The following is a 57,671-nucleotide window of genomic DNA, read 5'->3' on the forward strand; positions in this document are numbered from 1 at the left end:
GCCCCCTTCCGAGGGGGCGGGCCTTCGCCGTGTCGGCGGTACGGGAAGGCGGGAGGGGCCGGCAGGCGAGAACCGCCCACCGGCCCGGGTCACGCCTGCCCTGGTCCCGGTCACACCGGGTGTGTCAGCGTCCGGCGAACTTCGCGCTCACCGAGTTGTAGACACCCTTGGCCACGGGGCCGAGCCGCGGGCCCGCCAGCCAGCCGAACTTGACCGGGCCGATCGAGGTGTTGGACACCAGGGCGGGCTTGCCGTCCGAACCCGTGGCCACCCAGCCGCCGCCCGAGGAACCGCCGGTCATCGTGCAGCCGATGCGGTACATCGTCGGGTCGGACTGGGCGACCGACAGACGGCCGGGCCGGTCCGTGCACTGGTACATCTTCTGGCCGTCGAACGGCGCCGCGGCCGGGTATCCGGTGGCCGTGATGCTCGACACCTGGGGCACGGCCGGAGCGTTGAAGTTCACCGGCAGCGCCCCGCCGACGGTCTCCTCCAGGGACTTGCCGCCGCTGCCCTTCTCCGGCGTCACATGCAGCACCGCGTAGTCGTACGAGGCCCCCTGGCCGCCCGTCGGGCCGCCCTGCTCGATCCACTGGTCCGAGGTCTGCGCCCAGTCGCTCCACCACACGCCGTACGGAGCGACCTCCTGGCGCGGGGCGTTCTCCAACTGCGCCTCGGTCCGGCCCTGGTCGTTGTAGGACGGGACGAAGGCGATGTTGCGGTACCAGCCGCCCTTCTTGCCGGCGTGCACGCAGTGGCCCGCGGTCCACACGAGGTTGGACTTGCCCGGGTGCGCCGGGTCCTCGACCACGGTCGCCGAGCAGACCATCGTGCCCTCGGGGGCGTCGAAGAACACCTTGCCCGCCACGGGCACGTTCGCGTGGTACGAGGTCTTCACGGCCTGCGCCGTCACCGGGGCCGGGGTCGGGTCGGTGACGCCCTGGTCACCGCTGAGGTCGTTGTCGTCGACACCCTTGTTCTTGTCGGGGTCGTCGGCACGGCGCATCCGGGCCGGGTCCCAGAGGCCCTTGATGATCGGGTTGACGAAGTCGTCGGCCTGGCGCAGCCATTCGGCCTTGTCCCAGTTCTTCCAGGCACCGCCCTTCCACTTGTCGAGGTCGATGCCGTGCTCTTTGAGCTTGTTCTTGATGTCGTCGGGGATCTGGATCTTGCCGTCGCCGCCCTGGGAGGAGGCGGTGGCGGTGGGCGCGCCGCTCGCCGTGTCGGCGCCGCCCGAGTCGCAGGCGGTGGCGGTCAGCGTCAGGGCCGCCACCAGGCCGACGGCGGCCAGGGCGGGGGACGTTCTGCGGCGCGCGCTCCTGCCTCGACGGGCGGCGAAGGGCGGGCGTATGGGTCGCATGGTGTAACTCCCCCTGAAACGTATGGGAACGGTGCGGTGCGGCTGCGGGCGCCTGAGCGGTTCGTCCGGCACGGCCGAACGGCATCACAGACTATGCGGTCGTCATACGGGGTGCCCGACGGAACGGCAACGGTTCCGCTACGGGGGAGTTCCCGCCGCGACCCGCTGATTCCTGACGGGCGGTCACGGAGACGGGGGCGCCGGTCGACCCCGGCAAAGAACCGGTAAGGAACAGGGAATCCACCCGCTTCCCAACGCGGCCGGCGTCGTTGGTACGTACGGGGGGCCTGCCGTCTGCGTCCGGACCCTCCTGCCAACTCGCCTCTGAACAGCGGGAGGACCTGAAGTCGTGGCCGTGACCGAGTCAGCGGTGGTGCCGGTGGGGGCGCCAGGGGAAGCCGAGGGGGCGCGGGACACCGGCGCCGGAGCGGCCGAGCGGGCGCGCGCCGCGCACGAGGGCATTCTGCGGCGCCAGTCGGCGCGCGAATCGGCGGCACGTACGTACGCGCGCTCCCTGCCGATCGTTCCCGTGCGGGCCCGCGGGCTGACGATCGAGGGCGCCGACGGGCGCCGCTATCTCGACTGTCTCTCCGGAGCCGGGACCCTGGCCCTCGGGCACAACCACCCCGTCGTCCTGGAGGCGATCAGGAAGGTCCTCGACTCGGGGGCGCCCCTGCACGTCCTGGACCTCGCGACCCCGGTCAAGGACGCCTTCACCACCGAGCTGTTCGGCACGCTCCCGCCGCGCTTCGCCGAGCGCGCGCGGATCCAGTTCTGCGGACCGGCCGGGACGGACGCCGTCGAGGCCGCGTTCAAACTGGTGCGCGCGGCCACCGGCCGCTCCGGCCTGCTCGCGTTCACCGGCGCCTACCACGGGATGACCGCGGGGGCGCTCGAAGCGTCCGGCGGCGCGACCGACGTACGCGTCGCGCGCCTGCCCTATCCACAGGACTACCGCTGCCCGTTCGGCGTCGGCGGCGACCGCGGCGCCGAACTCGGGGCGCGCTGGACGGAGTCCCTGCTCGACGACACCAAATCGGGTGTCCCGCTGCCCGCCGGCATGATCCTCGAACCCGTCCAGGGCGAGGGCGGGGTCATCCCGGCGCCGGACGCCTGGACGCGGCGGATGCGCGAGATCACCCGGGACCGGTCCATCCCGCTGATCGTGGACGAGGTCCAGACGGGCGTGGGCCGCACCGGCACCTTCTGGGCCGTGGAGCACAGCGGCATCACCCCGGACGTGATGGTGCTGTCCAAGGCGATCGGCGGCAGCCTGCCGCTCGCCGTCATCGTCTACCGCGACGACCTCGACGTCTGGCAGCCCGGCGCCCACGCCGGCACGTTCCGCGGCAACCAACTGGCCATGGCCGCCGGCACGGCCACCCTGGCGTACGTCCGCGAGCACGGTCTCGCCGAGCGCGCGGCGACCGTCGGGGCCCGGATGCTGGAGCAACTGCGCGCGCTGGCCGCGGAGTTCCCCTGTATCGGCGACGTGCGCGGCCGCGGGCTGATGATCGGCCTCGAACTCGTGGACCCCGAGGGGACACCGCGTCCCGGTCCCGACGGACCCCTCCCCGCCGCCCCCGAACTCGCCGCCGCCGTCCAGCGGGAGTGTCTGCGCCGAGGCCTGATCGTGGAGCTCGGAGGCCGCCGGTCCAGCGTCGTACGGCTCCTGCCTCCCCTGACGATCAGCGACGAGCAGGCGTCCGCCGTGCTGGACCGGCTGGCCGACGCCGTGGGCGCGGTGAGCGCGGCGGCTCCCGGTGACCGGCGGTCCGGGAGGGACGTGGCGCCGGGTGCCGGAGGTCCTCCCTGACCGCGGGCCCAGCCGTCGACCAGGAACGCACGAGAGCCCGGCGCACCCCGGCTCCGCCCCGGTCTCGTCACCGTACGAGCCCGAACGACCCGCAAGGAACCCTTCGTGAACGCCACCCCCGCACCGGACAGCCCCTCCTCCCCGTACGAGCGAGCGGCCGTCGGAACCCCTCTCCCACAGCTGTCCGGACCGGAGTCCCTTCCCCGGCAGAAGCTCCCGGATGCGGGCCGGGGTGCCGCGGTGCTGTCCGATGCGAGCCCGGGGGCCGTGGGCCTGTCCGATGCGGGTCGGGGTGCCGCGGTGCTGCCGGAGCCGGGCGTGGTCGCCGTCGGTCCGCCGGAGCCGGACGACCCGCTGGATCACCCGGACATCCGGACGGCGGCGCACGCGGCGGCGGTCGAGAACCTGCTGCGCTGCTGGGTACGGGAGAACGACCTGCCTGCTCCCCACGACGGCACCCTCCGCATCGCGCTGCCCGCCAGCGGAGCGACCCTGCTCGTTCCGGTCCACCACTGGTCCCCGGCCGGCTGGCACCGCTTCGGGCTCCCCCTCCTCGCGGGCGCCCCCGAACAGGCGCCCGCCGTGGACGCCGTGACGGTGGCCGCCCTGATCGCCCGGCAGACGGCCCCCGGCACAGCCCCTGCCACCGACACCAACACCAACTCCACGGACACGAGTCACCCGGACAATCCGGCCGGCGACGGCGCCGATCTCGTCGGCCGTGTCGCCGACTCGGTCCGGCGCACCGCGGTGTTCATCAGGGACCGCAGAGAGCACCCCGCCGACCCTTCCGACCACTTCCTCGCCGCCGAACAGGCACTCCTCCTCGGCCACCCCCTGCACCCGACCCCGAAGGGACGCGACTGCCTCTCCGACGCGGAAGGCACGCTCTACTCACCCGAGTCGCGCGGCTCCTTCCCGCTGCACTGGATGGCGGTCGCCCCCTCGGTGCTGGCCTCCGACTCGGCGTGGACGGAGCGCGGCCGCCCCGTGTCGGCCGCGCAGCTGACCCTGCGGCTGGCCGGGCCCGGACTCTCCCTCCCGGACGGCTTCACCGCCGTACTGCCCCTGCATCCCTGGCAGATGCGCGAGGTCGCGCACCGCCCCGGGACCGCGGCACTCATGGACGCCGGACTGCTCCGCGACCTCGGCCCGTGGGGCGCCCCATGGCATCCGACCTCCTCCGTCCGCACCGTCTACCGCACCGGCGCCCCGGCGATGCTCAAACTGTCGCTGGGCCTGCGCATCACCAACTCCCGGCGCGAGAACCTCCGCAAGGAACTCCACCGCGGCGCGGAGGTGCACCGCCTGCTGCGCGGCGGCCTGTCCGAGCAGTGGCAGTCCGTCCACCCCGGCTTCGACATCGTCCGTGACCCGGCCTGGCTCGCCGTCGACGGCCACGACGGCAACCCCGTTCCCGGGCTCGACGTGATGATCCGCCACAACCCGTTCGGACCCGCGGACGACATCGGCTGCGTCGCGGGGCTCGTCTCACCCAGGCCGTACGCGGGACCCGGGACGCCCGACCCGGTGGAACACCGTCCCCGCATGCGCTCCCGGCTCGCCGCGATCGTCACCGGGCTCGCGGCCAGGACCGGCCGGCCGCGCGGCGCCGTAGCCACCGAGTGGTTCCTGCGCTACCTCGAACAGGTCGTACGCCCCGTGCTGTGGCTGGACAGCGAGGCGGGCATCGCGCTGGAGGCCCACCAGCAGAACACCCTGCTCCGGCTGGACGCCGACGGCTGGCCCGCGGGCGGCCGCTACCGTGACAACCAGGGCTACTACTTCCGCGAGTCCCGGCGCGCGGAACTCGACCGCCGGCTGCCCGGCATCGGGGCACGCAGCGACACGTTCGTCTCCGACGCGGTCACCGACGAACGCTTCGCCTACTACCTCGGCATCAACAACGTCCTCGGCCTCATCGGGGCGTTCGGCTCCCAACGGCTCGCCGACGAAAGGCTGTTGCTCGCCGCGTTCCGGCGCTTCCTCGGCGGCGCGGTCACCGGCCCGGCCCGGCTGCGCTCCCCGCTGCCCGCCCTGCTGCTCGACTCGCCCGTCCTGCGCTGCAAGGCCAACCTGCTCACCCGGCTGCACGGCCTCGACGAGCTCGTCGGCCCCGTCGACACCCAGTCCGTCTACGTCACCATCTCCAACCCCCTTCATTCCTGAGCCTCTTCATCCGTGTCCCTCTGTATTCCTGGCCCCTTCATTCCTGACGCCCGACGTTCCTCACCCGTGGGGAACACGACCCACCCCGTCTCCCGAGAGGAGCGTCGTCGTGCCTCCCACCGATGAGAGCACCGACCCCGGCACCGGCACGGACTGCGAGGACACGCTCGACCTGCGCCTGTCCGACGAGCTGATCGCCCTGTTCGCGCGGGGCGCCGGACCGGGGGACGAGACCGGGGGCGGGGGCTCGGCGAGAGGTCAGGAGTGGGGCCCGGGCAGATACGCGGAAGGGGCCGCCGACCCGACGCCGGACGGGAGCGACCTGCTCGACCGTGTCGGCGGCTGGGGACCCGCCAAGACACCCGCGGGCGTCCTCCAGCTCCTGCCGGTGCGGGCCGGCCGCGACCTGGCGCTCGTGCACCGCTGGATGAACGACCCCGCCGTCGCCGAGTTCTGGGAGCTGGCGGGGCCCGAGGCCGTGGTCGAGGACCATCTGCTCCGCCAGCTCGACGGCGACGGACGCAGCGTCCCCTGCCTCGGAGTGCTCGACGGCGTCCCGATGAGCTACTGGGAGATCTACCGCGCCGATCTCGACCCCCTGGCCCGCCACTACCCCGCCCGGCCCCACGACACCGGCGTCCACCTCCTCATCGGCGGGGTCGCCGACCGCGGGCGCGGACTCGGCTCCACCCTGCTCAGAGTCGTCGCCGACCACGTACTCGACCACCGTCCCGCGTGCGCCCGTGTCGTCGCCGAACCCGACCTCCGCAACACGCCCTCCGTGTCCGCCTTCCTGAGCGGAGGCTTCCGTTTCTCCGCCGAGATCGATCTGCCCGGCAAGCGAGCGGCGCTCATGATCCGGGACCGGGCCCTGCGCGAGCTGCTGTAGAGCCGCCGTCCCTGGTCCGCCGGCCGGTCGTCCCGGCCGGTTCATCGCCGAGGAGTCCTCGTGTCCCACCCCTCCACCGCCCCGGACGCCCGGAAGGCACTCGCTTCGCGCGGCCCTTCCGCGTCCGTGATCACCCGGCCCCGGCGCGGCCCGGCCACGCCGTCGGTTCCGGGCTTGATCACCCGGTTGTCAGTGGCGCCCCGTAGGCTGGCAGCGCTATGACAAAGCCCTCACTCCCCGAACTCCTGCATGCCGCCGTCACCGCCGTCGGCGGCACGGAGCGCCCCGGCCAGGTGACGATGGCCGAATCCGTCGCCGCCGCCATCGACGACAGCTCCCACCTGCTGATCCAGGCGGGCACCGGCACCGGAAAGTCGCTCGGCTACCTGGTCCCCGCGCTCGCGCACGGCGAGCGGGTCGTCGTGGCGACGGCCACCCTCGCGCTCCAGCGCCAGCTCGTGGAGCGCGACCTCCCGCGCACCGTGGACGCGCTGCACCCGCTGCTGCGCCGCCGCCCCGAGTTCGCGATGCTGAAGGGCCGGTCGAACTATCTGTGCCTGCACCGCCTGCACGAGGGCGTGCCGCAGGACGAGGAGGAGGGCCTCTTCGACCCGTTCGAGGCGGCCGCGCCCACCAGCAAGCTGGGACAGGATCTGCTGCGGCTGCGTGACTGGTCGGACGAGACCGAGACCGGCGACCGCGACGACCTCACCCCCGGCGTCTCCGACCGGGCCTGGAGCCAGGTGTCGGTGTCGTCCCGTGAGTGCCTCGGCGCCACCAAGTGCGCCTACGGGGCGGAGTGCTTCGCCGAGATGGCCCGCGAGCGGGCCAAGCTCGCCGAGGTCGTCGTCACCAATCACGCGCTGCTCGCGATCGACGCCATCGAGGGCGCGCCGGTCCTGCCGCAGCACGAGGTGCTGATCGTCGACGAGGCCCATGAGCTCGTCTCCAGGGTCACCGGTGTCGCCACCGGCGAGCTGACCCCGGGGCAGGTCAACCGTGCCGTCCGCCGTGCCGCGAAGCTCGTGAACGAGAAGGCCGCCGACCAGCTCCAGACCGCCGCCGAGGGCTTCGAGCGGCTGATGGAGCTGGCGCTCCCGGGCCGCCTCGAGGAGATCCCGGAGGACCTCGGGTACGCGCTGATGGCGCTGCGTGACGCCGCCCGCACGGTGATCACCGCCCTCGGCTCGACCCGGGACAAGTCCGTCCAGGACGAGGACGCCGTACGCAAGCAGGCGCTGGCGTCCGTCGAGTCCGTGCACGCGGTCGCGGAGCGCATCGCGAACGGCTCGGAGTGGGACGTCGTCTGGTACGAGCGGCACGACCGTTTCGGCGCCTCGCTCAGGGTCGCTCCGATGAACGTGTCCGGGCTCCTCAGGGAGAAGCTCTTCGCCGACCGGTCCGTCGTCCTGACGTCGGCGACCCTCAAGCTCGGCGGCGACTTCAACGGCGTGGGAGCGTCGATGGGGCTCGCCCCGGAGGGCACCGAGGGCGAGGACCTCCCGCAGTGGAAGGGCGTCGACGTCGGCTCCCCGTTCGACTACCCACGGCAGGGCATCCTCTATGTCGCCCGGCATCTGTCCCGTCCCGCCCGCGACGCCGACCGCGGTGACATGCTCGACGAGCTCACCGAGCTGATCCAGGCCGCCGGCGGCCGTACGCTCGGTCTGTTCTCCTCGATGCGCGCGGCCCAGCTCGCGGCGGAGGAGCTGCGGACCCGGATCCCCGAGTACCCGATCCTGCTCCAGGGCGAGGAGACGCTCGGCGAGCTGATCAAGAACTTCGCGGCCGACCCGAAGACCTGTCTGTTCGGCACGCTCTCGCTCTGGCAGGGCGTGGACGTGCCTGGCCCCAGCTGTCAGCTGGTCGTCATGGACAAGATCCCCTTCCCCCGTCCCGACGACCCGCTGATGAGCGCGCGCCAGAAGGCGGTCGAGGAGAACGGCGGGAACGGCTTCATGGCCGTGGCCGCCACGCACGCCGCGCTCCTGATGGCGCAGGGCGCCGGCCGTCTCGTACGGGCCTCGGGGGACCGGGGTGTCGTCGCCGTACTGGACCAGCGTCTGGCCACGGCCCGTTACGGCAGCTATCTGAAGGCCTCGCTCCCCGACTTCTGGTACACCACGGACCCGAACCAGGTCCGCAGGTCCCTCGCGGCGATCGACGAGACGGCCAGGACGGCCGAGGAGTCCGCGGCGAGGTCCGACGAGGCGGCGGGCAGGACGGCCGAGACCGACGGGACCGAGACCGACGGGACCGAGACCGGTGTCGAGGTCCAGAACGAGGACGAGGACGAGGGCGCGTAGGGCGCCTTCGGGAGTCCGCCCAGCCGTCGGGTGACGGACGGGCCGGAACGAACAGGACCCCGGAACCGGCGCAGTGGTTCCGGGGCCCGGTCAGGGGCGGAGGCGGCGGACCGCCCGTCGCGGTGTCACACCCGGCGCAGGACGGCGACGACCTTCCCGAGGATGGTCGCCTCGTCACCGGGAATCGGCTGGTACGCCGAGTTGTGCGGCAGCAGCCACACATGGCCGTCCTCGCGCTTGAAGCGCTTCACCGTGGCCTCGCCGTCCAGCATCGCGGCGACGATGTCGCCGTTCTCGGCGACGGGCTGGCGGCGGACCGTCACCCAGTCCCCGTCGCAGATGGCGGCCTCGATCATCGAGTCACCGACGACCTTCAGGACGAACAGCTCTCCGTCGCCGACCAGCTGGCGGGGGAGGGGGAACACGTCCTCCACCGACTCCTCGGCGAGGATCGGGCCACCGGCGGCGATACGGCCGACGAGCGGCACATAGGACGCGGCCGGCTTGCCCGCCGTGTCCGTCGGCTGCACCGAGGACTGGTCGGAGCCCCGCACCTCGTACGCGCGCGGGCGGTGCGGGTCCCGACGCAGGAAGCCCTTGCGCTCCAGCGCCATCAGCTGATGGGCGACCGAGGAGGTGCTGGAGAGGCCGACGGCCTGCCCGATCTCCCGCATCGACGGCGGGTAGCCGCGCCGCTGCACGGAGTCCCGGATCACCTCGATCACCCGGCGCTGCCGGTCCGTGAGTCCCGAGCTGTCGGCCCGGATGCCTGGAGGTCGGCCAGGCAGGGAGCGCTTTGGCCCCTCATGGTTCGCGGCTTCGTTCATCACATGCACCGGCTCGAGTCGGCCCTGGGAGCGGTCCTGGGCGGTGATGGTGGCGCTGTCTGCGGTCGTGGTCACGTCGGCCCCTCTCGATGGTCTCCCTGCTGGACAACGGTAGTTGCTTTCGAAAGGTTGCGCCAAACACACGTTCGAGTGAAAAAAAGCGAATTGCCTGACGTGAGCATGTGTCTGGGTGTATGGCCTGGTGGTGCGCCTCGTGGGCAAAAGGCCCCATTGCTGTACCCTTCACCGCCGGAGGCGGCGGCCGTACCGGCTGACCTGGGCCGTCACCCAGTCTGCCATCCGGCGGTCGGAGGGCCGGGATGCGGCTTCCTTCCGTGCGTCGGCCACGCTATCCCCGCGTGTCCGGGATGGGTATGCCTGTGCGGCACGTGCCCTTACGTGTACGACACGCGCGTCGTGGGCGAATTCACGAGTCGATCCCCACATCTAGTGGTTGGATTGCGAAGGCATCCCAGAAGTTGTGGTCCCCCCGGTCTCCGGACCGTCGAGCATCGCCTATGCTGGAGGCTGCTTCGAGGGGCCCGTGAGGTCCCCCGGGGTTTCTGAGTCGTGCTGTGAAGGAGGGTTGGAGCCATGCACTGCCCCTTCTGCAGGCACCCGGACAGCCGCGTCGTCGACAGTCGTACGACCGACGACGGCACGTCGATCCGCAGGCGCCGCCAGTGCCCCGACTGCTCCCGTCGTTTCACGACCGTGGAGACGTGTTCCCTGATGGTGGTGAAGCGCTCCGGTGTGACCGAGCCCTTCAGCCGCATCAAGGTCATCAACGGAGTGCGCAAGGCGTGCCAGGGACGGCCCGTCACCGAGGACGCGCTCGCCCAGCTCGGGCAGCGGGTCGAGGAGGCCGTGCGAGCCACCGGAAGCGCCGAGCTGACCACCCACGACGTGGGGCTGGCCATACTCGGACCCTTGCAGGAACTCGACCTCGTGGCGTACATGAGGTTCGCGTCCGTGTACCGGGCCTTCGACTCGCTCGACGACTTCGAAGCCGCCATCGCGGAACTCAGGCAGGTGAATCAACGCCCCGCCGCGGACGACGACGTCCCGGACGCGGTGCGCCAGGAGATCGAGGACGGGCCCGGCGGAACCGTGGAGGTTCCCGTGCCCGCCACCGCCGCCGACTGACCGCGGCCCAGCCCCCTCGGGGCATCGGAGCCCGCCCGCGGGCGGCGACCACAGACTTGCAGCGCACGGCCGTACCAACGGCGCGCGCTGCATCAGACACACCGTGCCACGGGAAGTTCGCGGCACTTGAGCGCGTTTTAGCCTGTTACAGGGAGGCGGCATGACAGAGACGGCGAGCGGTCCGGCACGAGGTTCCCGCACGAAGGGCGGAGCCAAGGCCAGCAAGGGACTGCGCATCGAGCGCATTCACACCACCCCCGGCGTGCATCCGTACGACGAGGTGGAGTGGGAGCGCCGTGACGTCGTCATGACCAACTGGCGCGACGGCTCGGTCAACTTCGAGCAGCGTGGCGTCGAGTTCCCCGGCTTCTGGTCGGTGAACGCGGTCAACATCGTCACCAGCAAGTACTTCCGCGGTGCCGTCGGCACCCCGCAGCGCGAGGTGAGCCTCAAGCAGCTCATCGACCGCATCGTGAAGACGTACCGGAAGGCCGGCGAGGACTTCAAGTACTTCGCCTCGCCCTCCGACGCCGAGATCTTCGAGCACGAGCTGGCGTACGCCCTCCTGCACCAGATCTTCAGCTTCAACAGCCCTGTCTGGTTCAACGTCGGGACCCCCCAGCCCCAGCAGGTCTCCGCCTGCTTCATCCTGGCCGTCGACGACTCCATGGAGTCGATCCTCGACTGGTACAAGGAAGAGGGCATGATCTTCAAGGGCGGCTCCGGCGCCGGCCTGAACCTCTCCCGCATCCGCTCCTCCAAGGAGCTCCTCTCCTCGGGCGGCAACGCCTCGGGTCCTGTCTCCTTCATGCGCGGCGCCGACGCCTCCGCCGGAACGATCAAGTCGGGCGGCGCCACCCGCCGCGCGGCCAAGATGGTCATCCTGGACGTCGACCACCCCGACATCGAGGACTTCATCCAGACCAAGGTCAAGGAAGAGGAGAAGATCCGCGCCCTGCGCGACGCGGGCTTCGACATGGACCTGGGCGGCGACGACATCACGTCCGTCCAGTACCAGAACGCCAACAACTCGGTCCGCGTGAACGACACGTTCATGAAGGCGGTCGAGGAGGGCGGAACGTTCGGCCTCACCTCGCGCATGACCGGAGAGGTCATCGAGAAGGTCGACGCCAAGTCCCTCTTCCGCAAGATGGCCGAGGCCGCCTGGGCCTGCGCCGACCCGGGCATCCAGTACGACGACACGATCAACCACTGGCACACGTGCCCGGAGTCCGGCCGTATCAACGGCTCGAACCCGTGCAGCGAGTACATGCACCTGGACAACACGTCCTGCAACCTCGCCTCGCTGAACCTGATGAAGTTCCTGAAGGACGACGGCAAGGGTCACCAGTCCTTCGACGTCGAGCGCTTCGCCCAGGTCGTCCAGCTGGTCATCACCGCGATGGACATCTCCATCTGCTTCGCCGACTTCCCGACCGAGAAGATCGGCGAGAACACCCGCGCCTTCCGCCAGCTCGGCATCGGCTACGCCAACCTCGGCGCCCTGCTGATGGCGACCGGCCACGCGTACGACTCCGACGGCGGCCGCGCGCTCGCCGGCGCCATCACCTCCCTGATGACCGGTACGTCGTACAAGCGCTCCGCCGAGCTCGCCGCGGTCGTCGGCCCGTACGACGGCTACGCCCGCAACGCGCAGCCCCACCAGCGCGTCATGAAGCAGCACGCCGACGCCAACACCTCGGCCGTCCGCGTGGACGACCTGGACACCCCGATCTGGGCCGCCGCCACGGAGGCCTGGCAGGACGTGATCCGCCTCGGCGAGAAGAACGGCTTCCGCAACGCGCAGGCCTCCGTCATCGCCCCGACCGGCACCATCGGTCTCGCGATGTCCTGCGACACCACCGGCCTCGAACCCGACCTCGCCCTGGTCAAGTTCAAGAAGCTGGTCGGCGGCGGCTCGATGCAGATCGTCAACGGCACCGTCCCGCAGGCCCTGCGCCGCCTGGGCTACCAGGAGGAGCAGATCGAGGCGGTCGTCGCCCACATCGCCGAGCACGGCAACGTGATCGACGCGCCCGGCCTCAAGCACGAGCACTACGAGGTCTTCGACTGCGCCATGGGCGAGCGTTCCATCTCCGCGATGGGCCACGTCCGCATGATGGCCGCGATCCAGCCGTGGATCTCCGGCGCGCTCTCCAAGACGGTCAACCTGCCGGAGACGGCGACCGTCGAGGACGTCGAAGAGGTCTACTTCGAGGCGTGGAAGATGGGCGTCAAGGCGCTCGCGATCTACCGCGACAACTGCAAGGTCGGCCAGCCCCTCTCCGCGAAGACCAAGGAGAAGGAGAAGTCCGCGACGGACGCTGTCACGGCGAAGGCCGAGGACACCATCCGTACCGCGGTCGAGAAGGTCGTCGAGTACCGCCCGGTCCGCAAGCGTCTGCCCAAGGGCCGTCCCGGCATCACCACCTCCTTCACGGTCGGCGGCGCCGAGGGCTACATGACCGCCAACTCGTACCCCGACGACGGTCTCGGCGAGGTCTTCCTGAAGATGTCGAAGCAGGGTTCCACCCTCGCGGGCATGATGGACGCCTTCTCGATCGCCGTCTCGGTCGGCCTCCAGTACGGAGTGCCGCTGGAGACGTACGTCTCGAAGTTCACCAACATGCGCTTCGAGCCGGCCGGCATGACGGACGACCCGGACGTGCGGATGGCGCAGTCGATCGTCGACTACATCTTCCGCCGCCTGGCGCTGGACTTCCTGCCCTTCGAGACGCGCTCCGCGCTCGGCATCCACTCAGCCGAGGAGCGTCAGCGTCACCTGGAGACGGGCTCCTACGAGCCCGCCGAGGACGAGGTGGACGTCGAGGGCCTGGCCCAGTCGGCGCCCCTCGCGCAGGAGTTGAAGGCCGTCGCCGCCCCGAAGGCGGAGAAGGTCGCGGCCGAGCCGGCCGCGCAGCAGGCGCGCACCAGCGCCGAGCTGGTGGAGATGCAGCTGGGCATCCAGGCCGACGCCCCGCTCTGCTTCTCCTGCGGTACGAAGATGCAGCGGGCCGGGTCCTGCTACATCTGCGAGGGCTGCGGTTCGACGAGCGGTTGCAGCTGACACCGGACGCAGGTTCGGTGAAGGACAGCGGCTGACACTTGGCGCCTTGAGGGCGTGAAGCAGCTGATCAGGGCGGTGGAGCGAGCAGTCGGCTCCACCGCCCTCGGCGTTGTCGTGGAGGTGTCCCCGCCCGCGGGGGCGGGGCACGCCCCGGTCGTGCCGCGCACCGCGGGGCGAAGCTCCCGGACCGTCGCGGAATTCGCCTTTCCCCCGAAACGATCAACGGCTAGTCTCCCTCCGCGCGCAGGGAGCGCGCGGGGAAGGGCGGGGGACATGGCGGACAAGGTGGCCGGATCGAAGAGAGGCCTGAACGCGGGGGTCCAGGCCGTCGCGGCGGTGGTGCTGGTCGGGGGTGTCGCGGGGGGCATATGGGGGCTTTCGCGGGTCCTTCCGAACGCCAACGGCACCGACGACCCGGCCCGGTGCTCCGGCCGGCTCGGCACCCCGCCGCCACCGAAGCACGTCTCCGGTGAGCCGAAGCGTGTCTCCGGCGAGCAGCTGTGCCAGGCGCTGAACCGCTCGGACCTGCCGACCCTCCTCGGGACGCCCGACGAGCACGCGCTGACCGCCGACGGGAACGACAGCGTGATCACCCTCGACGGTGGCACCAAGATCGCCAGCCCCGAGGCGAACGTGACGCTGAAGACCTACTCGGTGAAGCTGTCGGCCTCGGAGGACAGGCTGTCCGTCGCCCAGGGCCTCGATCTGCTGCCGAAGGCGGAGCCCAGGCAGATCCTGGGTCACCCGGCGGTCCTCTACTCGGACCGGACGATCGCCCTCACGTTCGGCTCGGGCAAGGCGTCGAGCGGCCCCGGCGGCATCGCGCGCAGCCTGCTGGTCGCCAAGGACGCCAAGGGGGGCGGCGGTTCGTTCGAGATCGCCGTCTGGCGCCAGGACGACGTGGTGCCCGACGACGCCGCGCTGTTCCGCGTCGCCGAGCTGGTGCTGCCGACGATCCCGGGCTGGAAGAGCGGCTGACCGCCCGCGTGGACGCGCCCCTCGGCTCTCGCCTCTCGGCTTCCCGCGTTCCGCGAGCTGCGCCTGACACCCTGCGAGGGCGGCTCCCGCGAGCTGCGCCTCACGCCTCCCGCGGGCTGCCCATGACCCGGGCGAAGGTCGCCGGATCGGTGTCGAAGCCGTGGATCGCCGCGTGGAACGTCCACTCCCCGGAGTGGTCACGCGTGAACTCCCCGATGGTCGCGGCCGTCGAGCCCAGGACGTCTCCGAAGTCGCCCTGGGTCAGCACGGTGTAGCCCTCGCGCAGCCGGAAACCGGGATTGAGGACGCCGACGAACGTCCGCGCCTCGGTGCGCTGCTGGATGAGGACACCGACGACCACGCGCGCGTAGCGGCCGTCCAGGCGGTCGAGCTCCAGGGTCATGACCTCGTCCCAGCCGAACCCCTTGCCGTCCTTGCTGTCACGGTTCAGATAGATGGTGCCGTCCGGCGAACGGCTGCCGAAGTACACCACGTAGTCCGGGTTTCCGTTCGGAGCGGTCGCCAGATACGTCGCCGCGACGATGTCGAGGTCGGTCGCGGGCTCACCCACGGGACTGGGATCCCACTTGATCGCCAACTCGGCCTTGCGGATTCCCTTGTTGAGACCGTTCACCGGATGTCTCCTCCCCGTTCTCAGCAGTCGCGGGGTCAACTCCCCTGAGAGCAGGCCCCGTTGTCCATCGTGCCACGCGCGCCGGGGCATGCGCCCGGATCAACTCCGCCCGAGCGTGACCGGCGCCACGTTCCGGGGCCTTACGATGGCGCGGTGCTGGTCAAGTGGATTCGCTGCACCGTGGTCGACCGCCGCGGTTTCGAACGGGGGCAGCGAAGGTGGGCGGGGCTGCTGGGGGAGCCGGGATTCCGGGGACAGGGGGGAGGATGGAGTGTCGGGCGGTCCGGCGTCGCGCACGTCTTCTCGTTCTGGGAGAGCCGCGCCTTCTACGACTCCTTCATGGCCCGGTCCCATGACCGGCTCGCCGCCTCGCAGTCGGGCACCTTCAAGGATTCCCAGGTCAAGCTGTTCGACTACCGCTTCGACGTGAAGACGGGCTTCGAACCCCGCTTCACCGACTCCGACCGGGTCCGGGTCGCGCACTGCCGTGTCCGCGAGGACCGCGCGGAGCACTTCGCGCTCATGCAGGAGAAGGTCTGGAACCCCGCGATGGCCGGCTCGCCCGGCATGGTCCGGGGCATGTTCGGCGAGGCGCCCGGCAACGAGTTCCTCGTCCTGTCCATGTGGCAGTCGGCCGCGGAACACGGAAAGTACCGTGCCGAGCGGGTGGAGAGGCTCGCGCTGCGTGCCCAGCTGGAGGCCGACATAGCCGCCCTCGCGGGAGACGTGGTGCAGCTGGAACCCGGCTGGATCGTCTGACGGGACCGCTCGGGCGGCCCGTGGTCGGGGGTGTCCGGGATCCGCCGGACGGCCTCCGCCGACTGAACCGATCTGCCTGCGAACATGCCTCCTCTGCTCGAACTGGTGTGCGGGTGATGATGTGACCTGCGCCTTATGAACCCGTACGACTGCTCGAACAACGCCGCCACGATCTAGGGTTTTGGCATGGCACGACCACGGCGCATCGTCCTTGTCCGGCACGGCGAGTCGGTGGGCAATGCCGATGACACCGTGTATGAACGCGAGCCCGACCACGCTCTGGCGCTCACGGAGACGGGGTGGCAGCAGGCGGAGGACACCGGCAAACGGCTGCGGGAGCTTTTCGGTGGCGAGCACGTAAGCGTTTACGTCTCGCCCTATCGCCGTACGCACGAGACGTTCCGCGCCTTCCACCTCGACCCCGGTCTCGTCCGGGTGCGCGAGGAGCCGCGCCTGCGCGAACAGGACTGGGGCAACTGGCAGGACCGTGACGACGTACGCCTCCAGAAGGCCTATCGCGACGCGTACGGGCACTTCTTCTACCGGTTCGCGCAGGGCGAGTCCGGCGCCGACGTGTACGACCGGGTCGGCAACTTCCTGGAGAGCCTGTACCGGAGCTTCGAGGCCCCCGACCACCCGCCGAACGTGCTCCTGGTGACCCACGGCCTGGCCATGCGGCTGTTCTGCATGCGCTGGTTCCACTGGACGGTCGCCGAGTTCGAATCCCTGTCGAACCCGGGGAACGCGGAGGTGCGGATGCTCGTTCTGGGGGAGGACGGCCGGTACACCCTCGACCGTCCCTTCGAGCAGTGGCGTGATCCGGAAGTCCTACGGAGCCACCGGATAGAGTGGCAGGGCGATGATCGCTGACTCCTCTCCCGACGGGCGCTTCGAGCGCGCCCTCGCCAGCCTGCGCGGACTCGCGGTGGGAGACGCGCTGGGCTCACAGTTCTTCGTGCCCGCGAACTACCCGCTGCTCAAGCGCCGCGAGCTGCCGCCCGGGCCCTGGCAGTGGACCGACGACACCGAGATGACCTGCTCGGTCGTCGCGATCCTGGCCACGCACCACCGTATCGACCAGGACGCCCTGGCCCACTCCTTCGCCGACCACCACGACTTCGACCGGGGCTACGGCCCCGCGGTCAACCGGCTGCTGCGGCTGGTCCGGGAGGGCGGCGACTGGCGCGAGCTCGCGTCGGCCCTCTTCAAGGGGCAGGGCTCGTGGGGCAACGGCGCCGCGATGCGGATCGCCCCCCTGGGCGCCTGGTACGCCGACGATCCCGAGCAGGCGACGCACCAGGCGGAGATCTCCGCCTATCCGACGCACCAGCACCGTGAGGCCGTGGTGGGCGCCATGGCGGTCGCCGCGGCCGCCGCTCTGGCGGCCGACCCCGCGGGCCCGCCGACCGCCGAGGCCCTGCTGGACGGCGTCATCGCGCTCGTGCCGCGCAGCGCCGTGGGAGCCGGGCTGCGGCGCGCCAGGGACATGCTCGACTACGGCGACGCCGCCACCGTGGCCGCCGTGCTCGGCTGCGGACGGCGCACGTCGGCCCATGACACCGTGCCCTTCGCCCTCTGGTCCGCCGCCCGAGCACTGGGTGACTACGAGGAGGGCTTCTGGGCCACCGCCCAGGTCGGCGGTGACGTGGACACGACCTGCTCCATCGTCGGCGGCGTGGTCGCCTCCGGTAAGGCGGGAGCGCCCCCGGCGGCATGGCTGGACGCCACGGAGACGCTGCCGGAATGGCTCCCGGGGCTCACGTCCGGGAACCCGGCGAGCGGCGCGTAGGCCGTACGGCAGGGGGGTTCCGGGGCCTCTTGCGCGCCGCCCCTGGGACGGCGGAGCGCGGGTGCGGACGCCGGCCTGCCCCGGGCCGTGTCACAGGCTTGCTACAGCCCCGCCGCACCCTCGTCGGCCGGATGGCCCGCGGATACCGTGTGCGCCACGCCGTCCGTTGATCATGGCGGACGTGTGCCGACGAAACACCGGACGACGGTCCTCCGCCCTCGTGGCGTGATCCGGGCCGCCCGGTGACCGGCTGGGAGGGGATCCCTTGTCCGACATACCGTCCACGCCCGAACCCGGAGACGGGCCGATGGCGCAGCGGAAGAGCCCGGAGGCGAGCGAGCGACCGGACGAACCGGCGTCCACCGGTGAGCGACCGGGCGTGCCGGCGTCCACCGGGAAGGGGCCGGACGTGTCCGCGTCTGCTGGTGGGCGACCAGGCGTGCAGGCGTCCACCGGGAAGGGGCCGGGCGTTCCGGCGTCCACCGATGAGCGACCGGACGTACCCGCGTCCACCGGGAAGGGGCCGGGTGCCCCCAGCCCCGGCGCCACCGTGAAGGCGTCCCAGGCCTACGCTCCCGGTCTGTGGTCGGCCGAGCTGTGGGCCACCTGGCCCGCCCCGGTGCGCACGCCCACGCTGTGGGCCGTGCTCGCGACCGGGGTGCTGAGCATGCTCCTCCTCGACGACGGCCTGGCGGTCAACCTCCTCCTCGTCGCGATCCCCGCGGCGCTGGCCGCGTACTTCTCGGGCCGGGACGCGGGACGCCGCACGCGCGCGTGGAGCCTGGTCTGGGGCATCGGCGGCCTCGGTCTGCTGGCCGTGCCCGCCCTCCGGGACGCGGACTGGCCGTCTACGCTCGCCGTCGTGGCGGCGATCGGGCTCGGCTCGCTCGCGCTGAACGGCGGCCGCGGCTGGCCGGCCGTGCTGCTCGGGCCCGTCAGCGTCCTCAACTCCGTGCTCACCGGCGTCTCCTGGGGCTGGCGCGGGCTGCGGGAACGATTCGGCGGTGCCCGTCAGAGCGTGGGCGTCGGGCTGCGCGCCTTCGTGGTGAGCGCACTCCTGCTGCTGGTCTTCGGGGCGCTGTTCGCCGGAGCGGACGCCGCCTTCGCCGATCTGCTCGGTGACCTGGTGCCGGACACCTCCGTCGCCGGCGGACCCTGGCGCGTGGTGCTCCTGGCCGCAGGCATCGTCGCGGCGCTGGCCGTGGCCCACACGGCCGCCGCGCCCGTACGCCTGGACCGGGTCGTGGTGCCCGCCGGCCGCCCCCGCAACCGCGTCGAGTGGGCGCTCCCGCTGATCGTGCTCACCGTGCTCTTCGCGGCCTTCAACGCCGTCCAGCTCGTCGTGCTCTTCGGTGGGTACGACGCCGTCCTGAAGAGCACGCACCAGACGTACTCCGAGTACGCGCGTCAGGGCTTCTGGCAGTTGCTGTTCGTCACCCTGCTGACCCTGATCGTCGTGGTGTTGGCGCTGCGCTGGGCGCCGAGGGACGGCTCCGGCGACCGGAGGCTGGTGCGGGGCGTGCTGGGAACTCTCTGCGCGCTGACGCTCGTTGTCGTGGCATCCGCTGTGCGACGTATGGACATGTATGTGGAGGTCTATGGGCTGACAAGGCTGAGGATCTCGGTGCTGGCCGGGGAGTTGTGGCTGGGTCTGGTCATCGTGCTCATCATGGCGGCCGGAGTGTGGGGCGCTCGGTGGCTGCCCCGTGCCGTCCTGCTCAGTGCCGCGGCCGGTGTCCTCGCGTTCGGGCTGATGTCCCCCGACGGCCTGATCGCCGAGCAGAACGTCCAACGGTACGAGGACACAGGCAATTTCGACGTCCAGTACGCCCGCGATCTGTCGGCCGACGCCGTACCCGCCCTCGACAGGCTGAAGGAGCCGATGCGTTCCTGTGTGCTGAGACCGCTGGCCTTCGAAGTGAACAAGGACGACGCCCCCTGGTACGCGACGAGCTGGGGCGAGGCCCGGGCCCGGGACATCCTGCGGGACCACCCGCCGGCCGCGTCCGTGGACGAGACCATCTGCGAGTCGTTGTCCGAGGTTCACGCGTACCGCTGAAGGCCTTCGTCCGGCGGGTGAGCGCGCTCGGTCGGCCGCTGTGGAGGGCGGAGGGCGGAGGGCGGAGGGCGGCGTGCGGAAGGTGGAATGTGGAGGGCCGGGCCGTGGTCACCATGGGTCTCCCGACCCGGACCACGCCCGGCCCTCCGCGGGCTCGTCGTGGCCACCATGGGTCCCCTGACCCGGACCACGCCCAGCCCTCCGCGGGCTCGTCCTCTGCCCTGCGCAGGCTCATCCTCGGACCCTGCGCGGCCCGTCCTCGGCCCTTCGGGGTCGTGGTCCGTCCTCGGCCCGGAGGCCCAGCCCCATCGCGGGTCCGCCCCTGACCCGAGCCCCGGCCCCCGCCTCCGCCTGCGCCCCCGCCTGGTCTCCGTTCTCAGCCCGCGGCCGGTTCCGCCGTACCGGCGAGGGCCTCCAGGTCGCTCTTGCGGACCTTGATCACCAGTGCCGCGGTGGTCAGGGCCAGCAGTGCCATGCCCACCGCGGGGATGAACGCGGTCGAAATGCCGTGGGCTAGCACCTCGTTCCCCCAAGGGGCGGGCAACTGGTGGGACTTGGCGAAGGCCGCCTTCTGCTCGGCCGAGCCGTCCGCCATGAACTTCGGCACCTGCTTCCCCGCCTCGTCGCGGCTGGCCGTTCCGAACACCGTGGTGAGGATGGAGAGCCCCAGCGAACCGCCCACCTGCTGTGTGACGTTGAGCAGACCGGAGGCCGCGCCCGCCTCGTGTTGGGCGACTCCGGAGACTGCGGTCACCGTCAGCGTGACGAAGTTCAGGCCCATGCCGAAGCCGAACAGCAGCATGGGGCCGAGGACTCCGCCCGCGTACGAGTCGTCGGGGCTGATGAAGGTCAGCCAGCCGAGCCCGAGCGCGACGAGCGAGGAACCGGTGACCATGAAGGGCTTGGGCCCGAGCACCGGCAGGAAACGCTGGGACAGCCCCGCGCCGACCGCGATCGCGACCGTCACCGGGAGGAAGGCGACCCCGGCCGAGATCGGGGTGTATCCCAGGACGTTCTGCACGAAGAGCACGATGTAGAAGAACATGCCGAACATCGCGGCGGCGAGGCTGAGCATGATCAGATACGTGCCCGAACGGTTGCGGTCGGCGAACATCCGCAGCGGGGTGATGGGTTCACGGGCGCGCGTCTCGATGATCCCGAAGGAGAGCAGCAGCACCGCGGCCGCGCTGAACGACCCGATCGTGAGGCCGTCCCGCCAGCCGTTCTCCGCCGCGCGGATGAACCCGTACACCAGGGACGCCATCCCGGCCGTCGAGGTGAGCGCACCGGCGATGTCGAAGCGCCCCGGATGGCGCGGGGACTCGTTGATGTACATCGGCGCCAGCACGGCGATCAGGATGCCGATGGGCACGTTGACGAAGAGGACCCACCGCCAGTCGAGCCACTCCGTGAGCATGCCTCCGGCGAGCAGTCCGATGGCGCCGCCGCCGGCCGAGACCGTCGCGAAGACGGCGAACGCCCGGTTCCGCTCCGGGCCCTCGGGGAAGGTCGTCGTGATCAGGGCGAGCGAGGTCGGCGAGGCGATCGCGCCACCCATGCCCTGGAGTGCCCGCGCGGCCAGCAACTGCCAGGGTTCCTGGGCGAGTCCGCCGAGCAGCGAGGCGAACGTGAACAGCAGGATGCCGGTCATGAAGACCCGGCGCCGGCCGAGGATGTCACCGGCCCGGGCGCCCAGAAGCAGCAGGCCGCCGAAGGTGAGGGTGTACGAACTGACCACCCAGGTCAGGTCGGTCGTCGTGAAGTCGAGTGCGTCTTGAATGTGCGGGAGCGCGATGTTCACAATCGTCGCGTCGAGTACCACCATGAGCTGACAGGCCGCGATGACGGTGAGCGCGATGCCGGGATGCCCCTCCCGGCGGGCCGCACCTGGCTTGCTGTCCTGAACCAATTGAGAGGTTGTCACTATGCTTCCCCCACAAGTGCGTTAGTGAACGCTCGCGTTCACTTTCGCGTCAACGGTAGTGAGTCCCCGTCAGTGAACGCAAGCGTTCACTGAAGTCGCTGTCTCGAGACATCGGATCGATCGCCCGCCCCGCCCGCCTCCCCCGAACGAAAACCCGAACTCCCCGAATTTCGCTCCCTGTACGACGGAGACACTCTGATGGTTGCTTCGCGTTGGACGGCCGCCCCCGCTCAGGCGTCCCCCTCGCGCCGGCGCGGTGCCGTGCTCGAGCGCGCGATCCTGGAAGCCGCGCTGGAACAGCTCGGCGCGGTCGGCTGGAACGGTCTGACCATGGAAGGGGTGGCCGCCGGCGCCCAGACCGGCAAGGCCGCGGTCTACCGCCGCTGGCCCTCGAAGGCGGACCTGGTCGCGGACGCGCTCCAGGCCGGACTGCCGGAACTGACCCGGTCCCCCGACCTCGGCAGTGTCCGGGAGGATCTGCTGGAGGTGTGCCGGCGGGTGCGCGAGGCGATGTTCTCGCCGCCCGGGATCGCGCTTCGCTCAGTGCTTCACGAATGCGATGTGAGGCAGGCCGAACGCTTCAATCAGGTCATCGTCGGCGGTGTCGTCGAGCCCACCCTTCGCCTGCTCCGCGAGGTCGTACAGCGCGGTATTGAACGAGGGGAGGTGCGTCCCGACGCGGCGAACCCGTACGTCATCGACGCCGTCCCCGCGATGATGATGTACCGCACCAAAGTGTGCGCGAGCGAATGGAGCGAGCGGGACCTCCAGGAGATGATCGACCAGATGATGGTCCCGCTGCTGTGCGTACGCGTCGGCTGACGGCGCCGGGCGAGGTGACCGGCGGGTCCCGTGCGCAACGGCTTGCCGGTGTGCACGCGGTGCTCCGCCGGCTGGTCTGCGGGCCGACCGGTTGCCATGGGCGGGTCCGGTCCCGAGGGTGCCGGTGAGGGCTTTCCCGCGGCCGGGGGACCTGGGTGTCGCCAGGGGCTCGGAGCGGCGTAGTCTGAGGACGCCATGCCGTACGAACCCCCCACTCACACCGTCGAGCGCTCCCTCCGCGCCACGACCGGAGCCAAGGTCATAGCCGGTGTCGACGAGGTGGGACGCGGTGCCTGGGCCGGCCCCGTCACCGTCTGTGCCGCCGTCACCGGACTGCGCCGCCCGCCCGAAGGGCTCACCGACTCCAAGCTCCTGACCGTCAAGCGCCGCACCGCGCTCGCCGTGGAGTTGGAGAAGTGGGTGACGGCGTACGCCCTCGGGCACGCCTCCCCGGAAGAGATCGACCGGCTGGGTATGACCGCCGCGCTGCGCCTCGCGGCGGTACGCGCGCTGGAAGCCTTGCCGGTCCGCCCCGACGCGGTCATCCTCGACGGGAAGCACGACTATCTCGGCGCTCCCTGGAAGGTCCGTACGGTGATCAAGGGCGACCAGTCCTGCGTCGCCGTCGCCGCGGCCTCCGTGATCGCCAAGGTGCGGCGCGACAAAATGATGGCCGAACTGGGCATCGAACATGCAGACTTCGGCTTTGCGGCCAACGCCGGGTACCCGTCGCCGGTCCACAAAGCCGCGCTGGAGGAGCGGGGTCCCACCCCGTACCACCGGTTGTCGTGGGCGTATCTTGATGCGCTGCCCCAGTGGCGGCACCTCAAGAAGGTCCGCAGCTTGGCGGACGGAAGCGTTCCGGAGATCGAGGGCCAGCTCGGCTTCGATTTCTGACACTTCCGTTCGCACTCATGTGCCACCCGCCGGGGCGTGTCGCACCGGCGTTTGATAGATATCAGCTCATGCCTCTCATTCCCGAGGAGCCTCAGATTCACGAGAGTGCCCAGGGTCCCCGCGTCACTCCGGCCAGTGGCCGCACCGCGCCGACCCCTCGCCCCGTACCCGGTCCCCGTCCCGCGGCCCCGCCGCGTCCCGGCCGTCCGGGTCCTGTCCGGCCGATGCCGGCCCAACGCACCCCGCGCGAGCCGGCCGTGGCCGCTCCCGGGCCGTCCGCCAAGCCGGTCGCACCCGCGGCCGTCACCCCGCAGATCCAGCTCGTCCCGGCCTCGGCCGACGGCGCGCTGGACGCCGCCGAAGAAGCCGTCGACCTGCTCCTGGAGTCGGGCCGCGCCCCCGGGGAGGTGCTGGTGATCACCACCGGCGATCCGCACCCGTGGGCCGCGCACGAGCTCTCCTTCGGCGAGGCGGCCTACTGGGCGCAGCACGACGCCGGCGACGACGTCTTCTACGCCGACGCCACCGCCGTGCGCCGGGCCGCTTCCCGTCCCGTGGTCGTGGTCGCGGTCAACGGTGGTTCCGGCGAGGTTGCCGCGACCGCCCTGCCCCTGGCCCTCGGCCGGGCCGGTGCCCTGCTGATCGTCTGCGGCGACCCGCAGCAGATCAACTCGGTTCTGGCCGCAGGCGTCTGAGCGCGTTCCGGACCTCGTCCGGAACGCGCCCGGCCGGACGCTGAGGGTGCCGCCACGGCGGCACCTGCACAGCGGCACCTGTACGGCGGTCGCTTCGGCGTACCCGCACGCGTCCACGCCCGCACGCGCACGGCCTGCCGGTCGGTCCTGCGGTGCGAGGTGCCGTGACCGCACCTTCGCCTCTCACCCTCGGATTCTCCGGCCCCGGTGACCGCCACGGGACGGCGTCTGACCACCCCCCGGCGCGCTTCCCGGCTGACCGCCCTTCCGCGCGCCTCCCGGCTCACCGCCCGCCCGGGCGCAGGGCCTTCGCCCTTCATCCGGCATGAGTCGAGAGGCCGAACACGCCGGTCGTCACCACTTTCGGCGGCAAGGGGTGTCACCCACGGTGCACCGAACTTCCCGGAGCGTGGGGCTTCCACCACGCAACGGAGTACACCGCGGACTCCGTCGTACGGCTACGCCTTGAATCCGGCCGCAGAGAGGGGCACGGCACAGCCATGGCCCCGCCGGGCCCGCCGCGGAGAGTGAGCGGCACACTGCATGCGAGCGCGCCTTTCAGGCACCTTGCACCCTGCCCCTGCGAACCCGCGGTACCGCCCCGGCACCCGCCGCCGAGCGGGTACGGCCCGCCTTCCCCCGGGCGGGCCGACGCTCACGACGAGCGGCCTCTCAGCGGGCGGCCGCCCGGCGCATCACCTCGGAGGCGACGCCCCCGGTGCGGGGCAGCGGCGGCAGCACCTCGCCCACGTAGAACTCCGGCGCCGACTCCGAGTTGGGGCGCCGCCCGCCGCGGCCCTCGCCGAGTACCTGCCAGCCGTCACGTGTCAACGTGATGTACGCGCCGCATCGCAGTCCGTGGAGCGTGCAGGCGTCCCGCAGCCCCCACATCCAGGCCCCGTCCTCCTCCGTCCACCGCGCGTCGCCGTCCCGGCAGTACAGCAGCACGGCCGTACGCGCGGGAGTGCGGCGCCGCAGGTCGTGCGGGATGACCCGGCGCAGCTGCGCGAGCAGCGCGTTGCGGAACATCCAGCCGTCGGCGGGTGCCGAACGCCGGGTGAAGGAGGCGCTCGCCATCAGCCGCTCGTCCTGGTCGAGCACCGCGACGACCGCGGTCGAAGGTCTGGGCCGGTGCCGGGCGTGAAGGCCGCTCACGACCTCACGGGGATCGCGCAGAAGCGGAATTCCGGCCGAGGCCCATTCGGCGGGTTCCAGCATGCGGGTGAGTGGGTTGGTGGAAGCGGCGGACAGGTCGGGAGACGTCGACAAGGTTGCCGCCGAGGACGGAGCGAATCCGAAGGTCACGGTCCTCCCTTCGGCTACGTGCCCAGACAGTGGGCGGGGTCGGACTGGGGGAATGGCACGCCGCAGCAGAGCCCTACCGGACCACGGGCAAACCGTGCGGGGAGCGGACCTCAATTCTTCCTGTCGAACTGGGTTGCGGCAACGAGCAATTGGGGCCACAGACCGTTTTCAGGCGATTAGCGTCCTATATACCTGCCCGGTGTTTCGAATCGCGACACACGAGTCACGCTTGTACGGCGAGGACCAGCGGCAACACCGCCGAAGCGCCCGCTCTGCGCAGCATCCGTGACGCGACCGCCAGCGTCCAGCCCGTCTCCGTGGCGTCGTCCACCAGCAAAACCGGACCCTCCGTTTCTCTCAGTACGCCGGCCAGCCCCGGGGGCACGGTCAGGGCTCCGTCCAGCGCCTTCAGCCGTTGCGCACTGTTGCTCCGGGAGACATGGGCCTCTTCGCCGACGTACTCCACGGATCCCAGCAGCGGCAGCCGGCCGATCTCGGCGATCCTCGCGCCGAGCGAGCCGATCAGCTGGGGCCGCGAACGCGAGGCGATGGTCACGACCCCCACCGGGCGCGGCTGTGCGTCGGGCTGCCCCGAGGCCCAGCCCCCGGGCCCTTTCGCCCAGTCGGCCAGGACGCCGACCACGGCCTTGGCGACGTCGTCCGGAACAGGCCCGTCGGGCGCCTGCGGGGCGAGTAGCGGCCGCAGCCGGTTGCCCCAGCCGATGTCCGAGAGTCGTCCCAGGGCGCGACCCGGAGCGGCCTGCTCGCCGGCCGGGATGCGGCCCTTCAGCTCGACGCCGATCGCGGCCAGGCCGGTCGGCCACATCTTGCGCGGCTCGACCTCGACGCCGGCCCGGTCCAGTTCTCCGTTCGCCGCGTCCAGGGCCGTGGCCGAGACGGAGGTCTGGAACCGCCCGCCGGAGCAGTTGTCGCAGCGTCCGCAGGGTGCCGCTCCCTCGTCGTCCAGCTGTCGCCGCAGGAACTCCATGCGGCAACCGGTCGTCGACACGTAGTCCCGCATGGCCTGCTGTTCGGTCGCCCGCTGCTTGGCGACCCAGGCGTAGCGCTCGGTGTCGTACGTCCAGGGCATGCCCGTGGAGATCCAGCCGCCCTTCACCCGGTGCACGGCGCCATCCACGTCGAGCACCTTGAGCATGGTCTCCAGGCGGGACCTGCGCAGCTCCACCAGCGGTTCCAGCGCGGGCAGGGAGAGCGGGCGCTCGGCCCGGGCCAGCACGTCCAGGGTGCGCCGCACCTGCTCCTCCGGAGGGAAGGCGATGGAAGCGAAGTACTCCCAGATCGCCTGGTCCTCCTTGCCCGGCAGGAGCAGCACCTCCGCGTGCTCCACGCCGCGGCCCGCGCGCCCCACCTGCTGGTAGTAGGCGATCGGGGAGGACGGGGAGCCCAGGTGCACGACGAATCCCAGGTCGGGCTTGTCGAAGCCCATCCCGAGCGCGGAGGTGGCGACCAGGGCCTTGACGCGGTTGGCGAGCAGGTCCTCCTCGGCCTGCTGACGGTCCGCGTTCTCGGTCTTCCCGGTGTACGACGCGACGGTGTACCCGCTCTGGCGCAGGAACGCGGTGACCTCCTCGGCCGCCGCAACGGTCAGCGTGTAGATGATCCCGGAGCCCGGCAGCTCGTTCAGATGCTCGGCGAGCCAGGCCATCCGGTGTGCCGCGTCCGGCAGCCGCAGCACGCCGAGGCTCAGGCTCTCCCGGTCCAGGGGGCCGCGCAGTACCAGCGCGTCGGTGCTCACGCCGGTGCCCAGCTGCTCGGCGACATCGGCCGTCACCCGCGCGTTGGCCGTCGCGGTGGTGGCCAGCACCGGGGTGTCGGGCGGGAGGTCGGCCAGCATGGTGCGCAGCCGTCGGTAGTCCGGCCGGAAGTCGTGGCCCCAGTCGGAGATGCAGTGCGCCTCGTCCACCACCAGAAGACCGGTGGCGGCGGCCAGCTTGGGCAGCACCTGGTCGCGGAAGTCGGGATTGTTCAGCCGTTCCGGACTCACCAGGAGGACGTCGACCTCACTCGCCGCCACCTCGGCCTGGATGGTCTCCCACTCCTCCGTGTTGGAGGAGTTGATCGTCCGTGCGCGGATTCCGGCGCGGGCCGCCGCGTCCACCTGGTTGCGCATCAGTGCGAGGAGAGGCGAGACGATCACGGTGGGTCCGGCACCCAGTTCGCGCAGCAGTGCCGTCGCGACGAAGTACACCGCGGACTTGCCCCAGCCGGTGCGCTGCACGACCAGCGCTCTGCGCTTGTCGGCCACGAGCGCCTCGATGGCGCGCCACTGGTCCTCGCGCAGCCGCGCTTCTCCCGTCGGCGAGCCGACCAGACGGGCCAGGACGGCGTCGGCCGTGGCCCTGAGTTCTTCGCGGGCGGTGTCGGTTGCGTTGCCGGGGACTGCGGGTCGCGGGTCTTCGGTCGTCATGGCTCCATGCAACCGGATGGGTCCGACATTGCGCGAACGAGACGTCGAGCTGTGGACAAGTTCTGGCGTGGTCATGGCGGTGGTTATCCACAGGCTCAACCGGAATTTCGCATTCCGAGAGATGGTCACCGCATGACGAATCACGACGAAGCGACCGGCACGTCCGGCGACAAGAACATCAGCGCGGTCAGCGGACCCAGCTGGAACCCGCGGTTCGGCCGATCCGACGGTGAAGGCCGCGAAGGCGGAGACGGCCACGAGGTCGGACGTGGTCATCGAGGCGGCGACGGCCGTGAGGGCGGGCACGGCGTTGGAGGTGAAGCCGGTCGTGAAGGTGGAGGCGGCCGTGAAAGCCGCGTATGCGGAGACGGTGGGGGCGGCGGCGAACACGGTCACGGCGGTCGCACCGCTCGGAACGGGCCCGGAGGCCACGCTGGCGAAGGCTGGGACGACCAGGACGGACCGTCCGGGCGCGAGGCCCGGGACCGGGTCGTCCGACAGGCCGGCCCCGAGGCTCACGGCGGCACGCCGATTCTCGGCGGGCTCCACCACGGGGCCGGCAGGAGCCGAGCCGACGACGACCGCCATCTGAACGGGCTGGCACTCCCGGGCGCCGAGCATCAGGTGACCCTCCGAACCCCGGCGGAGCTGGCCGACGCCCTGCCTTATCTCCTCGGCTATCGCCCCGACGACAGCATCGTGCTGGTCGCCCTGCACGACCGGGAGAAGCGGGGCCGCTTCGGCGGCCGGGCCCGACTCGGTATCCCGGCCCAACCGGAGGACTGGCAGTCCGCCTCGGACCAGCTCGCCCAGGGCCTGGTGAAAGGGAGCGAGCGTCGCGGAGCCCGTCCCGGAAGCATGGTGGCCTATCTGTGCCAGGAACCCCGGAGCGGTGAATCGGGGCGGGACGTGATGGAACGCCTGAGGCCGCTCGCGCAACTTCTGCGGACGGCCTGCGGACGCCTCGACGTTCCCGTGATCGAGGCCCTCTGCATCTCCGACGGCCGCTTCTGGACCTACACCTGCCCAGGGCAGGGATGCTGTCCGGCGGAAGGCACACCGATGGGGCTGCCGGGAACGTCGGTCCTCGCCGCCGCCGCGACCTACGCGGGCCTCCAGGTGCGCGGATCCCTGAAAGACCTGACGGCCAGGTTCCTTCCCTGGGAGTCCACGGCCGCGCTGGGACAGGAGGTGGCGCTCGACACCGCCAGCATGGCGCTGGTCCCGCGGATCCTGGGTGACGACAGCCGGGCCGCCGTGGCCGAGGAGACCCTCGCGCTGGCCCGGCTCATCAGGGACCGGTTCGCGGCGGCCTTTCCCGTGTCGGGCACGCGTCCGGCGGACCTGCGCGACGACGGACTCCTGGAGAACGACGAAGCCGCCGTGCTGATCCTCGGTCTGCAGGACCGCACGACCCGCGACCGTGCCGCGCAGTGGATGGAGGGAGACGAGGCCGCCCCCGCGCTGCGCCTGTGGCGGGCACTGTCCCGACGCTGCGTCGGCCCCTACCGCGAACACGCCGCGGCACCCCTCACCCTCGCGGGGTGGGTCGCCTGGTCCACCGGCGACGAACTGGAGGCACGGGAAGCACTCGCCATGGCCCTCGGCGCCGATCCCGACTATCTGTTCGCCCGTCTGCTCCACCAGGCGTGCAACGAGGGCCTCGATCCCGAGTCCGTCCGGCGCTGCCTGCGCGCTCAGCGCACGGAACAAGGTCGGTCCGACGCGGACCGGCCGGGCGACTCCGGCACCCTTCCGCCGGCGGCCGGGGCGGCGGCGTCCGGATCGCCCACACCGGGTGCCCCGCCGTCCACCTCCACCGCTCGCCGGCGCAAGGCCCGGCCGGTCGCGAACGGAGGGAGCCGAGCGGGCCGGCGCGGCCCCGGGAACCGGACGGCCCGAGGGTCCCGTCCGCCAGGCGGAACCTCACCCGCCGCGGACCGGTCCCGCCGAGCGGCGGACCGGGCGGACGGCCGGATGCACGGCCAGATCGACAACGAGCGGCACGGTTCCCAGGAGGAAGGGTGACGGCCCGGCAGACGGAACGGCGAGGCGAGCCGAGGGAAAGGACCGGCAGGGCCGAGGGGGGTGAACCCACGCCACCGCCATTCGGTCGGCTCCCACCGAAAACGCGTGACCCGGGACAGGGCTGCCCCGTTCACCTGAGTGGCGGAATCCGTGGCCGGATTGCGCCCCCGCAACGCCCGCGACCCCGCGGAGCCCCCACCAGGAGCTCAGCGCGCTCCAGGCACACCGAGCGCGGAGGAAGCCACCTCATGTCCATGCCCCATCCGACCTCGGCACCCGACGGCACACGCCCGTCCGGGCACGAGTCCGCACAGTCCGCCGGACGCGGGGGCGCTCTGGCGGCCCCGCGACCGGGCCGCGACGCAGACGTACCCCTCCCGCCCTCGGGACGCGGACCCGGAATTCCCCGGACCTCCCTTCCCATGCCAGGCCGGTCGGCGGACCTCCCGCCGGCCCACACCACCCTGATCTGCGCCGCCCTCCCAGGACTGGTGATCTCGACGGCGGAAGGGCAACTGACCGGACGCGGCCTGGAAGGCTTCTACAGGGCGGGCCGCCGGACCCTGTCCCGCTGCCTGGTCCGGGTCGCGGGCCGGGAACCGCTCGCGATGCAGGCCCGGATGCTCGCGGCCGACCGGGCCCGCTTCGTCGGTACGCTGCGCGCTTCCCCCGACACGGGCCCGGACCCGGACGTGGTCGTCGAAAGAACCCGTCATGCGGAGGGCATCGAGCGGATCACCCTGCGCAGCTCCGCGCTCCGGGCCCTGCGCCTTCCCGTCGAGGTCGCCCTCGGGACGGACCTCGCGGAACTGGGCGACGTGGCCTCGGGCCGGGCAGGGCCCGAACTTCCCGCCAGTGTCCACTCCGCCGGACTGCGCTGGTCCTGCCCCACGGGCTATGTGACCGTCACCGCCGACCCGCCGCCGACCGACGCCCTGGCCTCGGCCGGACTGCTGCGCTGGCAACTGGAGCTGCCGCCGGGCGGCACGCTCACGGTGGAGCTGCGCGTCAGACCGGACGGACAGGAGCCGGTCAGGCCGGCGGGGCGCGGAGCGGCGGGCCCGTTCGCCGAGGCCAGGGTGGTCAGCGACGAACCCGGGGCCGAAACACTCCTGAGAACCTGCGTCGAGGATCTGCGGGCCCTGCTGCTGCGCGACCCCCGGCATCCGCTCGACACCCACCTGGCGGCGGGCGCTCCCTGGCGCTGCGGGCTGGCGCCCGCCGAGGCGCTGGCCGCGGCCCGGATGACCCTGCCGCTCGGCACCCGTCTTGCCGCGGGCACCCTGCGGACCCTCGCCCGCGCCCAGCTCGCCGGTCCGGGACCCCAGTCCGGAATGATCCCGGGACCTCTGCGGGACAGCGGGCCGCATCTGCCGCCGGGCTGCACGGGGACCGAGGCGACCCTGCTCTTCCCCGTGCTCCTCGCGGAGGCCTGGCGCTGGGGACTGGCCGAGCGGGAGGTGCGGGAACTGCTGCCCGCGGCCGAGCGGTGTCTGGAGTGGCTGCGGGCCACGGTCGGGGACGGTACGTATCTGTCCGACGTACAGCCGGGCGGACCGTTCCGCTGTGAGACCCAGGCGCACGCCCATCGGGCGGCGCTGCTCGGCGCCGACCTGCTCGACGCGCACGGCCGCCCGGGAGGTACGGGGTTGCGGCAGTGGGCCCAGGCGATGCGGACGGCGTTCCGTGACGACTTCTGGGCCGAGGACGGAGCCGGTGGCCGACCGGCCGCCGCCCGCACCCGCGACGGCCGCCCCGTGTCCCCGCTCGGTTCGGGCGCCGCCCATCTCCTCGACACCGGTCTGTCCGGTTCCGGAGAGATGGCCCCCGGCCTGCTCGACAAGGCACGGACCGAGCAGCTCGCCAGACTGCTGGGAAGCCCGGCCATGGACTCGGGCTGGGGACTGCGGAGCCTCGGGGCGAAGGAGACGGCGTACAACCCGTTCGGCCATCGCAGCGGAGCCGTGCGCGTCCACGAGACGTCCGTCGCCGTCACCGGGCTCGCCGCCGCCGGCCACGAGGACGAGGCGGGCTCCCTGCTCCGCGGCGTACTGGCGGCGGCCGAGTCCTTCGACGGCAGACTGCCCGAGATGTACGCGGGGGAGCGGCGCACACCGGGAAGCGCGCCGCTGCCGCATCCGGCCGCCTCCCGTCCCGCGGCCACCGCGGCCGCCGCAGGGGTGCTGCTGCTCTGCTCCCTGGCAGGGATCCGTCCGGACGCGCCCGCCGGAACCGTGACACTGCGCCCGTTCCGGGCCGCACCGCTGGGAGAGATCGTGCTGACGGGCCTGCGGATCTCGGGCGCCCCCTTCTCCGTGCGCGTCAGCAGACTCGGACTCGCCATGGTCGAGGAAGCGGGGGAGGGATTGCAGCTGGGAGTGTGACGTCCGGTGACTCCTGACCGGATCTGCGCGGCGGCACGGTGCCGTACCGACGGAAGTCGATCAACCATCGACCGGGCTCACGAAGGAGATGTTTATCGTCAGGCAGACGACTATGATCGCGGCATGCCCTACGACCCGTCAGCCTTTCCGCCCTTCGCCGTGACCGTGGACCTGGTCGTGCTGACCGTGCGCCGCCATGCCCTGTGCGCGTTGGCGGTACGGCGGGGTGAGCAGCCGTTCCAGGGGCGATGGGCACTGCCCGGCGGCTTCGTACGGACCGACGAGGACCTGGCCCAGGCGGCCGCGCGCGAGCTGGCCGAGGAGACGGGCCTGTGCGCCCACGATCCCCTGGTTCCCGCACAGGACAACGGCGCGCACCTCGAGCAGCTCGCGACCTACGGCGACCCCAAGCGTGACCCCCGGATGCGCGTGGTGAGCGTCGCGCATCTCGCGCTCGCCCCCGACCTGCCCGCTCCCCGCGCGGGAGGCGACGCGAACAGCGCCCGCTGGGCACCCGTCGAGGAGCTCCTGCAGCAAGGCGGCTACGGACGGGACGGGGAGCAGGCGGCACCCCTCGCCTTCGATCACGCGCAGATCCTCTCCGACGGTGTGGAACGCGCCAGGTCCAAGATCGAGTACTCGTCGCTGGCGACCGCCTTCTGCCCGACCGAGTTCACCGTCGGCGAGCTGCGGCGGGTGTACGAGGCCGTGTGGGGCGTGGCGCTCGACCCGCGCAACTTCCACCGCAAGGTCACCGGGACACCGGGCTTCCTCGTGCCCACCGGAGGTACGACCACACGCCAGGGCGGCCGCCCCGCCCAGTTGTTCCGCGCGGGCGGTGCCACACTGCTCAACCCGCCGATGCTGCGCCCCGAGGTCTGACGAGGGCGGCGAACACGGTTTCGGCTTCCGGGGCCTTGGCGTGCTCGACGGACTCGCAAGGCCTGTCGGGGGCAAGCCGCATGGCGCCCGGAAAATCCGAAATGTCGCGCTATCTTGCTGTGAGTGATCCAGGCCATCGGACTGACCAGCAACACCCGTAAGGCGCGTCCGCCCGCTGTCGACGACGTGTCCTTCGAGGCGCACGCGGGCCGTGTCACGGCGCTCGTCGGAGCCCCGGGCGCCGGGAAGACGACGGCACTGAGGCTCATGCTCGAACTCCAACAGGGCCGTGGAATCACCTACTTCCGAGGCAGGCCGTTGCATCGGATCGCCCACCCCTCGCGCGAGGTCGGCGTACTCATGGGCGATGTACCGGGTCATCCGGCACGTTCGGTCCGAGGTCAGCTGCGGATGCTGTGCGCAGCCGTCGGCGTTCCCGTGCGCCGCGCGGACGAAGTCCTCGAAGTGGTCGGGCTCGTCAGCCTCCGGGACGAGAGTCTGGGCACGCTGTCCCGTGGCATGGACCGCCGGCTCGGACTGGCCTGCGCGCTCCTGCCTGACCCCCACACCCTCGTGCTCGACGGTCCCTCGGACGGCCTGTCCGTCAGGGAGGGGCGATGGCTTCACGGGGTTCTGCGCGCCCACGCCGCACAGGGCGGCACGGTGCTGTTCAGCACGGACGACGCCAAGGAGGCCGCGCGGACCGCCGACCGGGTCGTCACGCTGGAGCGGGGCCGTCTCGTCGCCGACCAGGACGCCGTGGAGTTCGCCCGGACCCGGCTCCGGCCGCGGGTGGCCGTCCGCAGTCCGCACGCGGCCCGGCTCGGTTCTCTCCTGACCAAGGAGGCTCGTACCGCCCAGCGCTCCGTCGAAGTGGTGTGCGAGGAGGGCAACCGGCTCTCCGTATACGGCAGTACCTGCGCCGACATCGGCGAGACCGCCTTCCGGCACGGCATCCTTGTACACCAACTCGCCGACGAGACGGGTGACATGGGGCCGAACCGGGTCGCGGCGCCGCTGGGGGAGCTCGAGCGACCCACCGCCGAGGCGTGCTCCACCGCCGAGCCGCGCCCCGCCACCGAGCTTCGCCCCACCGCTGCGGCTTGCTCCACCGCCGAGCCGCACCCCGCCACCGAATCTCGCCCCGTCACCGAGCTTCGCCCCAGAGTCGAGACGCTTCCCGTCATCGGCCCTCGTTCCGAGGATCCGGGCCCCGTCGCCGAGCCGAACCCCGCCGAGACGCCGGCCGCCGAGGACCTGTCCGTCCTCCCGCCGCCCATCGCCGTACGCCAGGCCCGGAGCCCGCTGCGTCCCCTGCGCTACGAACTGCGCAGAGCCGCCGGTGTCGGGACCGGCTACTTCACCGCCGCCGCCGTTCTCATCTCCTCGGTCCTCATGTCCGTTCTCCTGGCCCGAATCGGTCACACTCCCCAGCCGCGCCTGCTGGCCGCGTGGCCGCAGGAACTTCCGCTGCCGCCCGCCGCGCTTGGTGCCGGTCTGCTGGGCGCCGTCGCCTTCGGCGAGGAGTTCCGCCACCCCGCCCTCGCCGCGGACCGCGGCACCGTCCCCCGTCGGCTGGGACTGCTCACCGCCAAGCTCCTCCTCGCCTCGGCCACGGCGCTGATGCTGGCGTTCCTCACCGTGGGATGCGACCTGGAAGCGCTCTACCTCGTCTACGGACGGGAGCTCACCGAAGTTCCCTCGGACTGGCTCTCGCTGAGCGTGAGTTGGTTCGGTCTGGTGACGGGCTGCGCGTGGGCGGGCGTGCTGGCCGCCGGCCTGTTCCGGTCCACCGCCGCCGGGCTCGCGGCGGTGCTCGCCGTGCCGGTCGTCGTCGTACCCCTCGTACAAAAGGTCTCGCAGGGGCCGTCTGTGCGGTCGGCGGCCGGGTTCCCGGAGCGGCTGCGGGAACTGGTCCTCGTGCAGTGGCCCTTCGGCGGGGAGCGCTACCTCGCGGCGGCCGTGCGTGTTCTGGCCCAACCCGTGGGCGGGGCAATGCTGTTGTCGTTGTGCGGGCTGCTCTGCGCATATCTGCTCACGACCCTGCGGAGCCGGGTCCGATGACGACCGTCCGCACCCTTCCGTTCCCCCTGTGCGCACAACTCCTCGAAGAGCGCCCATTTCTTTCCGATAAGGCGTCAATTGCGACGGTGTGAGCGATCACCCTTTCGTGTGCTTTTCACCAAAGACCTCAAGGGAGTTGGAGTCGACGCCGACAAAAGACCCGTGAGTACCCTTGCGCAGACCATGATGACCGCCGCCCGCTCCTCAGATTCCGGCCTGGCCGGACCGGGCGAACTCGACCGTTACCCCTATGCCGACGCGCCCGGTGTCGACCGCGTGGGCCCCCCTGCCTGGGAGAGTGCAGAGCCGGAACTCGGCCGTGTCGGCCGCCGCGCCGCAGGCAGCCGCGGACGCGGCCTGCACGGCCAACTCGTTCAGCAGCTCGGCCAGATGATCGTCTCCGGAGACCTCGGCGCGGACCGTCCGCTCGTGCCCGAGGAGATCGGCCAGCGGTTCGAGGTCTCCAGGACCGTCGTCCGTGAGTCGCTCCGCGTTCTGGAGGCCAAGGGGCTGGTCAGCGCCCGCCCGAACGTCGGCACGCGCGTGCGTCCCGTCAGCGACTGGAACCTTCTCGATCCGGACATCATCGAATGGCGTGCCTTCGGGCCGCAGCGGGACGACCAGCGACGCGAGCTGAGCGAGCTCCGCTGGACCATCGAGCCGCTCGCCGCGCGCCTGGCGGCCGGACACGGCCGCGAGGAGATCCAGCAGCGGCTCGGCGACATGGTCGAGATCATGGGCCACGCCATGTCGCAGGGTGACGCCCTCACCTTCTCGCGGGCCGACACCGAGTTCCACTCGCTGCTCATCCAGCTCGCGGGCAACCGGATGCTGGAGCACCTCTCGGGGATCGTGTCCGCGGCCCTCCAGGTCTCCGGCGGCCCGGTCACCGGCTGTGACCGCCCGAACGAGGCCTCGCTGGGTCACCACGCCCGGATCGTCGAGGCCCTCGCGGCGGCCGACGGCGCGGCGGCCGAGTCGGCCATGCGGCAGCTCCTCATCGTCCACCCCGAGGTGGAGCGTGTGGTGCCCGCGCCGCGCGAGCACTGATCGCGCGCCGAGGGTGACACCGTCCGGGGCGCTCGGGCGCCCGCGGCCGCGTCGAACCCGTGAGCCGTCACCCGTCGGGACCTGGCCGGATCCTTATCGGATTCGGTCAGGTCCCGACGGTGCGACCGGGTGGCTGATCATGAACTAACCTGGATTGACAGGATCTGTCATCTTTCGAGGGCTTACGCGGTGTGACTCGGGCCACGCAGATTGGGCGTAACGCTCTTCGGGGCAGCGCGATGACCTAAGAGGTGATAGCCGAGGAAGGAATACAGACGCCAGGTCTGGCGCTGTGCATCTTCCCGGTCCCCGCCCGCGCCGTCGGCCCATCCCCAGTCGGCGGTCGTCGGTTCCTGTCCGCAGTGGACGGGGCCGGAAGCCGTTTTTCAACGTTCCGAGAGGTTGTTCGTGTCGGCCAGCACATCCCGTACGCTCCCGCCGGAGATCGCCGAGTCCGTCTCTGTCATGGCGCTCATCGAGCGGGGAAAGGCTGAGGGGCAGATCGCCGGCGATGACGTGCGTCGGGCCTTCGAAGCTGACCAGATTCCGGCCACTCAGTGGAAGAACGTACTGCGCAGCCTCAACCAGATCCTCGAGGAAGAGGGTGTGACGCTGATGGTCAGTGCCGCGGAGCCCAAGCGCACCCGAAAGAGCGTCGCAGCGAAGAGTCCGGTCAAGCGCACCGCCACCAAGACCGTGGCGGCCAAGACGGTGACCGCCAAGAAGGCCACCGCCACCGCGGCTCCGGCTGCCCTCGCCGACGATCCGTCCGAGGACGCCTCCGCAGGCAAGCCCGCCGCAGCCAAGAAGACGACGGCCAAGAAGACCGTCGCCAAGAAGACGGTCGCCAAGAAGACGGCGGCCAAGAAGACGAGCGCCAAGAAGGACGACGCCGAGCTCGTCGACGACGAGGCGGTCGAGGAGACCCCCGGCAAGCCCGGTGCGGAGGAGCCCACCGAGGACGGCGCCCAGGGCTTCGTCCTGTCCGACGAGGACGAGGACGACGCGCCCGCGCAGCAGGTCGCCGCCGCCGGTGCCACCGCGGACCCGGTCAAGGACTACCTCAAGCAGATCGGCAAGGTCCCGCTGCTCAACGCCGAGCAGGAGGTCGAGCTCGCCAAGCGCATCGAGGCCGGTCTGTTCGCCGAGGACAAGCTGGCCAACGCCGACAAGCTCGCTCCCAAGCTCAAGCGCGAGCTCGAGATCATCGCCGAGGACGGCCGCCGCGCCAAGAACCACCTCCTGGAGGCCAACCTCCGTCTGGTGGTCTCCCTGGCCAAGCGCTACACCGGCCGCGGCATGCTCTTCCTGGACCTCATCCAGGAGGGCAACCTCGGTCTGATCCGCGCGGTCGAGAAGTTCGACTACACCAAGGGCTACAAGTTCTCCACGTACGCCACCTGGTGGATCCGTCAGGCGATCACCCGCGCCATGGCCGACCAGGCCCGCACCATCCGTATCCCGGTGCACATGGTCGAGGTCATCAACAAGCTCGCGCGCGTCCAGCGCCAGATGCTCCAGGACCTGGGCCGCGAGCCCACCCCGGAGGAGCTGGCCAAGGAACTCGACATGACCCCCGAGAAGGTCATCGAGGTCCAGAAGTACGGCCGTGAGCCCATCTCCCTGCACACCCCGCTGGGCGAGGACGGCGACAGCGAGTTCGGTGACCTCATCGAGGACTCCGAGGCCGTCGTCCCGGCCGACGCGGTCAGCTTCACGCTCCTCCAGGAGCAGCTGCACTCGGTCCTCGACACGCTGTCCGAGCGTGAGGCGGGCGTCGTCTCGATGCGCTTCGGTCTCACCGACGGTCAGCCGAAGACCCTCGACGAGATCGGCAAGGTCTACGGCGTGACCCGTGAGCGGATCCGCCAGATCGAGTCCAAGACCATGTCGAAGCTGCGTCACCCGTCGCGTTCGCAGGTACTGCGCGACTACCTCGACTAGGCCTCGGCCGCACGTCGACGAGGGCCCGGCCTCCTTCGGGGGGCTGGGCCCTCGTCGTGTGCGCGGAGTGCGTGCCACCGCTGCGTGGATCACTCTGGGTGTTCCACGACCCTCCCAGTGTGAGGAGCGCACATGCGCCGTCCCTACGTCCCGGCCCTGGCCCTCGCGGCCACCGCAGCGGTGATATCGCTGACGACCCCCGCTCTGGCGTCCTCTGACAGCGTTGTCATCGGAAGTCGTCCGGTCCGGATCGCCGACAGCCCCTGGACGGTCGCACTGTCCAGTCGTGACCGGTTCGGAGGTACGCGCGCGGGACAGTTCTGCGGAGGGGTGGTCGTCGGCCGGACCACGGTCCTGACCGCGGCCCACTGCCTCGGCGACGACGTGCTGGGCGCGCCACCACGCCAGGCGGGCGATCTGAAGGTCATCGCGGGGCGCGGGGATCTCATGTCCGACGAGGGCAAGGAGATCCCGGTCAGCGACATCTGGGTCAACCCGCACTACGACAGTGACACCAACGCCGGGGACTTCGGCGTACTGACCCTCGCCGAGCCGCTGCCGGCCTCCTCCGTGATCCGTATGGCCCCGTCCGGGGATCCGGCGTACGAGCCGGGGACCGCCGCCGTGGTCTACGGCTGGGGCGATCTGACGGGCGGCGGCGACTACGCGAGCAGCCTGCGGGCCGCGGATGTCCACGTGCTCGCCGACTCCTCGTGCGAGCGGGCCTATCCCGGCAACGAGTCCGGGACCTATGAGGCGGGGTCCATGGTCTGCGCCGGAGAGGCGGCAGGCGGCCGTGACGCCTGCCAGGGCGACAGCGGCGGGCCGCTGGTCGCCCAGGGCCGTCTCATCGGCCTGGTGTCCTGGGGGAGCGGCTGCGGGCGGGCCGGGAGCCCTGGCGTCTACACACGGGTCTCCGAGGCCGTCCAGGCGCTGAACGCGAGGCGCTGAGGACTCTCGGTGGTGTGACGCGATACGAGTGCGGGCGGCCACTCCCTGTGTCCAGGGTGTGACCGCCCACTCACCGGCCTCTCACCGGCACCCGCTCGTCGTTGATACGAAGGCTCAGCGATCTTCGTCGTTGACGCTCTCGGGAACGGACGTCAGCCGCTCCGTCTCGTCCTGTATCTCAGCGGCGATCTTCTTGAGTTCCGGCTCGAACTTGCGACCGTGGTGGGCGCAGAAGAGCAGTTCTCCGCCGCTCAGGAGGACGACGCGCAGATATGCCTGGGCGCCGCAACGGTCGCAGCGGTCAGCGGCCGTCAGCGGGCTCGCGGGGGTCAGAACAGTAGTCACGTCGCCTCTTCTCTAGCTCGACGAGCTGTCGTACCAGGGTCAACATCCAACCAGGCCGAAAACGTTCCCGCTCGCGGCTTTTCCTCGAAATTTTCTTCCGAGCCGGCTGTCTGCTGCCGGTTGGCGGCGAATGAGCCGTATTGCGTGTCTTTGTGTCTGTACGGGTTCGCGCTGTCTGTCAGGTGTCGGTCCTCCCGGCTGGATTGCCGGTTGTTCATGAGGACGTGCCCGGAGCCTAAATGGTTCATGCCTCGAAGGGAACGTGATATGTACTTCACTCCATCGAGGGATCGAACACCCATACGATCCTGGACTAGGGTGAGTTCATGCGAGGGTGGTGCTACAACGGCTCTACCAGGCCTCGGTACCCTCTGAGCGGCAACCGAAGCCGGGCCCTTACCCAAAAGGGTCTCCCATGAAATTCAGCGAGGAGCGAACCGCGTGACCGCCGATACGTCCGTGCCGTCCACAGCGCTGCTGACCGGAGCAGACCGTGACGGTTCCAACTACACCGCGCGGCACCTGCTCGTCCTTGAGGGGCTCGAGGCAGTGCGGAAGCGCCCGGGCATGTATATCGGGTCGACCGACAGCCGTGGCCTGATGCACTGCCTCTGGGAGATCATCGACAACTCCGTCGACGAGGCCCTCGGGGGCTACTGCGACCACATCGACGTCATCCTGCACGACGACGCCTCGGTCGAGGTGCGGGACAACGGCCGTGGCATCCCCGTCGACGTGGAGCCCAAGACCGGACTCTCCGGCGTCGAGGTCGTCATGACCAAGCTGCACGCCGGCGGCAAGTTCGGCGGCGGCTCGTACGCGGCCTCCGGTGGTCTGCACGGAGTGGGCGCCTCCGTGGTGAACGCGCTCTCCGCCCGTCTGGACGTCGAGGTGGACCGCAACGGCCAGACGCACGCGGTGAGCTTCCGCCGCGGCACCCCGGGAGCCTTCAAGGCCGACGGCCCCGAGGCCGATTTCGACGCGACCAGCGGGCTGCGCAAGCTCAAGCGGATCCCGAAGACCCGCACCGGCACACGCGTGCGCTACTGGGCCGACCGCCAGATCTTCCTCAAGGACGCCAGGCTCTCCCTGGAGCACCTGCACCAGCGTGCCCGCCAGACCGCGTTCCTGGTCCCCGGCCTGACCATCGTCGTCCGTGACGAGTTCGGGCTCGGCGAAGGCGGCAGCAAGGGCGAGGAGTCGTTCCGCTTCGACGGCGGGATCAGCGAGTTCTGCGAGTTCCTGGCGACGGACAAGCCGGTCTGCGACGTCCTCCGCTTCTCCGGCTCGGGCACCTTCAAGGAGACCGTCCCGGTCCTCGACGAGCACGGTCAGATGACCCCGACCGAGGTCACCCGTGAGCTGGGCGTCGACGTCGCCATGCGCTGGGGCACGGGATACGACACGACGCTCAAGTCGTTCGTGAACATCATCGCCACGCCCAAGGGCGGCACCCACGTCGCCGGCTTCGAGCAGGCCGTCGCCAAGACGATGAACGAGGTCCTGCGGACCAAGAAGCTGCTCCGGGTCGCCGAGGACGACATCGTCAAGGACGACGCCCTGGAAGGCCTCACGGCCGTCGTCACCGTACGTCTCGCCGAGCCGCAGTTCGAGGGGCAGACGAAGGAGGTCCTCGGGACCTCGGCCGCCCGCCGCATCGTGACGAACGTGGTGACCAAGGAGCTCAAGGCGTTCCTGACCTCCGCCAAGCGGGACGAGGCCGCGCAGGCCCGGGTCGTCATGGAGAAGGCCGTCGCCGCCGCGCGCACGAGGATCGCCGCCCGTCAGCACAAGGACGCACAGCGCCGCAAGACCGCGCTGGAGTCCTCCTCGCTGCCGGCGAAGCTCGCCGACTGCCGCAGTGACGACGTCGAGCGCAGCGAGCTGTTCATCGTCGAGGGCGACTCCGCGCTCGGTACGGCGAAGCTGGCCCGCAACTCCGAGTTCCAGGCGCTGCTGCCCATTCGGGGCAAGATCCTCAACGTTCAGAAGGCGTCCGTGACGGACATGCTGAAGAACGCCGAGTGCGGCGCGATCATCCAGGTCATAGGGGCAGGCTCCGGGCGGACCTTCGACATCGACGCGGCGCGCTACGGGAAGATCATTCTCCTCGTCGACGCCGATGTCGACGGCGCGCACATCCGCATCCTGCTGTTGACGCTGTTCCAGCGGTACATGCGGCCCATGGTCGAGGCGGGACGGGTGTTCGCCGCGGTTCCGCCGCTGCACCGGATCGAGCTCAGCCAGCCCAAGAAGGGCCAGGACAAGTACGTCTACACGTACTCGGACCGTGAGCTGCGGGAGACGCTGCTTGAGTTCCAGCGCAAGGGTGTGCGTTACAAGGACGCGATCCAGCGCTACAAGGGTCTGGGCGAGATGGACGCCGATCAGCTGGCCGAGACGACGATGGACCCGCGGTTCCGTACGCTGCGCCGGATCAACATCTCCGACCTGGAAGCGTCCGAGCAGGTGTTCGACCTGCTGATGGGGAACGACGTGGCGCCGCGCAAGGAGTTCATCTCCAGCTCGGCCGCGACCCTGGACCGGTCACGCATCGACGCGTAGCCCTCCGGGGTGCCACCGGGTAGGCGCGGCCCTTGCGGCGCCTACCCGGCCGCACCCTTTTCGGCCCGGGAGCGTCAGCAAAGTTCAGCCCCTCCGGCGCTTGAGGAGCGGGGTCTGGGGCGGAGCCCCGGGTACGGGTTGGGTAGGGGCGGCGGGGGCGAAGAAGCCTGTGTCCCGCCATGACGGGGCTCGACACCGTGTGACGGAGGCCTGACGGCTGGGCGGGTCCACCCGCGGGTGGAGATGCGAGGGACCCGAGGATCCACCCGCGATCCACCCGAGCTCCGATCTGCCGAGGCCGGGATTTCCGTAGCGTCGATGGGGTCGGCAGCACTCGCTGCGGACACCCCCTTCTCGCTCACGGAGGCCGCCCATGTCCGGGCTCACGAACGCCTTGGTGATCGCCGCTGTCGCCGCAGTCGTGATCACACGCCAGTTCAGCGCCCGCCGGATCGGCTCGGACCGGCGCTGGTGGATCGTGCCCGCGGTTCTCGCAGTCGTCGCGCTGCGTGAGCCCGGCCTGATCGACCCGCACCACCAGGTCGAGTCCTCCCTCCTGCTGGGCACGGAACTGGTGACGGCACTGGCCATCGGAGCCGGATGGGCGTGGACGACACGGATATGGACGGAGCCGGACGGCTCCGCGTGGAGCAGGAGCACCAAGGCCAGCGGGGCCGTATGGATCGCCGGCATCTGCCTGCGCCTGGGTCTGTTCGGCATCGGCGCCCAGCTTGGGGTGCACCAGAACTCCTCGGCCGTGATGCTCGGCCTGGCGGCCACCCTGCTCGTCCGTTCCGGTCTGCTGACCTGGCGCGCCCAGTCCCTGGAGCCGGCCGCGGCCGGACAGGCCCCGGCGTACGGTGACGGTGTGCGCCGGGTCCTGCGGAAGGAGCGCCTGTGACGGACACCGTCTGGACGCGCTGGCCCTCGCGCGAGGCACTCTCCCGCGTGGGCGTGCACAAGGCCCGCCGGGCGCTCGCCTGGGTCACACGCACCATCGTCCTCGTCATGCTCGTCGCCACGACGCTCACGAACAGTGAGCTCGGCGGCTGGGCGCTCGCCGGAGGAGTCACGGGAATCGCCGTGAGCGGAGTCCTCGCGTGGGGATTCTGGCGGACCACTCTGAAGCACCGTCTGCTGCCGTCCCTGGCACTGCTCGCTCTGCTGCTGACAGTCGCGGCCGCAGGGTACGGCGCGGGCTTCCGGACCCCCGCACTCGTCCTGCTGTGCGGGTGCGGCGTCGGAGCCATCGAACGACTGCCTCTCGCGGCGGCCCTTCCGGCAACGGCGGTGGCGCTGAGCGCGTACGCGGCTCTCAACAACGACGACTGGCTGACCACCGCGGCCACCACCGCAGGGCTGGCGCTCGCGGGTTACGTGCTGCGTCTCGACGCGGAAGCGCGTGCGAGTGCGCAGCGGCTGCTGGTCCAGGAACGCGCAGCACATGCGGCGGAGGCGCAGTCGGCGGCCCTGGCGGAGCGGGCGCGGATAGCCCGGGAGATCCACGACGTCCTGGCCCACAGTCTCTCGGCCCAGCTCGTGCACCTGGAGGCGGCACGCCTGCTGATCGAGAGAGGGGCGGACCGGGAGGTCATCCTCGAACGGGTCGTGGCGGCAAGGGGAATGGCCCGCGAGGGGCTCGCCGAGACACGGCAGGCACTCTCGGCGCTCCGGGGAGAAATGTCTCCGCTGGAGGACTTCCTGGACGAACTCGTCGCCACCGCGGGCTGTGCCGGTGTCACCGTGACCGGTGAGCGCCAGCCGCTGCCGGCGGAGGCCTCGCAGGCGGTGCGCCGCGTCGCGCAGGAAGCGCTCACGAATGTACGCAAGCACGCTCCGGGCGCCAAGATCGACATCAGACTGGACTACGGCGCGCACGAAGTGACCTTGGACGTACGGGATTCGGGTGGAAAACCGGGCGAACTCAGCGGTTCGGGAGCCGGGTACGGTCTGCTGGGCATGCGGGAGCGCGCCGAACTGCTGGGCGGCTCGCTGGATGCCGGACCGGGCGATGAGGGGTTCGTGGTGACGTTGAAGGTGCCGGTATGACCGAGCGGGCGGAGGACAGGAGGCCGGCGCGGGTCGTGGTCGCGGACGATCAGACGGTCGTGCGCGAAGGCATCGTGATGCTGCTGGGACTGCTGCCGGGGATCGAGGTCGTGGGAGCCGCCGGTGACGGAGCCGAGGCCGTACGGCTGGTGGCCGAACTCGCCCCGGACGTCGTGCTGATGGATCTCCGCATGCCACGCGTCGACGGGGTCGAGGCGACCCGGCGCATCCGCGCCGAGTACCCCGGGACCCAGGTCGTCGTGCTCACGACGTTCGTGGACGACGAGTCGCTGTTCCCGGCGCTTCGTGCCGGTGCCCGGGGCTATCTGACCAAGGACGCGGGGGGCGACGAGATCGTGCGGGCCGTGGAGAACGTGCTCTCCGGCGACGCCGGGCTCTCGCCGAGCATCCAGCGACGCCTGCTGGAGAGGCTGTCTTACCCGGAACCGAAGCCGGCCCCGCCTCCCGAGGCCCCGGACGGTCTCACCTCGCGCGAGACGGAGGTGCTCCTCCTGATCGCCGAGGGACTCAGCAACCACGAGATCGCCCGCAAACTGCATGTGTCCACGGCCACGGTGAAGACCCACATCAACAATCTCTTCGCCAAGGCGGGTCTCAAGGACCGTGCTCAAGCGGTCCGTTACGCCTATGGGAAGGGTCTGGTGCGGCCGCCCGCGGGATGAGGTCACCTAATGGGGTGAAGGGCACGGAGAGAGGAGTCGGGGAGCCCTCCGATCTGCACATCCTTGGGTACGCGGCAGCAACGCGTCGCGGACAAGGAGAGTTCGGTGGAGAAGCACGACGGCGGCGACCCGGGGGAGGTCCGGTTCGACGACCCCTGGTACGACGCGCTCGCTTCCGGCTGGGGCGAGTTGGACGGCACGGGTGCGCTCGCCCCCGCGGTGCCGGCCGCCCGCTCGGAGCACGAGGCAGGGTCCGGCGGAGCCGCCCACGTCTACCTGGAGGTGCAGCGCAGCGCCGCCTTCCAGGAAGTACGCGGCCGGTACCGCAGGTTCGTGATTCCGGCCGTCGCCGTCTTCTTCCCCTGGTACGTGGGCTACGTGGTGACCGCGACGACCGCGCCGGGGTTCATGGCCCGGCCCGTCGTCGGCGTGGTGAACGTGGCGCTGCTCGCGGGACTCGGGCAGTTCCTCACGACGTTCCTACTCGCGTGGGCCTACGCCCGGCACGCGCGGCTGCGCCGGGACCGGGCGGCGCTCGAACTGCGCTGGGACACGCAGGAGATGACGAGGAACGCGCGGGGCGGTGAGCGGTGACCGGCCACCATCAGACCCTGGCGCTGCTGCTGTTCAGCGCGTTCGTCGCGGTGACGCTGGCGATCACGACCTGGGTGAGTCGCAACCGGCACGGCTCGGCCGAGGAGTTCTACGCGGGCGGGCGGCTGTTCTCGCCGATGGAGAACGGCTTCGCGCTCTCCGGGGACTACATGTCGGCCGCCTCCTTCCTCGGCGTCACGGGACTCATCGCCCTGTACGGCTACGACGGCCTGCTGTACGCGGTGGGCTTCCTGGTGGCCTGGCTGGTCGTCCTGTTCCTCGTCGCCGAACTGGTGCGCAACTGCGGCCGGTTCACGCTCGCCGACGTCGTCGCGGCCCGGATGGGAGAACGGCCCGTGCGGATCGCGGCCGGCACGTCCTCGGTCGTGGTGTCCGTCCTGTACCTGGTGGCGCAGATGGTGGGCGCCGGCAGCCTCGTCTCACTGCTGCTGGGAGGGACCAGCGGCGCGGCGCGCAACTGGACGGTGATCGGTGTAGGCGCGCTGATGGTGATCTATGTGTCGATGGGAGGGATGAGGGCGACCACCTGGATCCAGATCGTCAAGGCGGTTCTGCTGATCGGCGGTGCCATCACTCTGACCGTGCTCGTCCTCGTGCGGTTCCACGGGGACATCGACGAACTGCTGCGTACGGCCGCGCGGCGCAGCGGACACGGCACGGCCTTCCTGGCGCCAGGGCTGAAGTACGGCGGTGACTGGACCGCACGCTTCGACTTCATGAGCCTCGGGCTCGCGCTCGTGCTCGGCACCGCGGGGTTGCCGCACATCCTGTCGCGCTTCTACACCGTGCCGACGGCGCGAGCAGCCCGGCGCTCCGTGCTGTGGTCGATCGGGCTCATCGGCGGCTTCTACCTGATGACGATCGTGCTGGGCTTCGGCGCGGCCGCCGTCGTCGGTCCCGAGGCCGTGCGCGGATCGAACGCGGCGGGCAACACCGCCGTTCCGCTGCTGGCCCTGGACCTGGGTGGCGGGGCCGCCTCCACCGGCGGAACGGTCCTGTTCGCGATCGTCGCCGCCATCGCGTTCGCCACCATTCTCGCGGTCGTCGCGGGAGTGACCCTCGCGTCCTCGGCGGCCGTGGCCCACGACCTGTACGCGTCGCTGCGCCGACGCCACGCCAAGCCGCGCGGCGAGGTCGCGGTGGCGCGCGGTGCGTCCGTCGGCATCGGGGTGATCGCCATCGCCCTGAGCCTGCTGGCCCGGGACCTCAACGTGGCCTTCCTGGTCGGGCTCGCCTTCGCCGTCGCCGCGTCCGCGAACCTGCCGGTCCTGCTGTACTCCTTGTTCTGGCGGTCCTTCACCACGCGTGGTGCCGTGTGGGCCGTGTACGGCGGTCTGGTGCCCGCGCTGCTGCTCGTGCTGCTCTCACCGGTGGTGTCCGGCAGTCCCGAATCACTCTTCCCCGGGGTGGACTTCCAGTACTTCCCGCTTCAGAACCCTGGCCTCGTGTCGATCCCTCTGGGCTTCGTCGCCGGCTGGCTCGGCACCGTCACCTCGGCGGAGCCGCCGGACGAGGCCAAGCACGCCGAGCTCGAGGTCCGCGCGCTCACGGGCGCCGGTGCGGTCTGAGGACGCGAGCCTCGTACACGACGACCCTGAGGCGGTAAGGCCCCGGACAGCGGCCATCGGCCGGGACGGCACCGGCTCAGGGCGTCACCCACGCATAGCGGTGTTCGGGGCGTCCCGTGTCGCCGTACTTGAGAGAGAGCCGCAGCCGCCCCGCTTGTTCCAGGTGGCGCAGATAGCGCTGGGCCGTGGACCGGCTCAGGCCGGTCTCGGACGCCACCTCGTGGGCGGACAGAGGCTGGGCCGCCTGGTGCAGCACGTCGCAGATCAGGTCCGTGGTCGGTTCCGAATGGCCGCTGGGCAGCCCGGGGGAGGACGGCGCGGGCGCCGTGCGCAGGGCCCCGAAGATCCGGTCCACCTGCTCCTGGCCCGTCACACCGTGACCGCCCACCCGGTCGACGGTGCGGCGCAGGGCGGCGTACGAATCGAGGCGCGTCCGCAGGGCGGTGAAGGTGAACGGTTTGATCAGGTAGTGCAGTGCGCCCAGGCGCATCGCCGCCCGGAGGGTGGCCACGTCACCGGCCGCCGTGATCATGATGACGTCGGTGCCGTGGCCGTTCTCCCGCATCTGGTGGACGAGTTCGAGACCCGTGCGGTCCGGCAGGTAGTGGTCGAGCAGCACCAGCTCGACCGGGGCGCGCTCGATCGCGGCCAGGGCCTGGGCGGCACTGTGCGCGCGAGCGGCCACCCGGAATCCGGGAACCTTGCTCACGTATCTCGCGTTGATCTCGGCGACGCGGAAGTCGTCGTCCACGACCAGGACGTCAATCATCGGGCCTCTTCCTCTCAAGGCCTGGGCGTTTGTTGCGCCCGTGTTTCGGCTCCGCTGTTGTAGCGCGAGCAAAATGAGCACAACAGCCCCTTGCGAGCAGAAGAACGCCTTGCGCCCAGAAGACTGATGCCGTGGCCCGCACCACATCTACGGTCCCGGGCCATGAGCACAGACACCAGTCCCGCCATCGAGCTGCGGGGCGCGAGCAAGATCTTCAAGACCCCGTCAGGGGGTTTGCACACGGCCGTCAGAGACCTCGACCTGACGGTCGGCCGGGGCGAGTTCGTGGCGGTCGTCGGGCCGACCGGCTGTGGGAAGTCCACGACACTCACCCTGGTCAGCGGTCTTGAGGAGCCCACCGAGGGCGAGGTCCTGGTCGCAGGGGAGCCGGTCGCCAGCGTCGGGGACAAGGTCGGCTTCGTCTTCCAGCAGGACGCCACCTTCCCGTGGCGCACGGTTCTCTCCAACGTGATGGCCGGGCCCCGGTTCCGTGGCGCGCCCAAGGCCGAGGCGAAGGAACGGGCCCGGGAATGGCTCGCCCGGGTCGGGCTCGCGGCCTTCGAGGACCGCTATCCGCACCAGCTCTCCGGTGGTCAGCGCAAGCGCGTCGCCCTCGCGGCCACGTTCGTCAACGACCCCGAGATCCTGCTGATGGACGAGCCCTTCTCGGCGCTCGACGTGCAGACCAGGGCGCTGATGTCCGACGAACTGCTCGAACTGTGGGAAGGCACGGGCGCCTCGGTCGTCTTCGTCACCCACGACCTGGAGGAGTCCATCGCGCTCGCCGACAGGGTCGTCGTGATGACCGCGGGCCCCGCCACCGTGAAGCAGGTCTTCGACATCGATCTGCCGCGGCCGCGCAAGGTCGAATCGGTGCGCCTGGAACCGCGGTTCATCGAGATCTACCGCGAGATCTGGGAGTCCCTCGGCGAAGAGGTCCGCATCACCCGTGAAAGGGGTGCCGCTCATGTCGCCTGAGGTTCTCAGCGCGCCGGCCGTCGACACGGCCAAGACTCCGGGCCGCGCGCACTCCCGTGCGCGTGCCGCCCGTAAGCGCAAGATCGTGGTGGGTGCCGCCCGGGTGCTGCTCCTGGTCGTCGTGCTCGGCCTGTGGGAGGTGCTCTCGCGTGCCGAGGTCATCGACCCGTTCAACTTCTCGATGCCCTCGAAGATCTGGGAGCAGATCCAGACCTGGGTGATGCACGGGACCGCGCTCGGTCCGCTCGGCGAGCAGATCTGGTACACGCTGCACGAGGCCCTGCTCGGATGGGGCATCGGCGTGGTCACCGGGGTGCTCTTCGGCATCGCCCTGGGGCGGATCACCTTGCTGGCGGACATCCTTGGTCCATACATCAAGGTGCTCAACTCCATACCAAGGATCGTCCTCGCGCCGATCTTCGTGATCTGGTTCGGGCTCGGGCCCGCCTCCAAGGTCGCCTCGGCCGTGGTGCTCGTGTTCTTCCCGGTGTTCTTCAACGCCTTCCAAGGCGCCCGGGAGGTCGACCGGAACCTGGTGGCCAACGCCCGGATCCTCGGCGCGAGCGACCGCCGGGTGACGCTTCAGGTCGTCATACCGTCGGCCACCTCGTGGATCTTCACCAGCCTCCACGTCAGCTTCGGCTTCGCGCTCATCGGCGCGATCGTCGGCGAGTACATCGGCGCCACCAAGGGCATCGGCCTGCTCGTCGCGCAGTCCCAGGGCACCTTCAACGCGGCCGGGGTGTACGCGGCGATGGTCATCCTCGCCGTCGTCGCCCTGCTCGCCGAAGGGCTGCTCACGTTCGGCGAACGCCGCATCTTCCGCTGGAAGCCGTCGGAATCCGACCGCTGACCCGGTCCGGTCCCAGCACCCGAACGATCCCGCCGTACATACGCACCGCCTCCCTTCCACTCACAAGGACGTGAACCACCATGCGCAAGACCGCCAGATACTCCGCGCTGGCAGCCGCCGGTCTGCTCGCTCTCACCTCGCTCACCGCCTGCGCCAACGACGCGGCGAGCACCACGGCCGACTCCGGCAGCGGCGGGGGTGGCGGCAAGGGGGAGCACGTCAAGATCATGGTCGGTGGACTGGACAAGGTCATCTACATGCCGGCGATGCTCACCCAGCGCCTCGGCTACTTCGCCGACGCGGGTCTGAACGTCGAACTCCTCAGTGAGCCGGCCGGTGTCCAGGCCGAGACGGCCCTCGTCTCGGGGCAGGTGCAGGGCGCCGTCGGCTTCTACGACCACACGCTCGACCTCCAGACCAAGGGCAAGTCGGTCGAGTCCGTCGTGCAGTTCTCCCACGCACCCGGCGAGGTCGAGATTGTCTCCAACAAGCGTGCGGGCGACATCACCTCGCCCAAGGACTTCAAGGGCAGGAAGCTCGGCATCACCGGCCTGGGCTCCTCGACCGACTTCCTGACGAAGTACCTCGCCGTCAAGAACGGCGTGCAGGTCAGTGAGTTCACGCCGGTCGCCGTCGGCGCCGGACCGACGTTCGTCTCCGCCCTCCAGCAGGGCGCCATCGACGGCGGCATGACGACGGACCCGACCGTCGCCACCGTCATGGAGAAGAACCTCGGCAAGGTGCTCATCGACATGCGTACACCCGAGGGCTCGCAGGAGGCGCTCGGAGGCCCGTACCCCTCGTCAAGCCTGTACATGCAGACGGACTGGGTCAACAGCCACAAGGACACGGTCCAGAAGCTGGCCAACGCCTTCGTGAAGACCCTGCGGTGGATGTCCGCCCACAGCGCCTCCGAGATCGCCGCCAAGATGCCCGCCGACTACTCCCAGGGCAACCAGACGCTGTACGCAGCGGCGATCAAGAGCACGCTGCCGATGTTCACCGACGACGGCGTGATGCCCGAGAACGGTCCCGAGACCGTCGAGAAGGTCCTCAAGGCGTTCAACCCGAACATCAAGAACGCCCAGGTGGACCTGAGCAAGACGTTCACCACGGAGTTCGTGAAGAAGGCCACCGGCTGACCGCCGGGAGCCGACGACACGCCGGGCCGCTCCGTCGCCCCGGACGTGTCTCAGTCGCGGGCCGTCCGGGCATAGCGGTGCTCGGGGCGGCCCGCGTCGCCGTACCGGAGGGTCAGACGGGCCTGCCCCGTACGCTCCAGGAGCTTCAGATAGCGCTGTGCGGTCTGCCGGCTCAGTCCGGTCTCCTCCGCGACCTCCTGGGCCGACAGCGAGCCCTCGGCGTCCAGCAGGGCCCGCCGTACGAGTCCGGCGGTCCGGGGGGAGTGCCCCGTGGGCAGGTCGGGCGTCGTGGCCGACGCGAGGGTCCCGAAGATCAGGTCCACATCGGCCTGCTCGGCCGTGCCGCCCCGGTCGAGCGTGCGTCGTACGGCCGCGTACGACTCCAGCTTGTCCCGCAGCCCGGCGAACGAGAACGGCTTGACGAGGTACTGGAGCACCCCCTGCCGCAACGCCTCCCGGACGGTCGCCAGGTCACGCGCGGCGGTCACCATGATCACATCGATCTGAAGGCCCCTTCTGCGCATCTCCTGGACCACCGCGAGACCGGTCTCGTCCGGCAGATGGTGGTCCAGGAGGACCAGGTCGGGGCGCGGCAGCGACTCCATCCTGTGCAGTGCCTCGGTCGCGCTGTGCGCCTGACCCGCGACACGGAAGCCCGGAACCCTCTCCACATAGGCGGCGTTGACGCGGGCGACCCGGGTGTCGTCGTCCACGACAAGAACATTGATCATGTCGACTCCGTGCAGGTGTTTCCGGCGTTCTCGCCGTACTCGGCGTTCTTGATGTGCTGGGTGTTCTCGGCGTTGAAGGTGTTCGTGCTGCCCCCGGCTGCGTCCCGCGGCGCGAGCGACGGGTCCGTCAGCGCCTCCGGCAGTACGACCGTGAACTGCGCGCCGCCACCGTCCGCGTCGGACACCTCCGCGCTGCCGCCCTGCCGCTCGGCGAGGCGCCGCACCAGGGAGAGACCGATTCCGCGCTTCCCGTGCGCGGGCGGCTGCTTGGTGCTCCAACCGTCCGTGAAGATCAGTTCGCGCCGCTCCGCCGGGATTCCCGGCCCGGTGTCCCGTACCCGCAGCACGACGGTCCGCCCCTCGGTACGCAGTTCGACCTCCACGCGCGCGTGAGGCGTGCCCGCGACGGCGTCGAGCGCGTTGTCGACGAGGTTGCCGACGACCGTGACCAGCCCGCGCGGGTCGACCAGCCGGTCAGGCAGCAGCGTCCGGTCCGAGATCCACAGCGCCACTCCCCGCTCCGTCGCCACGGTCGCCTTGCCGACCAGAAGGGCGGCGAGCAGCGGATCGTGGACCTTCTCGGTGACCTGTTCCGCCGTGACCCTGTGGTCGCCGACCACCTCCCCGACGAACTCCACGGCATCGTCGTACATCTCCAGTTCCAGCAGCCCCAGGAGCGTGTGCATCCGATTGGCGTGCTCGTGGTCCTGCGCCCGCAGCGCGTCGATCAGCCCGTGCGTGGAGTCGAGCTCGCGGCCGAGCTGCTCCAGTTCGGTCCGGTCGCGCAGAGTGGCGACGGCGCCGCCGTCCTCGGTGGGCATCCGGTTGGCGACCAGCACCCGCTGTCCGCGGACGGTCAGCAGGTCCGTGCCGGTGACCCGCCCCGCGAGCACGTCCGTCGTGCGACCGGGACCGAGCGCGGCGTCCAGCGGCTGCCCGACGGCCTCGGCACCGACCCCGAGCAGCCGCTGCGCCTCGTCGTTCAGGAGGCGTACGCGACCGCCGCGATCGAGGGCGACCACGCCCTCCCGGATGCCGTGCAGCATCGCCTCGCGTTCCTCCAGCAGTGCCGAGATGTCGGAGAAGGCCAGGTCACGTGTCTGCCGCTGGACCCTGCGGGAGATCAGATACGCGGCCAGCGCGCCGACGGCCATGGCCCCGCCGGCGTACGCGAACAGCCCCGGGATCGTGTCGATGAGATGGGCCCGCACACTGTCGTACTTGATGCCGACCGACACCGCGCCCACGATCCTGCCGTCGGCGTCCCGCAGCGGCACCTTGCCCCGTGCGGAGCGTCCCAGGGTGCCGGTGTCGATCTCCATGACGTCCCTGCCGGACAGAGCCTGCCGCGGGCTCGTCGAGACGGGCTTGCCGATCTCGGCGGGAGAGGTGTGCGACCAGCGGATGCCCAGCAGGTCCATCACGACGACGTACTCGGCGCGGCTCGCCTTGCGTATCCGCTCGGCCTCCACCTGCACGGGACCCGTTCTGGAGGGAGCCGTCCGCTGGAGGTCCACGGCGATCTGCGGCTGGGCGGCGGTGGTCTGGGCGATCGCCAGGGCACGCCGCATGGCCTGGTCGTCCAGCTGCGCGCTCAGCGGCGCCAGGAACAGGCCGGTGGCGAGCACGGCGACTCCCGCCGCGATGGCGATCTGCATCACCAGGACCTGGGCGAACACCCGCCGCGGCAGACCGAGGCGCAGTCGTCGTGCGAGGGGAGGAGGGCTCATGCCCCAGACGGTACGGGGGCGCGCCCCCGGCCCGGCCAGGGGCCCGGGCACATGGGGCCTGGCGACTCGGGAGCTGGTGGCTCGGGGCCTGGGGAGACGGGACCCGGTGCCCCGGGACCTCAGCAGGCCACGGCGACGGACGTCTCCTCGAGCTGTCTCACGGCCACGACGTCCATCCGCGCGGGTGAACCGAGTGCCGAACCGCAGCTCTCCGGACGGGGCGGCAGCGAGGCGCCCCGCGCGACGACGACCCGCCACACACGGCCGTCGGAGTGGCCGACGGTCACCTCCCAGCGCGGTGCCGCGCCGTCCGTGCGGATCACCGTCAGGGCGCCGGCGGCGTGCTCCCCCGAAGCCGTCCGCACCGCCAGTTCGGCCGCCTGGCCGGGGCGTTCCCAGGCGGAGTTCCCACGACACCCCTCGGTGACGATCCGGCCCTCCCTGACCCCCTGGAGGACCTCCTTGACGGCATGGGCCTCCGTGCGTCCGTACGCGTACCCGTACGGAAGGACCAGCACGGTGGGGGAGAAACGATGACCGCCCAGATGAGTGACCTCCCAGGTGCCGCTGACGCCCGAGGCGGCCAGTTCCGCGGCCAGGGGGCGTCCGAGCAGGGCGCAGCAGCGGTCACGCTTGCCGTTGGTGCACACGAGGGCCAGGGGATCGCCCGTATGGGGCCGGCCCTGGAGGACCTCGTCGAAGGAACGCGGATCACCCGCGCCGAGCGCGGCGAGGTCGAGGCCGAGCAGCTGGCCCGGATCACGGGTCGTGGCGCTGCGCAGCCAGACGTTTCCCGGGGTGGTGTGGGCCGCGTACACCCGCCGCTCGGCGGTCGAACCGCAGTCGGCATGGCGTCCCGGACGCCGGATGAGGGCGATCCGTACCCCGGTGTCCTCGGCGGCCGCCTCGAGGGCACGGCCGAGCGCGGGATCCAGGTGGCTCGAGGTGAGCGCCTTGGCACCCCAGGGTCCGGGCTGCTCGATGAGCAGCCATGTCCTCGCGGTGGCCGCCGTCCCGGAGAGGGGCTCGTCGAGCTGCCGCGACGCGGTCGTGCACGTTCTCACAGAGGTGAGCCTAACCTGACTTCGCCCAGGGCGACTTCCCGCCGTCCCTCGGGGGCGCGTCCGGGGTGGTCAGGGCGCTCGGCGGGGTGTGCGGAAGCGCGGGGGAGTGGGGGCGCCCGGAGGGCACGCACGTACCCTTTCCCCGCGCCCGGCGTGCGCGCTCTAGAGCGGGAGCGGGCGCGGTGGCCGTTCACCCACGTAGTGCCCGCTCGGCCGCATCCGCAACGGGCGTTCCGTGTACTCCTCCAGGGTGTGGGCGATCCAGCCCGCCGTCCGGGCGACGGCGAAGATCGTCTCTCCCGCGGAGGCCGGCATGCCGGACGAGGTCGTGAGGACGGCCAGCGCGAGATCGACGTTGGCGTGCAGTGGTGCGTGCCGGGCGGTGGTGGTCACCACGTCACGGGCCGCCGCCAGCGCGGGCGCCGCGCCGGGTACCTCCTCCAGGAGGGCGAACAGGGCACGCGCGCGTGGATCCTCGCCGGGGTAGAGCCGGTGGCCGAGCCCGGGGACGCGGCGCCCGGCGCGCAGCTCGTCGGCGACCACGGGAGCGGCGGTGCCCTGGTCGAGAACGTCCAGCAGCAGGCGGTGCGCGAGACCGCTGGCTGCCCCGTGCAGGGGGCCTTCGAGGACGCCGAGGCCGGCGGACACGGCCGCGTACGCGTTGGCGCGGGCCGACGCCGCTACGCGGACCGCCAGCGTCGAGGCGGCCAGATCGTGGTCGACGAGCAGTCCGAGTGCCGTGTCCAGCACCCGCAGTGACGCGTCGTCGGGCTGACGCCCGCTCAGTCGCGCCCACAGCCGGTGAGCCAGCGGGCCTTCGTCGCGGTGGTCGTGCCGGACGGTCGGCAGCGCGGCGACGAGGGTGGGGACGAGGGTGCGTCCGGTGCCGAGCACGGCGCTCTCGGAGAGGTCGAAGCGCAGCGGGTCGGCGGCCGCCGCGGCGATCGTCGCCACGCGCAGCCGGTCGGTCGGGCCGCTGTGCTCGGGCAGCGCGGCGACGCCGCGGCGGGCCGCGGCCACGGACGCCTCAGGGGCCGTGAACGTGATGCCCGGGCGGAGTTCGCCGGTCCAGAGCCATTCGGCGATCTCCTCGTAGGAGTACCGGGAGGCCAGTTCCGTCGCGTCGACCCCGCGGAAGTAGTAGCGGTCCTTGTCGATCAACGTGATGCGGGTGCGGACGGAGAGTTCGCCGCTGCTGCTCGGAGTTCCGCCGCCTTCGCGTCTGTTGCGCCGCGCGAGGGCCTCGACCTCCTTGGTGTCGAACGTGCTCCCGCGCCCTCCCGGCTCCCGTCGGCTGCTGAGCTGACCGCGGCTCACGTACGCGTACACGGTCTCCGGCTTCACGCCCAGCAACTCGGCGGTCTCCTTGGTGCTGAGACGTCGGCCCTCGTGCTCCGGCGTCACCACTTCTCGATCCCTCATGAGCGCCACCGTATCTGTGGATCGGCATATTGATTGGATCAATATTGACAGTTACTGAGTCAAGCATGGACAGTCGAATCAAGTCCAGGGAGGAAACATGCCGATCAACCAAGCCGCGTCCACCTCTGCCGACGCGCGTGCCGAGGTACCGCGAGGTCTCGCAGGAGTCGTCGTCACCGACACCGAACTGGGTGACGTCAGAGGGCTGGAGGGCTTCTACCACTACCGCCAGTACTCGGCCGTCGACCTGGCGCAGGCCTGCGGCTTCGAGGAGGTCTGGCATCTGCTGGCCCACGGTGAGCTGCCCGACGCGGCGCGCCGTGCGGCCTTCACCGCGCGCACCGCGCGGTTGCGCCGGCTGCCGGACGACGTGCGGGCGGCGCTGCCCGCGATCGCGGCGGCGACCGGGCCCTCGGGGCCCCTCGCCGGACTGCGCACCGCGTTGTCGCTGCTCGGAGCGTCGCTGGGGTTCCGTTCCGTGTACGACATCGACGCCGGGCGCCGGCTCGACGACGGTCTCGCGGCGACGGCGGCCGTGCCTACCCTGCTCACCGCGCTGTACCGCATCGGGCGGGGGCTGGAGCCGGTGGAGCCGCGCGAGGACCTGGGCTACGCCGCCAACTACCTGTACATGTTGACGGGTTCGGAGCCGGACGCCGCGCGTGCTCGTGCGGTCGAGCAATACCTCATCTCAACCATTGACCATGGATTCAATGCGTCAACGTTCACGGCGCGGGTGATCGCATCCACCGGCGCCGATGTGGCGGCCTGTCTCGTGGGTGCGGTCGGGGCTCTCTCCGGCCCGCTGCACGGTGGGGCTCCCAGTCGCGCCCTGGACACCCTCGACGCGATCGGTACGCCGGACCGTATCGACGGATGGATCCGCGAACGCGTCCTCGCCGGCGAGCGCATCATGGGCTTCGGGCATCCCGTCTACCGCACGGCGGACCCGCGTTCGCGGATGCTCCGCGCGATGGCCCAGGACTTCGGCGGCCCGCTCGTGGAGTTCGCGGTCGAGGTGGAACGGCAGGTGGAGGCGATCCTGGCCGAACTCAAGCCGGGCCGTGAGCTGCACACCAACGTGGAGTTCTACGCGGGTGTGGTCATGGAACTCTGCGGGCTGCCCCGCGAGATGTTCACCCCCACGTTCGCCGCCGCCCGTGTGGTGGGCTGGAGCGCGAACATCATGGAGCAGGCGGAGGACTCGAAGATAATCCGCCCGGCGGCCCGCTATGTGGGCCCGGTTCCGCCTGTGGCGGTGCCGTCGGCCGCCTGACGCCGACGAGCAGTCGACGGCATCCGGGACCTGGCTGCGGTCGTACGGGCGATCCGGCCTGCGGGACACACGTGAAGGGCCCGGCACCGTGGTGATGCCGGGCTCCGGGTACTGGCCGACAGGATTCCACCCGGGCGAGTCAAAGGACGGGAACCGAATCCAACGGTTCAGGACGGGAAGTCGTCCGTTCGCGGTCGTACCGCCAGGCCCTCGTCGCTTCGTGGATGAGCGCCGTCCCGGCGTCAGAGGTCCGGGATGTCCTTCTTGGCGCGCAGCAAGGTGTCGCGTGTGATGACGACGATCCGCTCGTAGTCGGCCCGTGAAGCGTCGGGCGGGAGCTCGGAGTCGAGTTCCAGGGTGGCCTCGCGCCCGATGACGGCGAAGTCGCCGTCGCTGAGCTCGAAGATATCGGGGCATGACTGGCCAGAAGCGCTGCCGCGCTCGCGTGGAGTAGCCCCGACACGTCGCACGATCTTCACGGAGTAGTACCAACCTTATGGCTCGGAAACGCGGTGGGGGCCGTCTTCCGAGGTGCTCGGAGTCAGGAGTCTCCGAGCACGGGGTGTTGAGCCTGAGGGCTCAGAGGCTGGCGCCATTGTGTTGTCTCTGGTACGCAAAGCACAACAAGCAGCCGAGTGAATCTGGACGGCTTTGTCGGACCAGGGGTGGTATGAGGGTGGTACGCGACCGTGGCGCATCAGGGTGCGG

44 protein-coding genes and 1 pseudogene are annotated in these 57,671 nt (G+C 70.9%); 32 read left to right on the forward strand and 13 right to left on the reverse strand.

Annotated features, from left to right (window positions below; all coding sequences use genetic code 11):
• Positions 1–124: 124 nt before the first annotated feature.
• Positions 125–1,360, reverse strand: coding sequence for a trypsin-like serine peptidase (locus tag ACFWI4_RS21275; protein ID WP_387198426.1), 1,236 nt, complete (start codon positions 1,358–1,360; stop codon positions 125–127).
• Positions 1,361–1,709: 349 nt separating this feature from the next.
• Between ACFWI4_RS21275 and ACFWI4_RS21280 the strand changes: the two genes are divergently transcribed.
• The 4 genes from ACFWI4_RS21280 (at position 1,710) to ACFWI4_RS21295 (ending at position 8,540) form a co-directional block, all read left to right on the forward strand.
• Positions 1,710–3,176, forward strand: coding sequence for a diaminobutyrate--2-oxoglutarate transaminase family protein (locus tag ACFWI4_RS21280; protein WP_387198429.1), 1,467 nt, complete (start codon positions 1,710–1,712; stop codon positions 3,174–3,176).
• A 105-nt stretch (positions 3,177–3,281) separates the two neighbouring features.
• On the forward strand, positions 3,282–5,345 hold the full coding sequence (locus tag ACFWI4_RS21285; RefSeq protein ID WP_387198432.1) for an IucA/IucC family protein: 2,064 nt from the start codon (positions 3,282–3,284) through the stop codon (positions 5,343–5,345).
• 109 nt (positions 5,346–5,454) lie between these two features.
• Entirely contained in the window at positions 5,455–6,234 is a 780-nt protein-coding gene (locus ACFWI4_RS21290) for a GNAT family N-acetyltransferase (RefSeq protein ID WP_387198435.1), read from the forward strand.
• A 218-nt stretch (positions 6,235–6,452) separates the two neighbouring features.
• On the forward strand, positions 6,453–8,540 hold the full coding sequence (locus ACFWI4_RS21295; protein ID WP_387198438.1) for an ATP-dependent DNA helicase: 2,088 nt from the start codon (positions 6,453–6,455) through the stop codon (positions 8,538–8,540).
• Positions 8,541–8,665: 125 nt separating this feature from the next.
• On the opposite strand, the gene lexA is transcribed toward ACFWI4_RS21295, so the two are convergent.
• Complete coding sequence (gene lexA / locus ACFWI4_RS21300) at positions 8,666–9,442, reverse strand: transcriptional repressor LexA (RefSeq protein ID WP_103549644.1); 777 nt, start codon at positions 9,440–9,442, stop codon at positions 8,666–8,668.
• Between the two features lie 519 nt (positions 9,443–9,961).
• Between lexA and nrdR the strand changes: the two genes are divergently transcribed.
• From nrdR to ACFWI4_RS21315, 3 genes are all read left to right on the forward strand, one after another.
• Positions 9,962–10,513, forward strand: a complete 552-nt coding sequence (gene nrdR / locus ACFWI4_RS21305; RefSeq protein WP_385401620.1) for a transcriptional regulator NrdR — start codon at positions 9,962–9,964, stop codon at positions 10,511–10,513.
• A 160-nt stretch (positions 10,514–10,673) separates the two neighbouring features.
• On the forward strand, positions 10,674–13,580 hold the full coding sequence (locus ACFWI4_RS21310; RefSeq protein WP_387198442.1) for a vitamin B12-dependent ribonucleotide reductase: 2,907 nt from the start codon (positions 10,674–10,676) through the stop codon (positions 13,578–13,580).
• Positions 13,581–13,853: 273 nt separating this feature from the next.
• The gene (locus ACFWI4_RS21315) at positions 13,854–14,558 is read left to right on the forward strand and encodes a DUF6215 domain-containing protein (RefSeq protein WP_387198445.1); all 705 of its coding nucleotides are present in this window, start codon (positions 13,854–13,856) and stop codon (positions 14,556–14,558) included.
• Positions 14,559–14,658: 100 nt separating this feature from the next.
• Here the strand turns inward: ACFWI4_RS21315 and ACFWI4_RS21320 are convergent, their stop codons facing one another.
• A complete protein-coding gene (locus ACFWI4_RS21320; RefSeq protein ID WP_387198448.1) occupies positions 14,659–15,192 on the reverse strand; it encodes a TerD family protein in 534 nt (177 codons plus the stop codon).
• 153 nt (positions 15,193–15,345) lie between these two features.
• Here ACFWI4_RS21320 and ACFWI4_RS21325 point away from each other — a divergent pair, with 153 nt between their 5' ends.
• The 4 genes and pseudogenes from ACFWI4_RS21325 (at position 15,346) to ACFWI4_RS21340 (ending at position 19,799) form a co-directional block, all read left to right on the forward strand.
• Positions 15,346–15,951: a YdbC family protein gene (locus ACFWI4_RS21325; RefSeq protein WP_385401630.1), complete on the forward strand. Its 606-nt coding sequence runs from the start codon at positions 15,346–15,348 to the stop codon at positions 15,949–15,951.
• A gap of 186 nt (positions 15,952–16,137) precedes the next feature.
• A pseudogene (locus ACFWI4_RS21330) lies at positions 16,138–16,798 on the forward strand (histidine phosphatase family protein).
• Positions 16,799–16,810: 12 nt separating this feature from the next.
• Positions 16,811–17,740: an ADP-ribosylglycohydrolase family protein gene (locus ACFWI4_RS21335; protein WP_387198451.1), complete on the forward strand. Its 930-nt coding sequence runs from the start codon at positions 16,811–16,813 to the stop codon at positions 17,738–17,740.
• A 307-nt stretch (positions 17,741–18,047) separates the two neighbouring features.
• Positions 18,048–19,799, forward strand: a complete 1,752-nt coding sequence (locus ACFWI4_RS21340; RefSeq protein WP_387198454.1) for a DUF4153 domain-containing protein — start codon at positions 18,048–18,050, stop codon at positions 19,797–19,799.
• Between the two features lie 376 nt (positions 19,800–20,175).
• On the opposite strand, the gene ACFWI4_RS21345 is transcribed toward ACFWI4_RS21340, so the two are convergent.
• Positions 20,176–21,723 carry an MFS transporter gene (locus ACFWI4_RS21345; protein WP_387198457.1) on the reverse strand — a complete coding sequence of 516 codons (1,548 nt, stop codon included), beginning with the start codon at positions 21,721–21,723 and terminating at the stop codon, positions 20,176–20,178.
• 198 nt (positions 21,724–21,921) lie between these two features.
• On the opposite strand from ACFWI4_RS21345, the gene ACFWI4_RS21350 reads away from it, so the two are divergent.
• The 3 genes from ACFWI4_RS21350 to ACFWI4_RS21360 all read left to right on the forward strand — a co-directional run bounded on the left by ACFWI4_RS21350 (position 21,922) and on the right by ACFWI4_RS21360 (position 24,137).
• Positions 21,922–22,545 carry a TetR/AcrR family transcriptional regulator gene (locus ACFWI4_RS21350; RefSeq protein WP_387198459.1) on the forward strand — a complete coding sequence of 208 codons (624 nt, stop codon included), beginning with the start codon at positions 21,922–21,924 and terminating at the stop codon, positions 22,543–22,545.
• A 195-nt stretch (positions 22,546–22,740) separates the two neighbouring features.
• Entirely contained in the window at positions 22,741–23,442 is a 702-nt protein-coding gene (locus ACFWI4_RS21355) for a ribonuclease HII (RefSeq protein WP_387198462.1), read from the forward strand.
• A gap of 68 nt (positions 23,443–23,510) precedes the next feature.
• Entirely contained in the window at positions 23,511–24,137 is a 627-nt protein-coding gene (locus ACFWI4_RS21360; protein ID WP_385401645.1) for a hypothetical protein, read from the forward strand.
• Between the two features lie 672 nt (positions 24,138–24,809).
• Here ACFWI4_RS21360 and ACFWI4_RS21365 read toward each other — a convergent pair.
• Both ACFWI4_RS21365 and ACFWI4_RS21370 read right to left on the reverse strand, forming a co-directional pair.
• On the reverse strand, positions 24,810–25,442 hold the full coding sequence (locus ACFWI4_RS21365; protein ID WP_151468753.1) for a hypothetical protein: 633 nt from the start codon (positions 25,440–25,442) through the stop codon (positions 24,810–24,812).
• A 223-nt stretch (positions 25,443–25,665) separates the two neighbouring features.
• Positions 25,666–27,870, reverse strand: a complete 2,205-nt coding sequence (locus ACFWI4_RS21370; RefSeq protein ID WP_387198467.1) for a RecQ family ATP-dependent DNA helicase — start codon at positions 27,868–27,870, stop codon at positions 25,666–25,668.
• A 229-nt stretch (positions 27,871–28,099) separates the two neighbouring features.
• Between ACFWI4_RS21370 and ACFWI4_RS21375 the strand changes: the two genes are divergently transcribed.
• From ACFWI4_RS21375 to ACFWI4_RS21410, 8 genes are all read left to right on the forward strand, one after another.
• Positions 28,100–28,462 (forward strand): hypothetical protein, encoded by a 363-nt coding sequence (locus ACFWI4_RS21375; protein WP_387198582.1) that lies wholly within the window; start codon positions 28,100–28,102, stop codon positions 28,460–28,462.
• Positions 28,459–29,898, forward strand: a complete 1,440-nt coding sequence (locus ACFWI4_RS21380) for a DUF4192 domain-containing protein (protein ID WP_387198579.1) — start codon at positions 28,459–28,461, stop codon at positions 29,896–29,898. The genes ACFWI4_RS21375 and ACFWI4_RS21380 overlap by 4 nt, the downstream gene beginning before the upstream one ends.
• 422 nt (positions 29,899–30,320) lie before the next feature.
• Complete coding sequence (locus ACFWI4_RS21385; protein WP_387198469.1) at positions 30,321–32,282, forward strand: glycogen debranching N-terminal domain-containing protein; 1,962 nt, start codon at positions 30,321–30,323, stop codon at positions 32,280–32,282.
• Between the two features lie 123 nt (positions 32,283–32,405).
• Entirely contained in the window at positions 32,406–33,164 is a 759-nt protein-coding gene (locus ACFWI4_RS21390) for an NUDIX domain-containing protein (RefSeq protein WP_385401656.1), read from the forward strand.
• A 123-nt stretch (positions 33,165–33,287) separates the two neighbouring features.
• Positions 33,288–35,228: an ATP-binding cassette domain-containing protein gene (locus ACFWI4_RS21395; protein ID WP_387198472.1), complete on the forward strand. Its 1,941-nt coding sequence runs from the start codon at positions 33,288–33,290 to the stop codon at positions 35,226–35,228.
• 162 nt (positions 35,229–35,390) lie between these two features.
• On the forward strand, positions 35,391–36,278 hold the full coding sequence (locus tag ACFWI4_RS21400) for a FadR/GntR family transcriptional regulator (RefSeq protein ID WP_385401660.1): 888 nt from the start codon (positions 35,391–35,393) through the stop codon (positions 36,276–36,278).
• Positions 36,279–36,686: 408 nt separating this feature from the next.
• On the forward strand, positions 36,687–38,222 hold the full coding sequence (locus ACFWI4_RS21405) for an RNA polymerase sigma factor (RefSeq protein WP_385401662.1): 1,536 nt from the start codon (positions 36,687–36,689) through the stop codon (positions 38,220–38,222).
• 132 nt (positions 38,223–38,354) lie between these two features.
• Positions 38,355–39,173 (forward strand): serine protease, encoded by an 819-nt coding sequence (locus ACFWI4_RS21410; RefSeq protein ID WP_387198477.1) that lies wholly within the window; start codon positions 38,355–38,357, stop codon positions 39,171–39,173.
• 114 nt (positions 39,174–39,287) lie between these two features.
• Here ACFWI4_RS21410 and ACFWI4_RS21415 read toward each other — a convergent pair whose 3' ends face one another.
• Positions 39,288–39,518, reverse strand: a complete 231-nt coding sequence (locus ACFWI4_RS21415) for a hypothetical protein (protein WP_103549626.1) — start codon at positions 39,516–39,518, stop codon at positions 39,288–39,290.
• Positions 39,519–39,959: 441 nt separating this feature from the next.
• Here ACFWI4_RS21415 and ACFWI4_RS21420 point away from each other — a divergent pair, with 441 nt between their 5' ends.
• The 6 genes from ACFWI4_RS21420 (at position 39,960) to ACFWI4_RS21445 (ending at position 46,998) form a co-directional block, all read left to right on the forward strand.
• A complete protein-coding gene (locus ACFWI4_RS21420; protein ID WP_387198480.1) occupies positions 39,960–42,083 on the forward strand; it encodes a type IIA DNA topoisomerase subunit B in 2,124 nt (707 codons plus the stop codon).
• Positions 42,084–42,456: 373 nt separating this feature from the next.
• Positions 42,457–42,984: a DUF1453 domain-containing protein gene (locus tag ACFWI4_RS21425; RefSeq protein WP_387198483.1), complete on the forward strand. Its 528-nt coding sequence runs from the start codon at positions 42,457–42,459 to the stop codon at positions 42,982–42,984.
• Positions 42,981–44,132, forward strand: a complete 1,152-nt coding sequence (locus ACFWI4_RS21430) for a sensor histidine kinase (RefSeq protein ID WP_387198486.1) — start codon at positions 42,981–42,983, stop codon at positions 44,130–44,132. Before ACFWI4_RS21425 ends, ACFWI4_RS21430 begins: the two co-directional genes overlap by 4 nt.
• A complete protein-coding gene (locus ACFWI4_RS21435) occupies positions 44,129–44,815 on the forward strand; it encodes a response regulator (RefSeq protein WP_387198489.1) in 687 nt (228 codons plus the stop codon). Before ACFWI4_RS21430 ends, ACFWI4_RS21435 begins: the two co-directional genes overlap by 4 nt.
• A 105-nt stretch (positions 44,816–44,920) precedes the next feature.
• Positions 44,921–45,409 carry a DUF485 domain-containing protein gene (locus ACFWI4_RS21440; RefSeq protein ID WP_385401675.1) on the forward strand — a complete coding sequence of 163 codons (489 nt, stop codon included), beginning with the start codon at positions 44,921–44,923 and terminating at the stop codon, positions 45,407–45,409.
• The gene (locus ACFWI4_RS21445; protein WP_387198492.1) at positions 45,406–46,998 is read left to right on the forward strand and encodes a cation acetate symporter; all 1,593 of its coding nucleotides are present in this window, start codon (positions 45,406–45,408) and stop codon (positions 46,996–46,998) included. The genes ACFWI4_RS21440 and ACFWI4_RS21445 overlap by 4 nt, the downstream gene beginning before the upstream one ends.
• A gap of 76 nt (positions 46,999–47,074) precedes the next feature.
• On the opposite strand, the gene ACFWI4_RS21450 is transcribed toward ACFWI4_RS21445, so the two are convergent.
• Positions 47,075–47,767 carry a response regulator gene (locus ACFWI4_RS21450; protein ID WP_387198495.1) on the reverse strand — a complete coding sequence of 231 codons (693 nt, stop codon included), beginning with the start codon at positions 47,765–47,767 and terminating at the stop codon, positions 47,075–47,077.
• 162 nt (positions 47,768–47,929) lie between these two features.
• Here ACFWI4_RS21450 and ACFWI4_RS21455 point away from each other — a divergent pair, with 162 nt between their 5' ends.
• From ACFWI4_RS21455 to ACFWI4_RS21465, 3 genes are all read left to right on the forward strand, one after another.
• Positions 47,930–48,745 (forward strand): ABC transporter ATP-binding protein, encoded by an 816-nt coding sequence (locus ACFWI4_RS21455; protein ID WP_387198498.1) that lies wholly within the window; start codon positions 47,930–47,932, stop codon positions 48,743–48,745.
• Positions 48,735–49,598 (forward strand): ABC transporter permease, encoded by an 864-nt coding sequence (locus ACFWI4_RS21460; protein ID WP_385401685.1) that lies wholly within the window; start codon positions 48,735–48,737, stop codon positions 49,596–49,598. The genes ACFWI4_RS21455 and ACFWI4_RS21460 overlap by 11 nt, the downstream gene beginning before the upstream one ends.
• A gap of 80 nt (positions 49,599–49,678) precedes the next feature.
• Positions 49,679–50,740: an ABC transporter substrate-binding protein gene (locus ACFWI4_RS21465; RefSeq protein ID WP_385401687.1), complete on the forward strand. Its 1,062-nt coding sequence runs from the start codon at positions 49,679–49,681 to the stop codon at positions 50,738–50,740.
• A 50-nt stretch (positions 50,741–50,790) separates the two neighbouring features.
• Here ACFWI4_RS21465 and ACFWI4_RS21470 read toward each other — a convergent pair whose 3' ends face one another.
• From ACFWI4_RS21470 to ACFWI4_RS21485, 4 genes are all read right to left on the reverse strand, one after another.
• The gene (locus tag ACFWI4_RS21470) at positions 50,791–51,471 is read right to left on the reverse strand and encodes a response regulator (protein WP_387198501.1); all 681 of its coding nucleotides are present in this window, start codon (positions 51,469–51,471) and stop codon (positions 50,791–50,793) included.
• On the reverse strand, positions 51,468–53,201 hold the full coding sequence (locus ACFWI4_RS21475) for an ATP-binding protein (RefSeq protein WP_387198504.1): 1,734 nt from the start codon (positions 53,199–53,201) through the stop codon (positions 51,468–51,470). Before ACFWI4_RS21475 ends, ACFWI4_RS21470 begins: the two co-directional genes overlap by 4 nt.
• A 119-nt stretch (positions 53,202–53,320) precedes the next feature.
• On the reverse strand, positions 53,321–54,265 hold the full coding sequence (locus ACFWI4_RS21480; RefSeq protein WP_387198507.1) for a sucrase ferredoxin: 945 nt from the start codon (positions 54,263–54,265) through the stop codon (positions 53,321–53,323).
• 162 nt (positions 54,266–54,427) lie between these two features.
• Positions 54,428–55,687: a citrate synthase gene (locus ACFWI4_RS21485; RefSeq protein WP_387198510.1), complete on the reverse strand. Its 1,260-nt coding sequence runs from the start codon at positions 55,685–55,687 to the stop codon at positions 54,428–54,430.
• A gap of 97 nt (positions 55,688–55,784) precedes the next feature.
• Between ACFWI4_RS21485 and ACFWI4_RS21490 the strand changes: the two genes are divergently transcribed.
• Positions 55,785–56,963 carry a citrate synthase/methylcitrate synthase gene (locus tag ACFWI4_RS21490; RefSeq protein WP_387198513.1) on the forward strand — a complete coding sequence of 393 codons (1,179 nt, stop codon included), beginning with the start codon at positions 55,785–55,787 and terminating at the stop codon, positions 56,961–56,963.
• A 242-nt stretch (positions 56,964–57,205) separates the two neighbouring features.
• Here the strand turns inward: ACFWI4_RS21490 and ACFWI4_RS21495 are convergent, their stop codons facing one another.
• On the reverse strand, positions 57,206–57,442 hold the full coding sequence (locus tag ACFWI4_RS21495; protein ID WP_385401706.1) for a hypothetical protein: 237 nt from the start codon (positions 57,440–57,442) through the stop codon (positions 57,206–57,208).
• Between the last annotated feature and the right edge of the window lie 229 nt (positions 57,443–57,671).

The sequence above is a fragment of the Streptomyces sp. NPDC127038 genome (assembly GCF_042725875.1).
Taxonomy (GTDB): Bacteria; Actinomycetota; Actinomycetes; order Streptomycetales; family Streptomycetaceae; genus Streptomyces.

Excerpts from the sequence above, each read along its gene's own strand:
- ACFWI4_RS21275 (WP_387198426.1), bottom strand. The coding sequence starts at position 1,360 with ATGCGACCCATACGCCCGCCCTTCGCCGCCCGTCGAGGCAGGAGCGCG.
- ACFWI4_RS21295 (WP_387198438.1), top strand. The coding sequence starts at position 6,453 with ATGACAAAGCCCTCACTCCCCGAACTCCTGCATGCCGCCGTCACCGCC.
- nrdR (WP_385401620.1), top strand. The coding sequence starts at position 9,962 with ATGCACTGCCCCTTCTGCAGGCACCCGGACAGCCGCGTCGTCGACAGT.
- ACFWI4_RS21310 (WP_387198442.1), top strand. The coding sequence starts at position 10,674 with ATGACAGAGACGGCGAGCGGTCCGGCACGAGGTTCCCGCACGAAGGGC.
- ACFWI4_RS21315 (WP_387198445.1), top strand. The coding sequence starts at position 13,854 with ATGGCGGACAAGGTGGCCGGATCGAAGAGAGGCCTGAACGCGGGGGTC.
- ACFWI4_RS21335 (WP_387198451.1), top strand. The coding sequence starts at position 16,811 with ATGATCGCTGACTCCTCTCCCGACGGGCGCTTCGAGCGCGCCCTCGCC.
- ACFWI4_RS21340 (WP_387198454.1), top strand. The coding sequence starts at position 18,048 with ATGGCGCAGCGGAAGAGCCCGGAGGCGAGCGAGCGACCGGACGAACCG.
- ACFWI4_RS21350 (WP_387198459.1), top strand. The coding sequence starts at position 21,922 with ATGGTTGCTTCGCGTTGGACGGCCGCCCCCGCTCAGGCGTCCCCCTCG.
- ACFWI4_RS21355 (WP_387198462.1), top strand. The coding sequence starts at position 22,741 with ATGCCGTACGAACCCCCCACTCACACCGTCGAGCGCTCCCTCCGCGCC.
- ACFWI4_RS21360 (WP_385401645.1), top strand. The coding sequence starts at position 23,511 with ATGCCTCTCATTCCCGAGGAGCCTCAGATTCACGAGAGTGCCCAGGGT.
- ACFWI4_RS21370 (WP_387198467.1), bottom strand. The coding sequence starts at position 27,870 with ATGACGACCGAAGACCCGCGACCCGCAGTCCCCGGCAACGCAACCGAC.
- ACFWI4_RS21385 (WP_387198469.1), top strand. The coding sequence starts at position 30,321 with ATGCCAGGCCGGTCGGCGGACCTCCCGCCGGCCCACACCACCCTGATC.
- ACFWI4_RS21390 (WP_385401656.1), top strand. The coding sequence starts at position 32,406 with ATGCCCTACGACCCGTCAGCCTTTCCGCCCTTCGCCGTGACCGTGGAC.
- ACFWI4_RS21410 (WP_387198477.1), top strand. The coding sequence starts at position 38,355 with ATGCGCCGTCCCTACGTCCCGGCCCTGGCCCTCGCGGCCACCGCAGCG.
- ACFWI4_RS21425 (WP_387198483.1), top strand. The coding sequence starts at position 42,457 with ATGTCCGGGCTCACGAACGCCTTGGTGATCGCCGCTGTCGCCGCAGTC.
- ACFWI4_RS21435 (WP_387198489.1), top strand. The coding sequence starts at position 44,129 with ATGACCGAGCGGGCGGAGGACAGGAGGCCGGCGCGGGTCGTGGTCGCG.
- ACFWI4_RS21450 (WP_387198495.1), bottom strand. The coding sequence starts at position 47,767 with ATGATTGACGTCCTGGTCGTGGACGACGACTTCCGCGTCGCCGAGATC.
- ACFWI4_RS21455 (WP_387198498.1), top strand. The coding sequence starts at position 47,930 with ATGAGCACAGACACCAGTCCCGCCATCGAGCTGCGGGGCGCGAGCAAG.
- ACFWI4_RS21460 (WP_385401685.1), top strand. The coding sequence starts at position 48,735 with ATGTCGCCTGAGGTTCTCAGCGCGCCGGCCGTCGACACGGCCAAGACT.
- ACFWI4_RS21465 (WP_385401687.1), top strand. The coding sequence starts at position 49,679 with ATGCGCAAGACCGCCAGATACTCCGCGCTGGCAGCCGCCGGTCTGCTC.
- ACFWI4_RS21470 (WP_387198501.1), bottom strand. The coding sequence starts at position 51,471 with ATGATCAATGTTCTTGTCGTGGACGACGACACCCGGGTCGCCCGCGTC.
- ACFWI4_RS21475 (WP_387198504.1), bottom strand. The coding sequence starts at position 53,201 with ATGAGCCCTCCTCCCCTCGCACGACGACTGCGCCTCGGTCTGCCGCGG.
- ACFWI4_RS21485 (WP_387198510.1), bottom strand. The coding sequence starts at position 55,687 with ATGAGGGATCGAGAAGTGGTGACGCCGGAGCACGAGGGCCGACGTCTC.
- ACFWI4_RS21490 (WP_387198513.1), top strand. The coding sequence starts at position 55,785 with ATGCCGATCAACCAAGCCGCGTCCACCTCTGCCGACGCGCGTGCCGAG.